The organism is Hymenobacter sp. BRD128 (assembly GCF_013256625.1).
Taxonomy (GTDB): domain Bacteria; phylum Bacteroidota; class Bacteroidia; order Cytophagales; family Hymenobacteraceae; genus Hymenobacter.
In genome coordinates this window covers 3,877,054-3,934,724 of the sequence record NZ_CP053908.1, presented here as the reverse complement: position 1 = coordinate 3,934,724, position 57,671 = coordinate 3,877,054, and the positions used below count along the sequence as shown (strand labels likewise).

At 59.3% G+C, this 57,671-nt stretch carries 40 protein-coding genes and 4 pseudogenes (2 of these 44 only partly in view); 21 read left to right on the top strand and 23 right to left on the bottom strand.

Translation table 11 applies throughout. The features are described from left to right. Together gcvP and GKZ68_RS17470 are read left to right on the top strand one after the other, a co-directional pair. A protein-coding gene (gcvP, locus tag GKZ68_RS17475) for an aminomethyl-transferring glycine dehydrogenase (RefSeq protein WP_173117037.1) crosses the window boundary here: on the top strand, nt 1-1,385 show its 3' end. The gene continues 1,540 nt to the left of window position 1, outside the view; the window shows 1,385 of its 2,925 coding nt (coding positions 1,541-2,925); its start codon lies beyond the left edge, outside the window; its stop codon occupies nt 1,383-1,385. A 195-nt stretch (nt 1,386-1,580) separates the two neighbouring features. After that, entirely contained in the window at nt 1,581-2,210 is a 630-nt protein-coding gene (locus GKZ68_RS17470; RefSeq protein WP_173117035.1) for a DUF4136 domain-containing protein, read from the top strand. 71 nt (nt 2,211-2,281) lie between these two features. Here the strand turns inward: GKZ68_RS17470 and lipA are convergent, their stop codons facing one another. Further along, nucleotides 2,282-3,196, bottom strand: coding sequence for a lipoyl synthase (lipA, locus tag GKZ68_RS17465; RefSeq protein WP_173117033.1), 915 nt, complete (start codon nt 3,194-3,196; stop codon nt 2,282-2,284). 42 nt (nt 3,197-3,238) lie between these two features. After that, nucleotides 3,239-4,093, bottom strand: coding sequence for a hypothetical protein (locus tag GKZ68_RS17460; protein ID WP_173117031.1), 855 nt, complete (start codon nt 4,091-4,093; stop codon nt 3,239-3,241). Between the two features lie 77 nt (nt 4,094-4,170). Here GKZ68_RS17460 and GKZ68_RS17455 point away from each other — a divergent pair, with 77 nt between their 5' ends. The 8 genes from GKZ68_RS17455 (at nt 4,171) to GKZ68_RS17420 (ending at nt 13,427) form a co-directional block, all read left to right on the top strand. Further along, on the top strand, nt 4,171-4,590 hold the full coding sequence (locus GKZ68_RS17455) for an OsmC family protein (RefSeq protein WP_173117029.1): 420 nt from the start codon (nt 4,171-4,173) through the stop codon (nt 4,588-4,590). 112 nt (nt 4,591-4,702) lie between these two features. Beyond that, nucleotides 4,703-5,344, top strand: coding sequence for a sulfite oxidase-like oxidoreductase (locus GKZ68_RS17450; RefSeq protein ID WP_173117027.1), 642 nt, complete (start codon nt 4,703-4,705; stop codon nt 5,342-5,344). After that, nucleotides 5,341-6,084, top strand: a complete 744-nt coding sequence (locus tag GKZ68_RS17445; RefSeq protein ID WP_173117024.1) for a ferredoxin reductase — start codon at nt 5,341-5,343, stop codon at nt 6,082-6,084. The genes GKZ68_RS17450 and GKZ68_RS17445 overlap by 4 nt, the downstream gene beginning before the upstream one ends. Before the next feature lie 361 nt (nt 6,085-6,445). Continuing rightward, on the top strand, nt 6,446-7,129 hold the full coding sequence (locus GKZ68_RS17440) for a sigma-70 family RNA polymerase sigma factor (RefSeq protein ID WP_173117022.1): 684 nt from the start codon (nt 6,446-6,448) through the stop codon (nt 7,127-7,129). Between the two features lie 57 nt (nt 7,130-7,186). Further along, nucleotides 7,187-8,233 (top strand): FecR family protein, encoded by a 1,047-nt coding sequence (locus tag GKZ68_RS17435; protein WP_173117020.1) that lies wholly within the window; start codon nt 7,187-7,189, stop codon nt 8,231-8,233. 156 nt (nt 8,234-8,389) lie between these two features. Beyond that, nucleotides 8,390-11,791 carry a TonB-dependent receptor gene (locus tag GKZ68_RS17430; protein WP_173117018.1) on the top strand — a complete coding sequence of 1,134 codons (3,402 nt, stop codon included), beginning with the start codon at nt 8,390-8,392 and terminating at the stop codon, nt 11,789-11,791. A gap of 21 nt (nt 11,792-11,812) precedes the next feature. After that, complete coding sequence (locus GKZ68_RS17425; RefSeq protein ID WP_173117016.1) at nt 11,813-12,118, top strand: hypothetical protein; 306 nt, start codon at nt 11,813-11,815, stop codon at nt 12,116-12,118. Between the two features lie 52 nt (nt 12,119-12,170). Continuing rightward, on the top strand, nt 12,171-13,427 hold the full coding sequence (locus GKZ68_RS17420) for a RagB/SusD family nutrient uptake outer membrane protein (protein WP_302051996.1): 1,257 nt from the start codon (nt 12,171-12,173) through the stop codon (nt 13,425-13,427). A gap of 82 nt (nt 13,428-13,509) precedes the next feature. On the opposite strand, the pseudogene uvrA reads toward GKZ68_RS17420, so the two are convergent. Continuing rightward, nucleotides 13,510-16,343, bottom strand: a pseudogene (gene uvrA / locus GKZ68_RS17415) (excinuclease ABC subunit UvrA). A 469-nt stretch (nt 16,344-16,812) separates the two neighbouring features. Here uvrA and GKZ68_RS17410 point away from each other — a divergent pair. The 3 genes from GKZ68_RS17410 to GKZ68_RS17400 all read left to right on the top strand — a co-directional run bounded on the left by GKZ68_RS17410 (nt 16,813) and on the right by GKZ68_RS17400 (nt 19,137). Beyond that, nucleotides 16,813-17,232 (top strand): hypothetical protein, encoded by a 420-nt coding sequence (locus GKZ68_RS17410; RefSeq protein WP_173117012.1) that lies wholly within the window; start codon nt 16,813-16,815, stop codon nt 17,230-17,232. An 85-nt stretch (nt 17,233-17,317) separates the two neighbouring features. Next, nucleotides 17,318-17,764: a hypothetical protein gene (locus GKZ68_RS17405; RefSeq protein ID WP_173117010.1), complete on the top strand. Its 447-nt coding sequence runs from the start codon at nt 17,318-17,320 to the stop codon at nt 17,762-17,764. Nucleotides 17,765-18,237: 473 nt separating this feature from the next. After that, complete coding sequence (locus tag GKZ68_RS17400; protein ID WP_173117008.1) at nt 18,238-19,137, top strand: hypothetical protein; 900 nt, start codon at nt 18,238-18,240, stop codon at nt 19,135-19,137. A 132-nt stretch (nt 19,138-19,269) separates the two neighbouring features. Here GKZ68_RS17400 and GKZ68_RS17395 read toward each other — a convergent pair whose 3' ends face one another. Continuing rightward, on the bottom strand, nt 19,270-20,895 hold the full coding sequence (locus tag GKZ68_RS17395) for an FAD-dependent oxidoreductase (RefSeq protein WP_173117006.1): 1,626 nt from the start codon (nt 20,893-20,895) through the stop codon (nt 19,270-19,272). A 131-nt stretch (nt 20,896-21,026) separates the two neighbouring features. Next, the gene (gene asnS / locus GKZ68_RS17390; protein ID WP_173117004.1) at nt 21,027-22,430 is read right to left on the bottom strand and encodes an asparagine--tRNA ligase; all 1,404 of its coding nucleotides are present in this window, start codon (nt 22,428-22,430) and stop codon (nt 21,027-21,029) included. Between the two features lie 172 nt (nt 22,431-22,602). On the opposite strand from asnS, the gene rpoN reads away from it, so the two are divergent. After that, nucleotides 22,603-24,216, top strand: coding sequence for an RNA polymerase factor sigma-54 (gene rpoN, locus GKZ68_RS17385; protein WP_173117002.1), 1,614 nt, complete (start codon nt 22,603-22,605; stop codon nt 24,214-24,216). A gap of 1,060 nt (nt 24,217-25,276) precedes the next feature. Here the strand turns inward: rpoN and GKZ68_RS22780 are convergent. The 6 genes and pseudogenes from GKZ68_RS22780 to GKZ68_RS17355 all read right to left on the bottom strand — a co-directional run bounded on the left by GKZ68_RS22780 (nt 25,277) and on the right by GKZ68_RS17355 (nt 29,727). After that, on the bottom strand, nt 25,277-25,528 hold the full coding sequence (locus GKZ68_RS22780; protein WP_367949175.1) for a transposase: 252 nt from the start codon (nt 25,526-25,528) through the stop codon (nt 25,277-25,279). Beyond that, nucleotides 25,498-26,004 carry a hypothetical protein gene (locus GKZ68_RS17375; RefSeq protein WP_173116998.1) on the bottom strand — a complete coding sequence of 169 codons (507 nt, stop codon included), beginning with the start codon at nt 26,002-26,004 and terminating at the stop codon, nt 25,498-25,500. Before GKZ68_RS17375 ends, GKZ68_RS22780 begins: the two co-directional genes overlap by 31 nt. A 138-nt stretch (nt 26,005-26,142) precedes the next feature. After that, nucleotides 26,143-27,165, bottom strand: coding sequence for a glycosyltransferase family 2 protein (locus GKZ68_RS17370; RefSeq protein ID WP_173116996.1), 1,023 nt, complete (start codon nt 27,163-27,165; stop codon nt 26,143-26,145). A 204-nt stretch (nt 27,166-27,369) separates the two neighbouring features. Further along, nucleotides 27,370-27,897, bottom strand: a pseudogene (locus GKZ68_RS22775) (IS1 family transposase); the annotation flags it as partial. A 649-nt stretch (nt 27,898-28,546) separates the two neighbouring features. Further along, nucleotides 28,547-29,428: an IS3 family transposase gene (locus GKZ68_RS17360; protein ID WP_173116994.1), complete on the bottom strand. Its 882-nt coding sequence runs from the start codon at nt 29,426-29,428 to the stop codon at nt 28,547-28,549. Beyond that, a complete protein-coding gene (locus GKZ68_RS17355) occupies nt 29,425-29,727 on the bottom strand; it encodes a transposase (protein ID WP_173116992.1) in 303 nt (100 codons plus the stop codon). Before GKZ68_RS17355 ends, GKZ68_RS17360 begins: the two co-directional genes overlap by 4 nt. 164 nt (nt 29,728-29,891) lie before the next feature. Between GKZ68_RS17355 and GKZ68_RS17350 the strand changes: the two are divergent. Further along, nucleotides 29,892-30,332: pseudogene (locus GKZ68_RS17350) on the top strand (transposase); the annotation flags it as partial. 139 nt (nt 30,333-30,471) lie between these two features. Here GKZ68_RS17350 and GKZ68_RS17345 read toward each other — a convergent pair. After that, nucleotides 30,472-32,022, bottom strand: a complete 1,551-nt coding sequence (locus GKZ68_RS17345) for a tetratricopeptide repeat protein (protein WP_173116988.1) — start codon at nt 32,020-32,022, stop codon at nt 30,472-30,474. A 243-nt stretch (nt 32,023-32,265) separates the two neighbouring features. Here GKZ68_RS17345 and GKZ68_RS17340 point away from each other — a divergent pair, with 243 nt between their 5' ends. The 3 genes from GKZ68_RS17340 (at nt 32,266) to GKZ68_RS17330 (ending at nt 34,068) form a co-directional block, all read left to right on the top strand. Then, nucleotides 32,266-33,054, top strand: coding sequence for a hypothetical protein (locus tag GKZ68_RS17340; protein ID WP_173116986.1), 789 nt, complete (start codon nt 32,266-32,268; stop codon nt 33,052-33,054). Between the two features lie 24 nt (nt 33,055-33,078). Further along, nucleotides 33,079-33,735 (top strand): hypothetical protein, encoded by a 657-nt coding sequence (locus tag GKZ68_RS17335; protein WP_173116984.1) that lies wholly within the window; start codon nt 33,079-33,081, stop codon nt 33,733-33,735. Nucleotides 33,736-33,801: 66 nt separating this feature from the next. Then, nucleotides 33,802-34,068: a CsbD family protein gene (locus GKZ68_RS17330; protein ID WP_173116982.1), complete on the top strand. Its 267-nt coding sequence runs from the start codon at nt 33,802-33,804 to the stop codon at nt 34,066-34,068. A 60-nt stretch (nt 34,069-34,128) separates the two neighbouring features. Here the strand turns inward: GKZ68_RS17330 and GKZ68_RS17325 are convergent, their stop codons facing one another. Then, a complete protein-coding gene (locus GKZ68_RS17325; protein ID WP_367949174.1) occupies nt 34,129-35,040 on the bottom strand; it encodes a histone deacetylase in 912 nt (303 codons plus the stop codon). Nucleotides 35,041-35,276: 236 nt separating this feature from the next. Here GKZ68_RS17325 and GKZ68_RS17320 point away from each other — a divergent pair, with 236 nt between their 5' ends. After that, on the top strand, nt 35,277-35,477 hold the full coding sequence (locus GKZ68_RS17320; protein WP_173116980.1) for a hypothetical protein: 201 nt from the start codon (nt 35,277-35,279) through the stop codon (nt 35,475-35,477). 6 nt (nt 35,478-35,483) lie between these two features. On the opposite strand, the pseudogene GKZ68_RS17315 reads toward GKZ68_RS17320, so the two are convergent. Both GKZ68_RS17315 and GKZ68_RS17310 read right to left on the bottom strand, forming a co-directional pair. Continuing rightward, nucleotides 35,484-36,265: pseudogene (locus GKZ68_RS17315) on the bottom strand (TIGR00266 family protein). A 378-nt stretch (nt 36,266-36,643) separates the two neighbouring features. Then, on the bottom strand, nt 36,644-37,057 hold the full coding sequence (locus GKZ68_RS17310; RefSeq protein WP_173116978.1) for a hypothetical protein: 414 nt from the start codon (nt 37,055-37,057) through the stop codon (nt 36,644-36,646). Nucleotides 37,058-37,613: 556 nt separating this feature from the next. Here GKZ68_RS17310 and GKZ68_RS17305 point away from each other — a divergent pair. Next, entirely contained in the window at nt 37,614-45,527 is a 7,914-nt protein-coding gene (locus tag GKZ68_RS17305) for a T9SS type A sorting domain-containing protein (protein ID WP_173116976.1), read from the top strand. Nucleotides 45,528-45,937: 410 nt separating this feature from the next. Here GKZ68_RS17305 and GKZ68_RS17300 read toward each other — a convergent pair whose 3' ends face one another. The 7 genes from GKZ68_RS17300 to GKZ68_RS17270 form a co-directional block, all read right to left on the bottom strand. Then, the gene (locus tag GKZ68_RS17300; protein ID WP_173116974.1) at nt 45,938-47,425 is read right to left on the bottom strand and encodes a T9SS type A sorting domain-containing protein; all 1,488 of its coding nucleotides are present in this window, start codon (nt 47,423-47,425) and stop codon (nt 45,938-45,940) included. A gap of 495 nt (nt 47,426-47,920) precedes the next feature. Next, complete coding sequence (locus tag GKZ68_RS17295; protein WP_173116972.1) at nt 47,921-49,105, bottom strand: T9SS type A sorting domain-containing protein; 1,185 nt, start codon at nt 49,103-49,105, stop codon at nt 47,921-47,923. 350 nt (nt 49,106-49,455) lie between these two features. After that, nucleotides 49,456-51,003, bottom strand: coding sequence for a glutamate--tRNA ligase (gltX, locus tag GKZ68_RS17290; protein WP_173116970.1), 1,548 nt, complete (start codon nt 51,001-51,003; stop codon nt 49,456-49,458). Nucleotides 51,004-51,038: 35 nt separating this feature from the next. Continuing rightward, nucleotides 51,039-51,422: a Rid family detoxifying hydrolase gene (locus GKZ68_RS17285; RefSeq protein WP_173116968.1), complete on the bottom strand. Its 384-nt coding sequence runs from the start codon at nt 51,420-51,422 to the stop codon at nt 51,039-51,041. Nucleotides 51,423-51,476: 54 nt separating this feature from the next. Further along, nucleotides 51,477-52,913 carry a hypothetical protein gene (locus GKZ68_RS17280; RefSeq protein WP_173116966.1) on the bottom strand — a complete coding sequence of 479 codons (1,437 nt, stop codon included), beginning with the start codon at nt 52,911-52,913 and terminating at the stop codon, nt 51,477-51,479. 100 nt (nt 52,914-53,013) lie between these two features. Next, nucleotides 53,014-54,849, bottom strand: a complete 1,836-nt coding sequence (gene glmS / locus GKZ68_RS17275) for a glutamine--fructose-6-phosphate transaminase (isomerizing) (protein WP_173116964.1) — start codon at nt 54,847-54,849, stop codon at nt 53,014-53,016. A gap of 221 nt (nt 54,850-55,070) precedes the next feature. Then, nucleotides 55,071-55,883: a glycogen/starch synthase gene (locus GKZ68_RS17270; RefSeq protein ID WP_173116962.1), complete on the bottom strand. Its 813-nt coding sequence runs from the start codon at nt 55,881-55,883 to the stop codon at nt 55,071-55,073. 116 nt (nt 55,884-55,999) lie between these two features. Here GKZ68_RS17270 and panC point away from each other — a divergent pair, with 116 nt between their 5' ends. After that, on the top strand, nt 56,000-56,842 hold the full coding sequence (gene panC / locus GKZ68_RS17265) for a pantoate--beta-alanine ligase (protein ID WP_173116960.1): 843 nt from the start codon (nt 56,000-56,002) through the stop codon (nt 56,840-56,842). A 20-nt stretch (nt 56,843-56,862) separates the two neighbouring features. Here panC and GKZ68_RS17260 read toward each other — a convergent pair whose 3' ends face one another. Then, nucleotides 56,863-57,671, bottom strand: the 3' portion of a protein-coding gene (locus GKZ68_RS17260; RefSeq protein ID WP_173116958.1) for a sugar phosphate nucleotidyltransferase. It continues 205 nt past the right edge of the window; 809 of the gene's 1,014 nt are visible here — the last part of the coding sequence; its start codon lies off the right edge, out of view; it ends in the stop codon at nt 56,863-56,865.

Sequence of the window (57,671 nt, the reverse complement as noted above, 5' to 3'; positions counted from 1 at the left end):
GCACCATGAAGCTGAATGCTACCGCCGAGATGATACCCGTGACCTGGCCCGAAATCGGCCAGCTGCACCCCTTCGCGCCGGCCGACCAGACGGTGGGCTACCAGCAGATTATCCGCGACCTGCAAGCCTGGCTGTGCGAGGTGACGGGCTTTGCGGCAGTGAGCCTCCAGCCCAACTCGGGCGCCCAGGGCGAATACGCCGGCCTGCTAGCCATCCGCGGCTATCACTTGAGCCGCGGCGACCACCACCGCACGGTGGCGCTCATCCCGGCTTCGGCCCACGGCACCAATCCCGCCTCGGCCGTGATGGCCGGCATGCAGGTAGTGGTGGTAAAAAGCACCGAAGACGGCAACGTGGATATGGACGACCTGCGCGCCAAAATCGCGCAGCACGCCGACCGCCTCTCGTGCCTCATGGTGACCTACCCCAGCACGCACGGCGTGTACGAGGAAACGATTATCGAAATCTGCGAGCTCATTCACCAGGCCGGCGGCCGGGTGTACATGGACGGCGCCAACATGAATGCTCAGGTCGGCCTCACCTCGCCCGCCAGCATCGGCGCCGACGTGTGCCACCTCAACCTGCACAAAACGTTCTGCATCCCGCACGGCGGCGGCGGCCCCGGCGTGGGCCCCATCGGCGTAGTGGCCGACCTCATTCCGTACCTGCCCGGCCACGTGGTGGTGCCGGTAGAAGGCCGTAGCAGCGGCGCCGTGTCGGCCGCGCCGTATGGCTCGGCTAGCATCCTGCCCATCAGCTACGCCTACATTTCGATGATGGGCGGCGATGGCATTACCCGTGCTACCGAGCTGGCTATCTTGAACGCCAACTACATCAAGGCTCGCCTGGAGGCGCACTATCCCGTGCTCTACACCGGCAGCCAGGGCCGCTGCGCCCACGAGATGATTCTCGACTGCCGCCACTTCAAGAAAGCCGGCATCGAGGTCGAAGACATCGCCAAGCGCCTGATGGACTACGGGTTCCACGCGCCCACCGTGAGCTTCCCGGTAGCCGGCACGCTCATGATTGAGCCCACGGAGAGCGAAAGCAAGGAGGAACTGGACCGCTTCTGCGACGCCATGATTGCCATCCGCAAGGAGATTACGGAGGTAGAGGAAGGCCGCGCCGATGTCAAGGAAAACGTGCTGAAGCACGCGCCCCACACTGCGGCCACGGTGCTCGTGCACGACTGGACGCGCCCCTACTCGCGCGAGCAGGCCGTGTACCCGCTGCCCTACGTGCGCAACGCCAAGTTCTGGCCCACCGTCAGCCGCATCGACTCGGCCTACGGCGACCGCAACCTCATTTGTAGCTGCACCCCGCTGGAGGAATACGCCGACGAGCAGGAGCAGCTCGTTTCGACGGATAAGGGGCCGTCGTACTAGGCAATACCTATCTGTCAGGCTGCTTAAAAACGCCCGGCTGAGCACGCGAAAGCGACTCGGCCGGGCGTTTGGCGTAGCGGTCGAGTGGCTAAGGAGAATAGTCGGCTAGCCTACTTTTTTTGGAACATTGCCCCGGCCGGCCGCGTTAAGCTCCTACCTCCGCATTCGTGGATTATCCTATTAATTTTTAGCCTTATGAACCGCATCACTCATCTTCTGGCCCGTCCGGTCGCCCTGGTGGTCACGGGCCTGGCGCTGACCTTTGGCGTGGCCTCCTGCGCTACCTCGGCCAACGTAGCCGCGACCAGCGACTTTGACCACGCCGTTAACTTCCGCGCTTATAAAACCTGGGCCTGGTACCCTAAGCAAGCCAATGATACCGAGGGTGGCCCCGCCCGCGGCTACGAGTCATTCACGGACCAGCGCATCCGCGACGCCGTGACTAAAGACCTGACGGCCAAAGGCCTGACCGAAGTAGCCAATAACGCTAGCCCCGACGTGTACGTGGCCTACAGCGTGCGCGTCGAAAACAAGCAGCAGCTTGCGGGGGGCTACCCCTACGGCGGCTACGGCTATCCGTACTACGGCTATGGCTACGGCGGCTTCGGGGGCTACCCCTACGGCGGCCGCGCTTACAACTACAAGGCTGGCACCGTGATTATTGACATCGTGGATGCTCGCCGTAAGGAGCTCGCCTGGCGCGGCACCGGCCAGGCCCAGCTCGACCAAAACAGCATCTCGGAAGCTGAAACCTACCGCATCGTGAATAGCGTGCTGGGCAATTATCCGCCCACCGACACGCGCCGCCCGGCCGCCGTGCGCTAAGCGCTGGCTAGCCTGTTTGACACAAAAACGCCCCGCCAGTTTGGCGGGGCGTTTTTGTGTCTCGCGCCCGACTAAATCGGCACGTTTACATGGCGCTCGGCGTGGTAGCTGCTGCGCACCAGCGGGCCGCTTTCCACATACTTGAGGCCGCGCTTCAGGCCCTCCTCTTTGTAGGCGGCGAAGGTATCGGGGTGAATAAACTCGGCTACGTCGAGGTGGCGCTTGGTGGGCTGCAGGTACTGGCCCAGCGTAAGAATGTCGAGGCCGTTGGCCACAAGGTCGTCCATGGCCTGGTGCACTTCGTCTTGCTTTTCGCCCAGGCCCAGCATAATGCCCGACTTGGTGCGGTGCCCGGCCAGCTTGGTACGCCGGATTTGCTCCAGCGAGCGGTCGTACTTGGCCTGCGGGCGCACCAGGCGGTAGAGACTACCCACGGTTTCCATGTTGTGCGAAATCACTTCCTGGCCGCCCGAAATCATGGTTTCGAGCGCCTCCCAGTTGGCTTTCACGTCGGGAATGAGCGTCTCGATGGTCGTGCCGGGCGAGAGCTGCTTGGTGAACACCACCGTGTCGCGCCACACGCTGGCGCCGCGGTCCTTCAGCTCGTCGCGGTTTACACTCGTAATAACGGCGTGCTTCACTTTCATGAGCGCGATGGCCTCGGCCACCCGGCGCGGCTCGTCGAGGTCCAGCTCGGAAGGGCGGCCAGTAGCCACGGCGCAGAACGAGCACGAGCGCGTGCACACATTGCCGAGTATCATAAACGTGGCCGTGCCGGCACCCCAGCACTCGCCCATGTTGGGGCAATTGCCTGATTCGCAGATAGTATGCAGCTTATGCTCATCCACAAGCTTGCGCACGGCCGCGTAGTCGGGGCCGATGGGCAGCTTCACGCGCAGCCAGTCGGGCTTGCGGGGGCGGGCCCGCGCGGCGGGCGCAATCGGCTCGGCCTGAATAATGGGAAGGGTGAGCAGCAGGTTATCCATAGTATAAAGTTAAGGCCTGGCGGCTAGGCCAGGCAGCCACCCCTAGCTGCGGTGGCCGATGTAAAGTGTGAGGTAAACCGACGGGAAGAACTGTCGGTTTAAACTATTCGGGTCGGCCGGGGCGGGCGGGTTCAGCATGAGCAAACGCTTGGTGTAGGCTTCGAGCAAAAAGCCCACTTCGGCGCCGGCCACAGCATCGCGGTAGCGGCCATACTCGAAGCTGAGGCCACCGCGCAGGTGCACGCCGGGCACTATCTTGGTTTGGGCGATGCCGCTGAACAGCGGCGCCCGGTCGTAGATAAAATTCTCGTTGGCGTGCTCGGGGTGGGCCACCGGGTCGTAGGCCTCATCCACAATCATATCGCTCGACCCGAAGGCATTGTTTTTATACGCCGTGTAGTCGTAGCTGATGTAGTAGGGCATGAGCAGGCCCAGCGTGGGGCCAGCGCTCAGCAGGCCATTGACCTGCACGCCCGCATCGGCGGCCTTACGAAACAGAATGCGCTGAATACCAATGGATGGCCGCAGGGCAAAGGCGTAGTTGGACTTGAATCGCTTGTAGGTGCCCCCGGTGTAGGGGTTGCTGACGCTCTCCTCTTTCGGGTTTTTAAATGACACACCCTCCAGGCTCCAGAAGCGCAGCCAGCGCTCATCGAGCGTGCGCGACACGCGCACGTTGACCCCGCCGATGAGGCCACCCTGGGTATTGAAGTTGAGCCCAAAAATCGTTTCGCGGCGGTACGACTGCTCGTCGGAGGGCATGGTCTGCGGCGGCGCTACTTCGAGGGTGGGGCCCACGGGCGCGGGCGTGGGGCTGGAGGCCTGCGCGTGAGCGCGGCCGGCCCCGGCTAGCATAAGCGCCAGGCAGCCGGCGGCAAGGACGTGCGTCTTGTTCATAGAGAAGTCAAAAATACCTGCCGCGGCGGCTTTTGCCACCCGGCGTTTCACTAACGCGGCTAGGGTAGCTTTGTAGTATGAGCACGCCCCACACCACCGCCACCGCCCGCTACGAGGGCCACCTGCGCACCGAAGCTACGCACACGGCTTCGGGCACTGTTATTCAAACCGATGCCCCGGTTGATAACCACGGGCGCGGCGAAGCCTTTTCGCCGACCGACCTCGTGGGCACCGCCCTGGGCACCTGCATTCTCACCACCATGGCCCTCGTGGCCGAGCGCCACCAGATTGCGCTGGAAGGCAGCTCGTTTGAAATGCAAAAAATAATGAACCAGGAGCCACCGCGCCGCATTGCGCAGCTCAACGTGGAGGTGCATCTACCAGCCAGCCTCAGCGAAACCGAGCGCCGACTGATGGAGCGCACCGCCCACACCTGCCCCGTAGCCCTGAGCCTGAACCCGGAAATCAAGCAAGAGGTTCGGTTTGTGTACGAGTAGCTAAGCTAGCCACGAAGCATGAACGGCTAGTGACCAAGCAGTAGCCCCCAACAACCTTTTGCGGGGGCCGTCGCTTAGTCACTAGCCGTTTCTTGTTTTAACTCCTAAACTAATGGGCTTTTTCACCAACAAGGGCTTTCAGCCCAAGCGCCAGAGCAGCCACAAGCTGCCGCCCGGCCAGTACGAAACCACCGACTTCCCGGTGCTCACGGCCGGCCCCACGCCGCGCATCAACCTCGCCAACTGGGAGTTTCGCCTCGAAGGGCTGGTGGAAGAGCCCGTGAAGTGGAGCTGGGAGGAGTTTAACAAGCTGCCCATGCAGGACTTCAATCCCGACATTCACTGTGTCACGAAGTGGAGTAAATTCGATACCCACTGGCGCGGCATAAGTGTGGACACCTTATTGGAACACGTGAAGCTGAAGCCTGAGGCGCAATACGTGACCGAGTTCAGCTACGGCGGCTACACAACCAATGTGCCCCTGGCCGACCTGCGCGAGGGCAAAGCTTTCGTGGGGCTCCTCTACGATGGTCAGCCGCTAGCCCCCGAGCACGGCGGCCCGGCCCGCCTGGTGGTGCCGCACCTCTACTTCTGGAAAAGCGCCAAGTGGGTGCAGGGCCTACGCTTCACGGCCCAGGACGAGCCCGGCTTCTGGGAGCGCGGCGGCTACAACATGTACGGCGACCCGTGGCAGGAGCAGCGCTACCGCGACGATGACGACGACCAAGCTACCCCTGGCAGCATTCGCCTATGAGCCGCGTAGCCTGGCAGCTCGCCACCGTCAAAAGTATCAAGCCGGAAACACCACGCGTCAAGTCTTTCATTCTCAGCCTGCCCAGCTGGACGCCCCACCTCGCCGGCCAGCACTACGACCTGCGCCTCACCGCCGAGGGTGGCTACCAGGCCGAGCGCAGCTACTCCGTGGCTTCACCGCCCGAGCAGGCCGTCGAGATTGAGCTGACCGTCGAAATTATCGCCGACGGCGAAGTATCGGGCTACCTCCACGAGGGCGTGGCCGTGGGCGACCAGCTGGAAGTGCGCGGCCCCATCGGCGGCTACTTTGTGTGGCGCGGCGAGGCTAGCGCGCCGCCCCTGCTGCTGCTGGGCGGCGGCTCGGGCGTGGTGCCGCTCATGGCCATGCTGCGCCACCGCCAGCGGCTAGGGGTGCGCACGCCGGCCGTGCTGCTCTTCAGCGTGCGCACGCCGGCGGAAGTCATTTACCAGGCCGAGCTAGAGGCAATGGCACAGGCCGACCCCAGCTTTACGCTGCTGCTCGACTACACGCGCCAGGCGCCGCCCGGCTGGGCCGGCTACCAGCGCCGCATCGACGCGGCTCTACTCGCCGAAGTGGTTCAACGGTTTGGCACGGCCATCCCGCAGGCCTTCGTGTGTGGGCCGACGGGGCTGGTCGAGGCAGTGGCTACTGGCTTGCAGACTGCCGGCCTGCCGCCCGAAAGCATTCTTACCGAGCGCTTTGGACCCACGGGCACTTAGCTTTTCAGGTAATAGAGCCCCTGATTTATTGCCAGGCGCGGCAGCCCGCGCCTGGGCAGCCCAGCGTGCACTTTTGTCAACGTGCCGTATCAGCAGCGTTTTTGCTAACATTCTAATTTTCTTGTCTATCACAAACGTTTGCAGTTATAATTTATTCATTTCTTTAAAAAACAATCAGTTACCTAGCGGTTTTCTTTTCTAATTTTAACATAAGATTAAGCGAAGATTAACTTCGCTATTCGCTTGTTTTTAGCTCCTTTTCCCACCCTGTTTAGTTGTTTTCGCGGTAGAGCTTCCTGTTGCCTAGTCTGCGCCAAACGGCTAGCTAGCCAGTATTTCTTCCGCAAAGCACGCTTACCTCGTGAGCTCTACTGCCTTCCACATCTACGCTGCGTATCCAGATGCTGCCTTGCTTGATGCAATGCGCGCCAATGAAGAGGGAGCCTTTGTGGAAATCTACAGGCGCTATTGCTACCGGCTCTTTACCGTGGCCTGCCGCAAGCTGAAGAGCCAGGAAGCAGCCGAAGAGCTAATTCAGGACCTATTTGCCGACCTCTGGAGCCGGCGCGCGGGCTTGCAGGTAGAGCGGCTCGAATCCTACCTCTTTTCGATGGTGCGCTACCGCGTTATCAATTACGTAAAGAGCCAGAAGCTGAAAGCCGGCTACGACCTGTATTGCCGCCTTAGCCAATCAACAATGGACCCAGGCACCGAAGATGCGCTAGCCCTCAATGATTTGACCGCCGCCCTGATGGCCGGCGTGCGCAAGCTGCCCGAAAAAACGCGGGAGATATTCCAGCTCAGCCGGCTTGAGCAATGCACCGTGCCCGAGATTTCGACGCGGGTAAACCTGTCGGAAAAAGCCGTGGAGTATCACCTGACCAAGTCGCTCAAGCTGCTGCGCAGCTACCTGCGCGACTTTTTACTGCTGCTCCTGCCGTTGTTTATTTTTCTTCGACAAATAAATCCGCAGATAATCAACGGTTTGCCATTTACGAAGCAGCATATTTCTTACTATCTTAAGAAAAAGCTGAGCCCGGTTTAGGGCTGGCGGCTGGTTGGTTGACTTCCCTTGTAGAAGCCTGCCTAAAACCCGCTGCTCGTGACGGAAGCCGAATTCCATTCAGTACTCCAACGCTACCTCGATGGCCGTTGCACGCCCCAGGAGCGGGCCTTAGTCGAGCAGTGGTACGACCACCTCGACCAAGCCGAAGAGGTTGCCCAGCCTGCCCCTGGCCAGGCGGCGGTGGAAGATGCCATCTGGCAGCGCCTGATGCAAGACCGGGCCGGAAAGCAGCCTAAGCCGGCCACCCGGGTACGGCGGCGCCCGGCTACTTTCTGGCAAAAGCCTCGTTTTCAGCGGGTGGCGGCGGCATTGCTGCTGGCGGCCGGGCTAGGGGTGCTGCCCTACGCGGCGCGCCTGCGCGAGCAGCCCCGGCCCAGCGCCGTTGCCCCGGCTCATGGCTGGACGCGCCGCCACAACCCAACCCAGGTAGTCGAGAATTTTCAGCTGCCCGATGGCAGTGCCATCGCACTGCACCCAGGCAGCAGCCTGCGCTACGCCACGGCTTTTGCGGGCCCCCGGCGCGACGTATACCTGACGGGAGAAGCCTTTTTTAAGGTCACCAAAAACCCGGCCCGGCCTTTTTTGGTGTTTACTAATCATTTGGTAACAACTGTATTAGGCACGAGCTTTCGAGTGAAAGCCTACACCGGCAGCAAGGAAACCTACGTGGCGGTGCGCGAAGGCAAGGTAGCGGTGCAGGCCCGCCACAATGCCCACCTCGAAGCCACGCCCGCTAGCCCGGCGGCGGCCGGCGTGCTGCTGCTACCCAATCAGCAGGTGGTATACTCGGCTGCCAAGCGCTACCTCAAGAAAGAGCTGGTTGATAAGCCCGTGGTGCTGGCGCCGCAGGTGTTCGAGTTTGAGGAGCGCCCGGTGACGGAAGTGCTCACGGCTCTGGAAAAAGCCTACGGCGTTGACATTGGGTACGATAAGGCCAAGCTGGCCGGCTGCACCGTCAGCATCACCTTCTACGACGAGCCGCTTTTTGAAAAGCTAGGCCTGCTGTGCAAGTCGCTAGGGGCCTACTACACCCTCGCCGATACCCAGATTATCATCCATAGCACGGGATGCCAGCTTAAGTAAGCCTCCCCGACCGCCCGCTCACGAAAGCTGGCAACTGCCGTTTTGCCTCGGGCAGCCGTGCTTTTTTTCCGCGAAGCCGCTGTTGATTAGCCTTTTAAGGGGGCTAGCCGAGCCGCCCGATTTTCTATTGCTTTTCCATTAATTCCCACCCATCCCATGAAAAACCAAGTACAGCTTACCCCACCCTCCTGGTACCCCCTGAAGGTGCTGCTTCAGGCCCTGCTCCTGTGCCTGTTCACGGGGGTTGCCATGGCCCGCACCAGCCTGGCCCAGACCGTGCTGGAGCGTAAGATTACGCTCAGCGCAGAGGGGCAGACGATTAAAGAAATTCTGAATCAGATTGCCAAGCAGGCGGATATCCGCTTTGTGTATAGCCAGCAACTCATTGGGGCCGACCGCAGGGTGAATCTGCGCGCCCAGGATGAGCCCCTGGCCGAGGTACTCGACGAGGTGTTGTCGCCGCTCAAGATTCAGTACGAGGTCAGCAACGACCGCGTGGTGCTGCGGGTGCCCGCCAAACCCACTTCGGCCAACGCCGCGCCCCAGGATGTGGCCATAACCGGCCGGGTAGTTGATGCCAGAGGCGCCGGCCTGCCCGGCGTGACGGTGGTAGTGAAAGGTACCTCACGGGGCACCAGCACTGGCCCCGACGGCAGCTTTACGCTGCAAGCGCCCGAGAATAGCGTGCTGGTATTCAGCTTCGTGGGGTATGCCCGCAAGGAGGTGCCCGTGGCCGGCGCGACCAGCAACCTGAGCGTGACGCTCGACGAAAGCACCCAAGCCCTGAACGACGTAGTGGTAATCGGCTACGGCACGGCCCGCAAGAGCGACCTGACTGGCGCGGTGGCTGCGGTAAATAGCGCGCAGCTGACGCAGGTAGCTACTTCTGACCCCGTGCAGGCCTTGCAAGGCCGCGTGTCGGGCGTAGAAGTGACTTCTAACAGCGGCCAGCCCGGCTCGGGCACCCGCATTCGGGTGCGGGGCGTAGGTACTATTAATAATAGCGACCCGCTGTATGTAGTGGATGGTATTCAGACGAGCGACATCGGCTTTCTGCTGCCCGCCGATATCGAGTCGACGGAGATTCTAAAGGACGCCTCGGCTACGGCCATTTACGGCTCGCGCGGGGCCAATGGCGTGGTACTTATCACGACCAAGCACGGCAAAGCAGGCGCCACGCAATTCAACTTGTTTGGCTACACTGGCTTTCAGCAAATCCGCAAGGAGCTGCCGCTTACCAATGCCGCCCAGTACGCGACGCTCGTGTCGGAGGCCTATACCAATAACGGCCTGCCGCTGCCTACCGACTTTGGTCCGCAACTGCAAAACGCCATTGCAACCAACGCGCAAGGCGTTAATTACCAAGACTTGGTAACCCAGAAGGGGTTGATTACCAACTACAGCTTGTCGGCTTCGGGCGGCACCGAGCAAAACCGTTACCTAGTGAGCGGCAGCTACTTCCAGCAAAATGGCATTGTTATTAACTCGGGCTTCAAGAAGTTCGTGATTCGGATGAATGACGACGTGGTGCTCACCAAGCGCATTAAGGCGGGCGTAGCGGCTACGTTTACCAACAACAACCAAACGGGCAGCGGCGATGGCCAGGGTGGCTCGCAGCCCTACCTGGTGCTGCAATACGCCTTGCAAAAGAATCCGCTCATCGACCCCTACGGCCCCAATGGCGCCTACAGCGATGACATCATTACGCGCAATGCGCCGAACGTGCCGCGCTACCTCGATGAGCAACAGTACAACAGACTGACAAACAACAATTTGTTTACCAGCAGCTACCTGGATGTTTCGCTATTAAAGGGCCTGACGTTCCGCTCCACGTTTGGTATTAACTACTTCAACAACCACCCCAAAGTATACCAGCCGCAGTACTACATCGGCCCGACGGACCAGCGGGCTCAGAGCGCACTTATCGAAACGCGCAGCGAGAATGTGTCGTGGGTGTGGTCGAACTACGCCAACTATACGAAGACGTTTGACGACAACAGCTCCATCTCGGCTACGCTGGGCCAGGAAGCCCAGCGCGGCTACGGCAACGGTATTTCCAGCACGGCCTACAACGTGCCAGCCGATGCCTCGCTCCAGTACTTATCAGCCACGCGCAGCACCAACAACGTCGTGCGTAGCACCCAGTACGACGGCAGCTTGTCTTCTTACTTCGGGCGGGTTAACTTCAATTTCCGCGACCGCTACCTGCTCACGGGTACCTTGCGCTTCGACCAGACCTCGAAATTTTTGCCGGCAGTGCGCACGGGCACGTTCCCGTCGGTGGGCGCTGCCTGGAACATCTCCAACGAGGAGTTTCTCAAGAATGTCAGCTACCTGTCGGTGCTGAAGCTGCGGGCCAGCTATGGCCAGGTGGGCAATCAGAACGCCGCACCCAACTACGGCTACGCGTCAGTGGCTAATGGCAACCAGACCTACGCGTTCAACAACGTCCCTTCCCCTGGCCTAGCCATCACGCAGATTAATAACCCGCTGCTGAAGTGGGAAACGGCCGTTACCACCGACGTGGGCCTCGATGCCGAGCTGTTCAATAGCCAGCTGACCTTCACGGCCGACTACTTCGAGCGGCGCACCAAGGATATGATTGCCCTGCTGCCGGTGCCCGACTACGTGGGCCAGGCCCCCGCCAGCGCCAACGTAGGCTCGCTGCGTAACCGCGGCCTGGAACTGGCCCTGAACTACCGCAACGCCATTGGCAAGCTGCAGTATAATGTGGGGGTTAACTTCACGAAAATCGACAACGTAGTGACGAGCCTGGGGGGTGGCAACGCCATTGCCGCCGGTAATGTGCTCACGCAAATCGGCAACACTACGCTCACCGACGTGGGCCACGAGGTAGCCTACTTCTACGGCTTGCAGGCCGATGGGGTATTCCACAGCCAGAACGAAATTGATGCCTACAAAAACCCGGATGGCACGCTTATTCAGCCTAATGCGCATCCCGGCGACATGAAGTACTTGGACACTAATAAAGACGGCAAAATCGATGCGTCCGACAACACCTACCTGGGTAGCGGCACTCCCAGATTTAGTTACGGAGCTTCGTTGAACCTGAACTACGCTGGTTTTGATTTCAAGGTGCTGCTCTACGGGGTGCAGGGTGCCGAGGCCATCAACGGCGCAGGCTTCAACCTGAACAAGTCCTCCGATTTGGTGGGGGTGTGGAGCAACTTCTACGCAAGCCGCATGGACCGCTGGACCCCTAGCAACCCTAATAGCAACCAGCCCCGCGTGACGGCTACTGACAATAACGGCAACGACCAATTCAGCAGCCGCTACGTGGAAGATGCCAGCTACCTGCGGGCCCGCAACATGGAGCTGGGCTACTCCTTACCCAAGACCTTTCTGGGCCGCTACCAGGTGAGTGGGGCTCGGGTATTCTTATCGGTTGATAACGTGTTTACCATCACCAAGTACACGGGCTACGACCCGGAGATTTCGACGGTCGCGTCCTACAATAACCCCCTGGCCTACGGCGTGGACTACGGCAACTATCCGCAGGCCCGCACCTACCGCCTGGGCTTCAACGTGCAGTTCTAATCAGCTATCCCACCCATTTATATGAAACCCACCCGCGCCGCCGTATTGCTCGGCCTGCTCCTAACTACTGCGCTCACTCCGGGCTGCAAAGACTTTTTGGATAAACAACCCCTCGGCACCACTACCCAGGATAACCTTTTTAAGGACCCTACCAACGCCGTGCAGGCCGTAAATGCCGTGTACGATGTGACGGCCTGGGACCAGGGCCCCAAGTGGGGCGACCCCAACGGCAACTACGTGGCCCAGACCTACGAATGGATGTTTGGGGACTTGATGACTGATGACTCTGAAAAAGGTGGCGGGGGCCTAGCGACTTTCAACCCCTGATTCAGCTCAAAAGCTGGAACATTCCGTCGTCTAACCCGCCCGTCACCACGCTTTGGGTGCACAGCTTCACGGGCATTGCCCGGGCCAATACGGTCATCAACAATATCGACGCCGGCACCATCGATGCCGCCCTGAAAGCGCGGTTGAAGGGGAGGCCTTGTTTCTGCGGGCCTATTTCTACTTCAACCTGGTGAAGGGTTTCGGAGGGGTGCCCCTGTTCGAGAAGTCTATTGCGCCTACCGAAGCGGGCAACGTAAGCCGGGCTTCCATTGCCCAGACCTACGCCTTTATTGAGAAGGATTTGAAGGCCGCCGCCGCGCTGTTGCCCGAAAAAAGCGGCTATACGGGCAATGATATAGGGCGGGCTACCAAGGGTGCTGCTAATGGTTACCTTGCTCGCGTTATCATGTACCAGCTGGGCACCGTAAACGGCAACAACCACACCTGGCAGGAGGTATACGACCTGACCAGCACCATCATCAGCTCGGCGCAGTACAGCCTGCTGGCCAACTATGCCGCCATCCACCAGGATATTGGCGAGAACAGCAGCGAGTCGGTATTCGAAATTCAGTTTGGGACGGACAACAACACTTACGGACCCATCTCGATTGGAACGACTAACAATATCTTCCAGAACAACCGCAAGACCTGGGGCTATGGGTTTAACAACCCCACGCAAAATCTGGTCGATGAGTTTGAGCCTAACGACCCGCGCAAAGAAGTCACGGTTATCAAGAACGGCGACATCGTACTGGGCATCCTCAACGTTGTCGACCTCACGGCCAATGCTACGGGCTACTTTAACCGCAAGGCGGCTATTCTTGCCCCTGCCGCCCCGGAGGCCGGCCCCCAGAATATTCGCAAAATTCGCTACGCCGATATTCTGCTGATGAAAGCTGAGGCCGCCGCCCAGCTTGGGAAAAATGGTGAAGCTGTAGCCTTGGTAAACCAGGTGCGCCAGCGGGCCCGCATGTCGACGCGCCCGCCGGGCACTACGCTGGGCTCGTTGAGCTACGAGCCGGCTAACACCCCGGCCGGCACCCTGCCCGACCTAGCGGCTAGCCTTTCGGGTCAAAACCTGCTCAACGCCATCTGGCACGAGCGCCGGGTAGAGTTTGGGGAGGAGTCGCTGCGCTATTGGGATTTAGTACGCACCGGCCGCTACCTGGCCACCCTGCCGGCCGACGTGCGGTCGCGGGCCATGACGCACGTTGCCACCGAGGCTTCCGTCAATCCCTTCCCCCTGCTGCCCATCTCCCTGAACGATGCGCAGACCTGGGGTGTGCCTCAGAACCCCGGCTATAACTAACCACTGAAAACCTGCTGACCAACAAAAGCGCCATTCCGAGCTAGGCTCGGAATGGCGCTTTTGTTGGTCAGCAGGTTTTTGCCTACGCGTAGACGCTCGTTTTCAGCTCTTCGGCCAGGAAGCGGCTGGTGTGGCCCTTGCCGCTCTTGGCCACCTGCTCGGGTGTGCCCTGGGCCACGATGGTGCCGCCGCCCGCGCCGCCCTCGGGCCGATGTCGATGACGTGGTCGGCTACCTTAATGAGGTCTAGGTTGTGCTCAATGATGAGCACCGTGTTGCCTTTGTCGGCGAGCTTGTGCAGCACGTCGGCCAGGTGGCGAATGTCCTCGAAGTGCAGGCCGGTGGTGGGCTCGTCGAGGATGTAGAAGGTCTTGCCGGTGTCCTTTTTGCTGAGTTCGGTGGCGAGCTTCACCCGCTGGGCCTCGCCGCCCGAGAGCGTGGTAGCCTGCTGGCCCAGCGTGAGGTAGCCCAGCCCCACATCGGCCAGGGTCTTGATTTTACGCAGGATGCGCGGCTGAAACTCAAAGAAGTCCACGGCCTTCTCTACCGTCATATCGAGCACGTCGGTAATAGACTTGCCCTTAAAGCGCACTTCCAGCGTTTCCCGGTTGTAGCGGCGGCCTTTGCAGGTTTCGCAGGGCACGTGCACATCGGGCAGGAAATTCATCTCGATGGTGCGGATGCCGGCGCCCTCGCAGGTTTCGCAGCGCCCGCCCCGCACGTTGAAGGAGAAGCGACCGGGGCCGTAACCCCGGATTTTGGCCTCCGCCATCTCGGCAAAGAGCTGCCGGATTTCGGTAAACACGCCCGTGTAAGTAGCCGGATTCGAGCGCGGCGTGCGGCCAATGGGCGACTGGTCCACCTCAATCACCTTGTCAATCAGCTCCAGGCCTTCGAGGCTGCCGTAGGCTAGCGGCTCGCGGTGCGCGTTGAAAAAGTGCTGGTTCAGAATCGGGTACAGCGTGTCGTGGATGAGCGACGACTTGCCCGAGCCCGACACGCCCGTGACGGCAATGAGCTTGCCGAGCGGGAATTTGGCCGTTACGTTCTTGAGATTGTGGCCCTTGGCGCCTTTCAGCACCAGGAAGCTGCCCTCGCCCTCGCGCTTCTTTTTGCGCAGCTCGATATTGCGCTTGCCGCTGAGATAGTCGGAGGTGAGCGAGCCCGAGTTGAAAATGGCGTCGGGCGTACCCTCGGCCACGATGTGGCCGCCGTGGATGCCCGCGCCGGGACCGATGTCGAGCACGTGGTCGGCGTGCAGAATCATATCCTTGTCGTGCTCCACCACAATCACCGAGTTGCCGATGTCGCGCAGGTGCTGCAAGGCTTTGATTAGCCGCTCGTTGTCGCGCTGGTGCAGGCCGATGCTCGGCTCGTCCATGATGTAGAGCACGCCCACGAGCTGGGTACCAATCTGGGTGGCTAGCCGGATGCGCTGGCTTTCGCCGCCCGAGAGCGTGCGCACCGAGCGATGCAGGCTGAGGTAGTCGAGGCCCACTTCGAGCAGGAAGCCGATGCGCTTGCGAATTTCCTTGAGCAGTTCCCTGGCAATGAGGTTCTGGCGCTCGCTCAGGCGGTCCTCCAGTCCTACAAACCAGGCAGCCAGCTCATTGATATCCAGCACCGACAGCTCACCGATGTGCCGGTCAGCCAGCTTGAAGTGCAGGCTTTCTTTTTTGAGGCGGTAGCCCTCGCACACCGGGCAGGTCTGGGCCTGGGTGTACTGCTGAATCCACTCGCGGATGGAATCAGAGTCGGACTCCATCTGGCGGCGCAGGAAGGGAATGATGCCCTCAAACGGCTCGGTGTAGAGCGCCTTGTTGTCGTCGGCCTCGTCCTGACTGATGCCGTGGAGCAGACGTTGCAGCAACTCAACGGGCAGCTTCTCAATTGGCGTATTCAGGCTGGCCTTGTGCTTTTTGAGAATGAGCTGCAGCTGCTGAAAAATCCAGATGTCGCGGTACTCGCCCAGCGGTGCAATCGCGCCCCGGCTGATGCTCAGCTTGGGGTCCGGAATCACGGTCTCCTCCGTTATCTGCTGCACCTCGCCTAGCCCCGCGCAGTGCGGGCAGGCGCCGTAGGGCGAGTTGAAGCTGAAGGTGTTAGGTGCCGGGTCGTCGTAGGCGATGCCGGTGTCGGGGTCCATTAGAAAGCGCGAAAAGAACTGCGGCTGGGCCTTTTTGGCGTCGGGGTCGAGCACCAGCAGGGTGCCTTTGCCGTGCGTCAGGGCGTTCTGCACCGAGCCCGAGAGGCGGAAGCGGTCCTCTTCCTTCACCACGAGTCGGTCAATCACAATTTCAATATCGTGAATCTTATAGCGGTCGACCTGCATCTTGGGCGTGATGTCGAGCAGCTCGCCATCCACGCGCACCTTGGTGAAACCCAGCTTGGCAATCTTCTGAAAATCTTCGCGGTAGTGGCCTTTGCGGCCCTTTACCACGGGAGCTAGCACGATGAGCTTTTTGCCGTCGTAGTGCCGCAGGATGTAGTTGATAATCTGGTCGTCGCTCTGCCGAATCATCTTCTTGCCGGTAGCGTAGCTATAGGCTTCGGCAGTGCGGGCGTAGAGCAGGCGCAGGAAATCGTATATCTCGGTGATGGTGCCGACCGTGGAGCGCGGGTTGCGCGAAGTCGTTTTCTGCTCAATCGAGATAACCGGCGAGAGCCCCTCAATCTTATCGACATTGGGCCGCTCCAGCCCGCCCATGAAGGAGCGCGCGTAGGCCGAAAACGTCTCCATGTAGCGCCGCTGGCCCTCGGCATAAATGGTATCGAAGGCTAGCGACGACTTGCCCGAGCCCGAAATACCGGTAAAAACCACCAGCTTGCCGCGCGGAATTTTCACCGACACGTTTTTGAGATTGTGCTCCCGGGCCCCGTACACTTCAATGTAGGGCGCTTCGGCGGCGGCGCCCAGGTGCGGGCCGGCGGCCGGCGGCGGCAGGCTTTCGGGGTTTGGTGCTGCGCGGCCACGGCTAGCCCAGCTGGCGCCGGCTGGCTGCCCACGGGCAGGTTATGCTGCTTGTCAGGCGCTTGTTTTTCAGCTACTTCAACCAGACTGCCAGCGGCAGCGTTGGTTAGAATTTCGGCGGCGGGAGCGGCAGATTTAGCCGCTTTCTTGGGTGCGGCCTTGGGTGGTTTCGGAGCGGAAGCAACGGGAGCGGTAGCCGTTTTTTTAGCCATGCGGGCAAAGTCGGAAGAACAAGCAAAGGTACGGGAATGGCCGGCCGGGGGCGGCAAAAACTAAACGTCTTGCCCAGCGGCCGACAGCGGGCCGACTGACACTAACAACCTTAGTCGGTGATTGGTGCGGAACGGCGCGATTTCTCTTTCTTTGCCTGACTAGCGGCTGGCAGCGGCGGCTATTTATCTTTTCTCTTCTACGTATGCCCGTCCTTTTTCGCTTTCCTGCCTTAGTAGGCTTATTTTTCAGCGCTGGATTGCTGCTGAGCAGCCCGGCCGCCTGCGCCCAAACGGCCGTCCAGCCGGGGACGCCCGCCGCGCATGGCTACGATTTCCTGACGGTCACTACCATCGAATCAGGTAATGAACGCGAGTCTAAGCTTCTGCTAAGCCCCGCCTTCGAAGAGCAGGCCGAGATACCGCTTGCTAATGCCAGCTTGTATTCGCTCTCAAAGGACGACTTTCAAAAGCTGAGTCGGAATACGGCCACTATCAACCAACTGCTGAGCCGGATAACTGTGGCTGGCTGGGAGCTATTTCAAGTATACCCGCTAGCCCCTCCAAACGGGGCTTCGAGTACGCCTCCCATTATCCGCTACCTTTTCCGCAAAGCTAAAAGCTGAGCGGTTGCGTATAAACCAGCCTACCCCTTTCTGGCACTTGGCACCGTCCTTGCACAAATGGGGAACATACCTTATTTCTTTTCCCATGACCCTGCTTCAAAAAATGGCTTCGCTCGGCATTCTGGGCGTGCTTGGCTTTGCCGCCACCCCGGCCCATGCCCAGATTAATGTCAACATCAATACGGCCCCGCCGGTAGTAGTGGGCGCCCCGGCCAACGCCCAGTACTACTACATCCCGGAGGCCAATGCATATTACGACGTGCCGGCCCGCCGCTACGTGGTGCAGCGCAACGGTAAGTGGGGCCGCTACGAGCGCCTCGATGGGTACGATGCTCGCAATTTTCATCCGCAGTACATTGAGTATCGCGGCGATTCGCCCTGGATGTATAACCGCGGCGGCAACCCCCACGGCATGCCCCCCGGCCAGGCCAAGAAACTGTATCGGGATGGGCGCGACCGCGACGACCGTGACCATGACGACCGTGACCATGATGATGACCGCGGGCATGGCCATGGCCACGACCGCGACTAACTATCGCAAAATACAGCCTGCCAAAAAAAGCGCCCGACGGGCGCTTTTTTTGGTGATGGGCCAACTGGCAACATGGTCGGGCTTATCGAATGATATCGCTTTGAGGCCCCGGTTTTGAAGAGAGTATCCTGTTCAGCTCTTTTCTCCTTTTCAACCATGAGCACCGCCCGCAGTTTTTCGCTTTTGCATCCAGGGCTATTACTGCGCTGGCTAGCCCTGCCGCTCGTGCCCGTCGGGCCGGGACCACGATGCCCGCGGCCGTGACCGGCGCTAGCCCTCTGGCGCGAGGCTGCCGGCAAGACCTGCCTTTAATAGGGCTTTTTTAAATGGTCCTGAGTGCTTTATTTTATAGTGATTAGTCGGCACATTTGCCCGGCCTGGCCGTTCAGCAGGGCATTCTATCGTCAGGGCTTATAACCCGGCACTCTACTTGCACTTAGGATAGCCAGACATTTTTTCGTTCTTTATCAACCATGAAATTCCGCCTCCCTTTTCTTGCTTTCGCGCTGGGCTCTGGCTTGGCGCTGACTGCCCCCACTGCCGCGCAAGCACAGGTGAGTGTGGGTATTAACATTGGCCTGCCACCCTGGGGGCCAGCCGTGCCCCGGGGCACACAGTACTACTACATTCCGGAGATTGACGGTTACTATGACATCTACAATGGCGTGTACATCGTGTTTGATGGCCTGCAGTGGATTCAGATGCCTTATCTCGACGGCTACGACCCTTATTATTTTCATCCGGTGCCGGTTAGCTACGTGGGCGCGCAGCCTTGGCTCTATATCGGCACCTACCGCGAGCGTTATCCGCAGTACGTGACCGTGTACCGGGGCGGTGGCTACGGGGGCAGCGGCCGCTACTATGGCCACGACTATGGCGCCGGCCGTGTGTATGGCTACGACCGCGGCGGCTACGGCGGGCGCCCTGGTAGTTATGACCATGACCGGGGTGACTACGGCGGGCGCCCTGGTGGTTATGACCATGACCGGGGTGGCTACGGCGGCCACTCTGGTGGCGACGACGATGACCATGACCACGGGGGCGACAACCGCGACCATGACCGGGGCGGCGGGCACGGTGGTTACGGCGGCGGGCGTGGTGGTTACGGCGGCGCGCCGGGCTACCCTGGTGGTGGTAGCCGCCCCGACGGGGGCGGCTTTGGCGGGGGGAGCCGTCCGGGTGGCATTCCCGGCGGGGGCATGCCGGGCGGCGGCTACGGTGGCCGTCCTGGTGGTGGCGGCAACCCCGGCGGCGGCATGCCAGGGGGTGGCTTTGGTGGTGGACGCCCCGGCGGGGGTATGCCGGGCGGGGGTGGGCAGCCCACTAGTCCTAACGGCGGCAATGGGGGCGGGGGTGGCCGTGGCCGCCGCTAGCCGCTACAGCACCAGCACTACCCTGTTCAAAAAAGAGGCTGCTCCCATGTGGAGCAGCCTCTTTTCTTTGAGTAAAATTCTCTTGAGCGTAGCGTACTGCTCTTTTGTTCTACGGCCCGGCCCCAGGCAGGCCTAGCCAACGCTACCAGCCCAGTCTACCCCGGCCCGCACGGCGGCGGGGGTAGGCAGCAAATTTTTGCCGAGCCGCTCGGCGATGTAAATCATGTCGGCATCTCGGCTCATGCCAGCGGCGGCTATAATGCGGTTTTCCAGGACGTAGAAGGCCAGAAAATCCTGCTTGGCTACGTCGCCCTGGTAGATAATTTCGTCCCAGCGCTCGGCGTGGCCGGCGTAGCGCAGGCTTTTACCATACTGCTGCGTCCAGAAGAAGGGCGCGGCGGTGAATTTTACTTGCTGGCCCAGCATATTGCGGGCGGCCGTTTGGCCGTGCTGCTGGGCCACGCGCCAGTGCTCGATGCGCGTGGGCTGGCCGGTGGCCGCCAGCGGAAAGCGAGCGATGTCGCCGGCCGCATACACATTTTCAGCAGCCTGCAAAAAGGCATCGACGGCTAGCCCGCCGTCTTTCTCCAAAGCAAACGCCTGAGCCAGAAAGTCGGTGGCCGGGCGCACGCCCACCCCCAGCACCACCACTTCCGCAGGCAGCAGTTGACCGGTTTTCAGTTGCACGCCGGTTATGCGGCCGCCCTCCCCTAGCAAGGCCGTTACTTCAGCTTCGGTTTCAAACTTTACGCCTTTCTCCTCGTGCATTTTGCGGAACATGGCCCCGATTTCCGGCCCTAGTATTCGTTCAAAAGGCATTTTCTCCTGGGCAATAACTGTCACCTGGCGGCCTTCGCTGATGAGGCTGCTGGCGGCTTCCATACCGATAAAGCTGCTGCCGATGATAATAAGTTGTTTTGCGTCTTTCGTGGCGGCCAGCAGGTGGTCGGCGTCGGCCTGGGTGCGCAGGGGCAGCACGCCCGCCAAGTCGTGGCCAGGCAGCTTGGGTAGCCGGTTGGGCGTGCCGCCGGGGGCTAGCAGCACCTGGTCGTAGTGCAACGGCGGCTGGCCTGCCAGCTCAATTTCCTGGCTAGCCAGGTCGAGGCCAGTGACGCGGGTATTGGTTAGTAATTCAATTTTTTGCTGCGCGTAAAACTCCGGCTGGCGTAGCGGCATCGTTTCGGCCTTGGCCTTGCCGGCCAGGTAGGCTTTGCTGAGCTTAGTACGGTCGGAGGGCAGTTTTTCATCGGCTGATACCAGTACCACGCGGCCCGCGAAACCCTCGCGGCGCAGCGCCTGGGCCGCAAACTCGCCGGCGGCCCCACCGCCCACGATGACGAACGTGCGGGTATCGACCGGCGCCCCAACGGGAGCCGATGGCTCGCCGCCCACCTCGGCCGTGGGCGTGGCGGTGGGGTCGTCGGTGCTGGCGGGAGGGCTGGCGGGCACCTGCACCAGGATGCGCCCGTTGGCCTCGCGCACGGCGTAGGTGGGCAGGTCGTCGAGGGCAGGCGGCTCGCAGAGGTGGCCGTTTTCGACCTTGAAGCAGGCGTGGTGCCAGGGGCAGATGAGGCGGCCGTCCACGACTTTGCCTTTCTCAAGCGGCGCGCCGTAGTGCGGGCAGTTGGGCGCCAAGGCGTGCACCTGGCCCTGCTGCCGGGTCAGCAGCACCTTGGGGCCATCGTTGGGCGTAGGGAAGGCTTTCAGCGCGCCTTCGGGCAGGCTAGCGGAGTCGGCAAGGTCGCGTTCGGGAGACATCGGAGCAGCGGAGGTTGAACTAGCTGGCTGAACGAGTAGCACTCACCCCAAGTTGCGGCGCTCTACATGCAAAAAAGAGCGCCCCGCTAAGGGCGCTCTTTTTGAAATCGTTTAGAATGGACCAGCCAGGCTTAAAACTCCGCGTTCTTGGGAAAGCGCGGGAAGGGGATGACGTCGCGGATGTTGGTCATGCCGGTCACAAACAGCACCAGGCGCTCGAACCCTAGCCCGAAGCCCGCGTGCGGCGCCGTGCCAAAGCGGCGCGTGTCGAGGTACCACCACAGCTCGTCTTCGGGCACGTGCATTTCCTGCATGCGGGTTTGCAGCTTCACCAGGTCTTCCTCACGCTGCGAGCCACCGATAATTTCGCCGATGCCGGGGAACAGCACGTCCATGGCGCGCACGGTGCGGCCATCGTCGTCGAGCTTCATGTAGAAAGCCTTGATTTCCTTGGGGTAGTTGGTGAGGATAACCGGCTTCTGGAAGTGCTTCTCTACGAGGTAGCGCTCGTGCTCGCTCTGCAAGTCGGTGCCCCAGTCCACGGGAAATTCAAATTTCTTCTTGGCCGATTTCAGAATCGCCACGGCCTCGGTGTAGGTGAGACGCTGGAAAGCGTTGTCGGTCACCGACTTGAGGCGGGTCAGCAATTCCTTATCGTAGGTATCGTTCAGGAATTGCAGGTCGGCGGCGCAGTGCTCCAGGGCATACTTCACCAGGCTCTGGAGGAAGTCCTCGGCCAGGTCCATGTTATCGGCCAGGTCATAGAAGGCCATTTCGGGCTCTATCATCCAGAACTCGGCCAGGTGGCGGGCGGTGTTCGAGTTTTCGGCCCGGAAAGTGGGGCCGAAGGTGTACACCTGCCCCAGCGCCATCGCCGCTAGCTCGCCTTCGAGCTGGCCCGATACGGTAAGGTTGGTTTGCTTGCCGAAGAAGTCCTGGCTGTAATCCACGGAGCCATCTTCGGTGCGCGGCGGGTGCTCGGGGGGCAGCGTGGTCACCCGAAACATCTGGCCCGCGCCCTCGGCATCGGAGCCCGTGATGATGGGCGTGTGCACGTAGTAGAAGCCGTGCCGGTTGAAGTAGTCGTGGATGGCGAAGGCCAGCGCGTGCCGGATGCGCAGCACCGCCCCGAAGGTGTTGGTGCGGGGGCGCAGGTGGGCAATCTCGCGCAGGTGCTCCAGCGAAGTGGCTTTCTTTTGCAGCGGGTAGGCCTCGGGGTCAGCGGTGCCGAGCACCTCGATGGAGGTGGCCTGCACCTCTACCGACTGGCCCTTGCCCTGGCTAGCCACCAGCTGGCCGCGCACGGCTACGCACGAGCCGGTGGTTACTTCCTTCAGGCTTTCTTCGGGAAACTTCTCAGCATCAGCCACTACTTGCAGCGTGGCGAGGCCCGAGCCATCGTTGAGCGCGATAAACTGCACATATTTGTTGCCCCGGCGGGTGCGTACCCAGCCCTTCACCAGCACTTCGCGGTTGAGGTCGGTACTCGTGAGCAGGTCTTGGATGCGGGTGCGGCGGAGTTGGTCGGCAGGCATAGGCAGTAAGCAAAAGGCAGTTGAGCTGGCAAAGGTAAAGCCCCTGCCGGGCTAGCGCCGACTAACCCCAATTGGAATTTGCCAGTACTAGGGTACGTCCAAGCCCGCGCCGGCTACGTATTGTCTTTCTTCATTCACTGTTAATTGTCGCGTTTCATTCTCGCTTCTTCTTATGCAACGCCTTGACTTAAAACAACTTCTTTCCCAACGCCTCTCGCCCCAGCAGATTCAGTTCATCAAGCTGCTGCAAATACCAACGGCCGAGCTGGAAACGCGCATCAAGGAGGAAATGGAGGTGAACCCCGCGCTGGAAGAAGGTGATAGTGAAGACGCTGACGAGCGCGACGACAGCGATGCCGATGACACGCCCGAGGCCGACGACCCCAACGACTCGCTCGACAGCGACGACACTACGCTCGATGAGGACTTTAGCGGCCCCAGCGAGGCTAGCGACGACAGCGCCGGCCCCGACGACTACGCCGACGAGCGCCCCGAGCCAGCCGCCGAGCCCGAGGCGCTGGGCATCGACAACGACAACCACGACATCGACATCAGCGACTACGTCAACGACGACGAGATAGCGGGCTATAAAATGCAGGGCGACGGCCCCGGCGACGAGGAAGAGCGCGACATGCCCCTGGCCGACACCAGCGGCTCGCTGCAAGACTCGCTGCTCGACCAGCTGCACTTTGCGCAGCTCGATGAGCTGGAACAGGCTATTGGCGAGCAGCTTATCGGCTCGATTGATGGCGACGGCTACATCCGGCGCGACCTGGCAGCCATTGCCAACGACCTGGCGTTCAGCCAGAATATCGAGGCTAGCGAGGCTGAGATTGAGGCCGTGCTGCGCGTCATTCAGCAGTTCGACCCGCCGGGCATCGCCGCCCGCGACTTGCCCGAGTGCCTGCTGTTGCAGCTGGAGCGCCGGCCCCAGGACGAGGCTACGCTGAACGCCGAACGCATTCTGACCGAGACGTTTGAGGAGTTTACCAAGAAGCACTACCAGCGCATTCAGCAGAAGCTCGACCTCGAAGACGACGAGTTGAAGGAGGCCGTGGCCGTTATCCTGAAGCTGAACCCCAAGCCGGGCGGCAGCGGGCCGGTGAGCGGCGGCAAGGGCAGCGCCGGCGGCGCCCAGTACCTCATGCCCGACTTCATCCTCACCAACGACAACGGCGAGCTGAACCTGACCCTGAATGCCCGCAACGCCCCCGAGCTGCGCGTGAGCCGCGATTACCGCGAGATGCTCCAGACCTACGACAAGGCGGCCAAAAAGGACCAGAAAATGAAGGAGGCCGTGAGCTTTGTGAAGCAAAAGCTCGACTCGGCCAAGTGGTTTATCGATGCCATCCGGCAGCGCCAAAACACGCTGCTGCGCACGATGTCGGCCATCGTGGAGCGCCAGCGAGAGTTCTTCCTGACGGGCGACGACTCGAAGCTGCGGCCCATGATTCTCAAGGATATTGCCCAGGCCATCGGCATGGATATCAGCACCATCAGCCGCGTCGCCAACTCTAAAAGCATCCAGACCGAGCACGGTATCTACCCGCTCAAGTTCTTCTTCTCGGAAGGCATCGCCACCGACTCGGGCGAGGACGCCAGCAGCCGCGAGGTAAAAAGCATTTTGCGCGACCTCATCGGCAACGAGAAAAAGGACCACCCACTGAGCGACGACAAGCTGGAAAAAATGCTAAATGCCCGCGGCTACAACATTGCCCGCCGCACGGTGGCCAAGTATCGCGAGCAGCTCAACATTCCGGTGGCCAGGCTGCGCAAGGAGCTGTAATCTTGCTTTGCAATTTATTTCTGCGCCCTACTCTTAATCGAGAGCATGAGAATAATTATCATTAGCTCCCACTAGTTAAAGAGAATGCGTGGTCATGAAGTAAATGACTGTCAATAGGCCGTGGTCGCGCCGCGCTTATCGGGAAAGGTCACAGATTGCGGCGTCATTGCCAAAAATAACCGCCTATTTTTCAATGCCGTCGTTTGCATGCGTACCGACGTACCGTGAGCCGATTTGCCGGCCCGCTTCGGTAAAGCCAATTAAGTGTGCCGTCGGTTCTGGTGCCTGGCCCAAAAAGGGGCGTGGGAAGCGTTATTTAAGGTGTTAAAAGCCCCGGACCTGGACTGGGGCATGTTCGATTCGACGGCACTGCGCGCCCATCGACATGCAGCAGGCCAAAGAAAAGCGCCCCATCACCAAATACCTGGGCCGTAGTCGCGGCGGGGGGAGCACCAAAATTCACGCTTGGCCCGACGCCTTTTGAAACACCGTGCGCCTGCTGGCCATCGGCGCCTAAGCCGGAGATAGCATGAAGGCCCTGCCCTTGCTCACAGGCTTGAATCCAAGTAAAGTACTGGCTGATATGGCCTAAGATAGCGACAAAACCCGCGCCTGTTGTGCCCAGCATCATATTTAAGCTGTCATTGCTAATCGTCTCAACCAGCTTGAACCGGCCGAATTAGATACCAAAACCTACCGCGACCGCAACAAAATCGAGCGCGGCCGCTTGAAGCAGTACCGGCGCCTGGCCACGCGCTACGAAAAACCGTCGCTTCATTTTTGGCCCTTTGGCATATCGCTACGGCCCTCGACTAGCTGCGCTGATTGTCCTCACTCCCTAGAGCATTTCTGCGGTTAGTGTATGGTTTGGGCAGTATATTTTATGCATGAAGGCCTGTTCCAATGATTTGCGCGAGCGGGTAGCAGCGGTATGTGCTGAGCCTGGCTTCGCGCAAACGGTCGTTGTCGCCCGGTTTTGTGTCGGTTTCGTTTGTCGAAAGGCTGGGCTACTGCCAGCGGGCGAACGGGTCTATGGCCGCACTGCCCCACCGCAGCGGCTTCACCTCTCGACGCGGCGGCTCGCGCGGAGTTGGCGACTTGTCTGCGCCAGCAGCCCGGTCAGGTGGTGCACCCGTAGGTTATCGAGGACTAGCACGTCCCCGCGCCGTAATTGCGGGGCCAGGATGCGCGCGATGTATAGAGCGAAACTGTGCTGATTCAAGGCTCCTTCCAGCACCTGTACCCCATGTAGCCCGTTCACGGACAAGGCGTCAATCAGCGTCAGCGAGCAGGTAGGGCGGCGCAAGGGCACGGCCCCACCCACGCGCCGGCCGCCCCGAGCTCGGCCGTAACGCCGGTATAGTCCAAGCGCAGACCGATCTCATTGAGAAAGTGAAACCGCCCTACGTCCACACGCGCCGCGATGGCTTCGACATGCTGCTGGCGCAACAGGCCCACGCGTTCAGTTTCCCGCTCAGTGGCATGTAGGCTTTTTTTTGCGCCGCCGCCCGTGCTCGTCGAGCACGCGCCAAAGAACAGGTAAACACACGGGGCATCCCCGGCGGCTACCCAAGCCGTGCGCAATTTGGCCAGCGTCTGGTCCGGCCTCTGCTTCACCTGAACCACGAGCCAGATGTGCGCCGCCGCGTCGAGGTAGCGGGCGCGGTCGCCCCGGCCGGGCCGCGCAGCCACAGGGCCCGTGTGCCGCTGACGGCGCAACAGCTTGCCCACAAAGGCCACACTCACACAGAAACGAGCCGCCACCTGTACCTGTCGGGCACCTGGCACGGCACACGCCTGCACGATGCGCTGGCGCAAATCCAAAGAATAAGCTTGCCTAGCAGCTAGTTACGCAAGGCACCCAAAAGCAGCTACACCGTTCACTAATCCACTATATCAACCCTCTACCTCTTCTCTAGTAAAATGCTACGCTGATTTAGCTATTTCTTCTACAATAGACAATTTAAAAGGGAATTTACTCGAACCAAATGATGGTTTAAAATACTTAAGCATCACTTTTTGGTATTTAAGTGAATATTTTGTCCCGTTCATAAAGTGGGTGTGATTTATTTTTGCTCCTTCACCTCTAAAAGGCATTAAAAATATATTTGTCATAAAATTTACGATATATAAAACATTAAAAATAAATACCCCAAAATACCCATGTTGCTTAAAAATAAGCAATAATACAGACAGGAAATTTTGACGGTTATTGTACTCCCATTGATTAGTATTAGCACTCGACACACCGCCAAGGTGAATAATATTTGCATCTGGCGTATACATCAAACGGTAACCATTATCAACAATGCGGTAACACAATTCTATTTCTTCGCAATACATAAAGAAATCCGGGTCAAAAGGCTTGACTTTTTCAACCACTTCCCGGCGCAATAGCATAAATGCACCTAACATGGCTTGAATTGAATGCTCTTTCTCATGCATCGCTTCCATATAACCATTCTTTCGATATTTGCTTAGACCCAGTTTCGAAGCCGTAAAACTAAAAATAGAATTGCTAAGCAAAACCGATTTGAGACCAGTGCGGTAGTCAAATGCTGACCTTTGCATACTGCCGTCGAGTGACAGAATTTTGCAGCCTACTCCAGCTAAATCTTTCTCTTGCTTATGCATATCCATGTACTGAATACACTTAGCAACTCCATCTCTCAGATTGATAGTATCAGTATTCAATATCAACAAGTACTCTCCTGTTGCAATTTTAATTCCGAGGTTATTACCCCTTGCAAAACCTGAATTTTCAGAATTTTTAATTAAATTTATTAATGGAAATAACCGCTTGAATTCTTCCGGGTCACATTCTACGGATGCATTATCAACTAATATAACCTCGAAATCCCAATCCCAATTACTGCTATAAATGTCACGCAAACAATCACAGGTTACAGCAAAAGTATTGTAATTTATAAGTATTATTGAAAATTTCATGTTACACATTTTTCAAGTAGAAACTTATGATATTATTTAAACTCTCGATTTTGATTATCCCAAATATCGAAAATGTTCATTCGATTCATTTATAAATTTATGTCGAATATCTGGTGACAGCATGAATTTTAGTGAGGTTTAGATTGTAAGCATCAATGCAAAATTGAATTTATATTTGATGCATACTATGTAACTTGTAAAACATTATAATTTACGCGCTAGCACGCCACAGCGCTGGCGCAATGCGCAATTCAGCGGTTCTACGATACTAGTTGCCCCACTGCCTTTGGTACTTGAGCGGTGCGCGGCAATCGGCAACACCTTGGCGTAGGTTTCCCGTTCATCTGTATAACAAACAGTATGCTGCTGATAACGAGCCGGAAGAGCTTGACATAAACGTTTTACCGTGGCTGTACCTCGACAACCGAGCACCCAGGCCCCGATGTGCCAGGTTGCCCGCTCTACCACTCGCCAGAGCCACATCTTATCCTTCCGCCGACCTACAAACGTCCACATCTCATCTAATTCTAAATCAGTCAATTTGTTCAGTAGCTCCGCCGGAAGCGGACGACTGGCTTTCGCTTTTTTTACCAGTTTCGCAACCGTCATGCGCGCTACCCCGGTTGCCCGCACAATGTTACGTTGCGAGTTACGCTCGACTAACAGCTTGGTAACCTGCTCGTAACAAACAGTCCGTGTAATTTTAGCAGGAGACAGTACTGCCTGGTGTCGGCATTCTGTACACTAACATTTTGCTTTACCATTGCTCGAACCATTCTTACCAAGGGCAGAAATGCCGCATTTTGCGCACTTTAACATTATTTTAAATATATAAGCAAATACGACTCACCAAGACTTAGGTCATTACCGAATAATTTTCATAAATCAAAACTAAAATATATATTTAAAACCATTTATTTAGATATACTATTTAGCAGACAAAACGTAGAGTTAGTGAATAGTAAGCTACATACAAAATTACTATACTTAGCCCTGATTTGCAGTGCGCGCACAGCAATTTATAGAGCATTTTTTTGGCAACCTTCGCATAAATATAAATTAAATAATTTATATTTATGCGAAGGTCTTAGCTCAATACTTTTACCTATTGATTCGGGTAAGCTATGCAGCAACACCAGCCATACCACTTATGATTACAAGTAGCATATTGTTTGTCTAACCAAATATCGTAAACCCGTGATGACCGTGTTGGCAGAGGATCGGGTTCGAGAACTGCTACGTGGAATTTGTAAGGGGGTGTTAGGAAGTGTGTTAACAATCGCGGAGCCAGAGGACGGTTGCGGCCAGGTGAATACAGGCTAGAAAATATGTGTCCAACTTGTAATAGCGCGTGGCGACGCGGCGAAATGAGGTGGTCTAGCTAAGCCGGACAGAGTTGGGACGTTATTTGAAGATGTTTTTCGAAGTGGTTGGGTGCTTGGTAGCCAAGCGCAGAATGTCGCCGCTCGGCGTTGTAATAGGCGATGTGGTGGCTGATTTCGAGTTGGGCTTCGGCCAGCCCGGGGAAGCTGCTGCCGTTGAGCAGTTCGGCCTTGAAGCGGCTCCAAAACGATTCGGTGTGCGCGTTGTCGTAGCAGTTGCCGCGCCGGCGCATGCTTTGCAGCGCGCCGTGTTGGGCGACCAGGGTTTTGAAGCGGGTGGCCGTGTACTGGCTGCCCTGGTCGGAGTGGACGACGAGCCCGGCCGGCGGGCGGCGCACGACCAGGGCGCGACGCAACGCCTCGCTCACCAGGTCTTCTGGCATGGTGTCGCGCACGTCCCAGCCCACAATCTTGCACGAGCAGCGGTCGAGCCACACGGCCAGATACAGCCAGCCGCCGCCTTGGCGAGGCAGATACGTGATGTCGCCGACCCAGACCCGGTTGAGGGTGGTGGGGGCCGGCTGGCCCAGCAAACGATTGGGGGCGGCCCGCACGGCCGGGTCGGAATCGGTGGTGCGCGGCACAAACGAGCGGAGCTGCTGGGCGCGCAAGCCGTGTGCTTTTAACACGCGGCGAATGCGCCAGCGGCCCACGGCATGGCCCTGCGCCTGCACTTCGGCCCGCAGCCGACGCGTGCCGTAGCGTTGGCTGTGATGCATAAATGCCTCGCGCACGGCTGCTTGCCAAGTCGGCTCGACTACCAGCTGCTGCCGACGGCGGTGCCAGGCGTAATACGCGGCCGGGGCCACGCGCAGCACCTGGCAGAGCTGACGCACCGGCACCTGGCTGGCCCGCTGGGCGATGTGCTGGTAGGTGCTCACCGGGTCGGTTGGCCGAAGATGACCAAGGCTTTTTTTAACATCTCGAGCTCCTGCTCGGCCCGTTTCAGACGGGCCCGCAGGGCGCGCACCTCCGGGTCGCGGGCTACTTCTTCGCTGCCCACCTCGGCCACGAGTTGGGCCTGCTGCCAGCGGTAAAGCAGCTTGGAGCTGATGCCCAACTGCCGCGCCGCCGCTTGCGTACTGCGGCTCTCACTGGCTAGGCGCAGCGCCTCGGCCTTAAACGCCTCGTCGTATTTACGCCGTTTGTCGGGCGACGACCCGCTGGTTTTTGCTGCCATAACAGAAGAAATATACGTCCTTCTTCTGTCCGCCTTGTCTAGACCACCTCAGGCCGCGCTGGGCGGCCCGGCCGTGAGCTTGGCCACGCTGGGCCGGGCGGTGCAGGCACTGGTCTGACGGCGAAAAAAAGAGCGTTCACGCCGCCGAGCGTAACACCGCCCGCGTGAGGGCCTTGCGAACGGCCTTACTCGAGGTCTTGCAAGTCGAGGATTTCACCTATTTCAAGTTCGTGGACGAAACCAGCGCCAACCTGACCTACTGCCGCCGCTATGCCCGCGCTGAGGGCGGACGATGGACCCATCAATCTGCGCCCCTGCACGGCGGGCCGAACGTGACGCCGGTAGCCACCCTGAACTTGGCCAGCTTGCAAGCGGCCATTACCGTGAGTGGGACCGTCAACGGCGACGTATTTGCCAGCTACCTCGACCAAGTACTCGGCCCCACGCTCGTGCCTGGCGACGTGGTTGTGCTCGACAACCTGCCGGCCTATAAAGTGGCTGGCCTGGCTGAAGTGGTCGAAGCCCGCGGGACCCGCCTACTGTATCTGCCGCCTTATTCGCCCGACTTTAATCCCGTCGAACTCTCCTTCAGCAAGCTCAAAACCTAGCTGCGTACCGCTCAAGCCCGCACCCGCGAGGCCTTGGAGGCAGTCATGCAGACAGTTAGCGAGTGGATAACCGCAAACGACGCAAAAAACTGGTTTGACTACTGCGAATACCATGTACACTAACCTGAGAACCGCTCTAATGCGCCACCTGCAGCAACACCTCGTAGTAAGGCCGACCCAGCACCCGTGCCCGCAGCCAAGCAAAAAAGCTGATTATCTGAAGGTCTTCCTTTTCCTGCGATAAAAATGCCGGCATGGTAGCTACGCGCTGCGCAAAGGCCGGCGTGGTAGCCACGGCCGGGTCGTCGATAATCTCGTGCACCAGCTCGAGGTAGCGCACCACGGCGTGGTAGGGGCCGCCCGGCGGCACGGCGGGCGCATCGGCCGTGGCCTCGGCGGCCGGGAACTGCTCGTGCAGGCGCCGCGCAATGGCGCGCAGGCGCGTGAGGGCCATATCGGGGTTCCCTAATTCGAGCTGAATGAGCAGTTCGCCAATATTATGGTTGAGTAGCCACTCCAGGCCCATATGCTGCTCCAGCCAATGGTCGGTGCGGTCGAGGCTGATGAGCGTCTGGCTAGCCTTGGCAAAATTGCCTTCGGCGAAATAATGAAACGTGAGCTGCAGGCGCGCCGTGAGCTGGTCGTCGGGCAGCAGCGCGGGCTTGGCTTTCAGGGCCTCTTCCAACAGCTTGATGCTATCGCGGTTGCGATTGAGAAATGCATAATTGGCCGCTAGCAAAAACGCAAAGCGCGGCCCTACTTCGGCAAACTGCCGGCCGGGCGCGGCCGCCAGCACCGCTAACCCCTGCTCCAGGTACGCCACCGACTCCGGGAAGCGCCGGGCGCGGTAGAGCGCGTGCGCCAGCATGTATAGCAGCCGCAGCTGGTAGCCGCGGTGGGCGGGCGCAAAGCCGTGGCGGCGCTCCATGAGCCGGTAGCAGCGCTCGATGAAAGGGGCGAAGTTGACGTAGTCGCCACGCACCAGCATGGCGTGGCGCGCTATGCTCAGCAGCCGGGTCAGCAGGGAGGGCGAGCGGGCAAATGCCTCCTGCAAGTCGTACTCCTTCAGTACATTGCGCACCAGCTCATCGACTGGCACGGCGCCGCGGCCGTGCAGGCGGGCCTGGCGCAGGCGCTGGCGCAGCAGGGCATCGGCAATGCCGGCGCGCTCTTCCTCATCGGCGGCCTTCTTGTTGCGGTGGCGGCGCTCGATAATGGCGTCGAGCGGCTCGGCGTGGGGCGAGTGGGCGTGCTGAATCTGCACGTTATACACGGCGTTCAGCGGTTCGTACTGCTCGGCGTCGAGGGCTAGCTTCTCGGCCTTGCGCAGCATGGTCCAGGCCAGGCGCGGCACGCCGGCATCAAACAAATACTGGGCTAGGGTGAGGTGGCCGCGCACCGGCGTGGCGGCCGTGGCATCGTGCTGGCGCTGGCGCAGCAGCAGGAAATCGGTGAGCTGCTTGAACAGGCGCTTGCGCAACGCATAGTACGCCACGGGGTTAGGGCCGTCGGGGTAGAGCTTGTTGATGAGCACCTCGGAGTCGTACTCTTTGGGGTGCAGCAGCAGTTCGAGCAGGCGCACATCCTGGCGGCCGGTGGCGCGGCGGCGCTGCCACTGCATGAATTGGGCGAGGTCGCGGCGGTCGTCGGGGGTCAGGGTCTGGAGCGTCAGGCGCAGGTCGTCCATAGAGGGCGGAGTTGGGCGCGGGCGCACCAAAGCAAGTGGGATTAGCAAGCGCGCCGCGCCCTCAAAGGTACTCGTGGGCGTAGCTTATTAAAATCTTATGAAGCAAAGCCCAATTCACTTAATTTCAATATTTTACCTGAATAAGCATCTATAAAATAAAGTCCCGGCGACCGCAAAGTAGCCTGGCGCAGGCTGTAAGGGCTGGCTAGCTTGCCCCCCTCATTCACCCCCAGCCCTTCGCCTATGAAACGCCTGCTACTCGCCACCCTGCTGCTACTGGCGGTGGGGCTAGCCACCCCGGCCGCCGCCCAAGACCTGCTCACCCGCCGCGACGGTACTGAGGTGCTGGTCAAGATACTGGAAATCACGCCCGAGCTGGTGAAATACCGCCGGGCCGACAACCCCGACGGCCCGCTCATCAGCGTGCGCAAGGCCGATGTATTTCGCATCCGCTACGCCAACGGCTCGCAAGAAGTGCTGACGCCGGTGGCCCCCGGCACGGCCCCGCTCGCCCCTGGCCTGGTAGTGGCAACGCCGGGCGGCGCCAGCCCTACCCCGCTGCCCGCCGCTGGCCCTTTGGTGCCCGGCGACGAAGCTAGCCCCGAGCCCGTGCACCTGAGCGGGCCGCGCCTGGGCTTTACGGTGCTCACCGCTGGCGTGCTGAACCGCGCCCGCGACCAGGTGCACGACCTCAACCCCTTCCTGACGCAGTTTGGCTGGCAGTTTGAGTCGCGGCTGTTTCGGCTGCCCAACGGTACGAGCGGGCTGGTGGAGCTAATTCCGTTGGTGGGCGGCCTTGAGCAGAGCCAGTTTATTCCGAGCGTAAGCGGGCTGCTGGGGCTACGCGGCCCCAAGGGCTTCGAGGTGGGGCTAGGGCCCAATGTGACGCCGCTGGGGGCCGACATCGTACTGGCGGTGGGCACCTCGTTTCGCTCCAACAGCATCAATTTTCCGGTCAACCTGGCCGTGGTGCCCGGCCACGGCGGGGCCCGCATCAGCCTGCTCATTGGCTTCAACACCCGTCGTAACTGACTCGTATTCTAATCCTTATCAATCATGAATCTACGTATCGCTTTTTGCCTTCTGGGCTGCCTGGCCGGGCTGCTGGGTCTGAGTCCGGTCGCCCAGGCCCAACAGCCCGCCGCTAGCCCCGACGTGCTGCTGCTCACCACCGGCCAGGAGCTAAGCGGCCGGGTGCTCAGCATCACGCCCACCGAGCTCACCTATCTGCCGGTGCCGCTGACCACCCCCGACACCCTGCGCCTGCCCGTAAGCAGCGTGTTTCTGGTACGCTACGCCAATGGCACCCGCGAGGTGCTGACTGCCGCGCCGCCCGCTGCCTCAGCTACCGATACGGCCCTGACCCGCTTGCTCGGCCTGAGCACCGCGCAGCGCCGCTGGGTGGGCGAACGCGACGCCCGGCGCACTTATCACCAAAGCGGACCCTTCTGGGGGTCCTTTGCCTCGGCCGTCGCCCTTTCGCCCGTTTATGGGCTTGTGCCAACTGCCTGCATCAGCCTCAAGCCCGTGGCGGTGCGCAACCTGATGGCGCCGCAGCCCGAGCTGCTGCGCGATGCAGCGTATGCCAACGGCTACCAGCACCAGGCCAACCGCCGCAAGGCGGGCCGCGCCTGGGCCGGCTATGGGACAGGCACTGCTACTTACCTCGCTTTTTTCGGCTTGCTGGTTATTAGTCTGGCGCGTGGGCTCTGACCTGCTAACCCTAGGCGCAGGGTAGCCGTACAAGCTCCACAACCCACCCTTTCACGTTTTTCACTCATGGACGTTAACAACAATAATGTCAACGATAACACGGAGCTGCGCGCCCGTGGCGACTGGAACCAAATCAAAGGCGCTGCCAAGCAGAAGTGGGGCCAACTCACCGACGATGATTTGTCTTACGACGAAGGCAAGCAGGATGAGTGGTTCGGCCGCTTGCAAGAAAAGACCGGCCATGCCATCGATGATATCAAGGACTGGTTCTCGAAAACCTTCAGCGGCACGTCTAACGACCCCAACCGCCCCTCGAACCAAAACCACAGCTAATTACTAGCCTACTTGTTTTGACTCAAAGCCCCTCGCCCACCCCGGCGAGGGGCTTTTTTATTAGTCCCAAAGGCTAGCGGCCACGCGGTAGGTATTGGCGTGCGCCTCCACGATGTCGCTGATTTTTTCGGAGTAGCCGCCGCCCATGCACACCACTACCGGCAGGCCGCGCCGGTGGCAGGCTCCCAGCACCAGCTCGTCGCGGCGGCGGCAGCCTTCGCGCGTGAGGGCCAAGTGGCCGAGCCGGTCGGTGGCCAGCACATCAACGCCGCTGAGATAGAACACAAAATCGGGCCGCACCTGCTCGTCGAGCAGGCGGGGCAGCACGTCGGCCAGCCGGGTTAGGTACTCGGCGTCGCCGAGGCCATCGGGCAGCGCCAGGTCGAGGTCGGATGCTTCCTTGCGGCCCGGAAAATTGCGCGCCCCGTGCATCGAAAACGTAAACACGCGCGGCTCGTGCCGGAAGATGGCTGCCGTGCCGTTGCCCTGGTGCACGTCGAGGTCGATAATCAGCATCTGGCGCACCCTGGCCGGCTCGTGGGCCAGCAGCCAGTTGGCGGCCACGGCCTGGTCGTTGAGCAGGCAAAAGCCCTCGGGGCGGCCGGCAAAGGCATGGTGCGTACCACCCGCAACATTGAGGGCCACCCCGCCGCTAGCCAGCGCCCGCCGCGCGCAGCCGATGGTGCCGCCCAGCAAGGTCATTTCGCGCTCGGCCAGCGCCGGGCTCCACGGAAAGCCGCTGGCCCGCTCCTCGGCCCGCGTGAGCTGGCCGAGGAGCAGACGGTGCACATAGTCGGCCTCGTGAGTAAGCAGCACATCAGACAGCGGTGGTGGGCTGGGAGTAAAAAAATCGCTGGCCGTGGCGATGCCTTCGTAGAGCAGCTGCTCGGGTAAGAGCTCATATTTCAGCATCGGAAACCGATGGCCGGGCGGCAGGGGCAGCACGTAGTTGGGAGCAAATGCAATATTCATCAGTAAGGGCTAGCCAGCCCGCAGAAATAAAACAAAACACAGAATATACCGGCTGCCCATCCTCGATAGAATAATAGCCAGCCCGGTATAATTCGTCGCTTACAAAGGGTTATTGGGCGAGTAATTAATGAATTAGCTACCTTCACAAATCCAAATTGAAAGCTGCACCGTATTTTTGTCTTTCTCTTTCGTTCATTTATAAAGTTTTCCCCACCACGCACACTCAATTCGCTACGATGGCTTCCCCGCACCTTAGCTCTTCCCACCGTTCCTCGCGCCCGTATCCGTACCGCCGCTCGTCGTTTAACGGAGCCAAGCAACTGGAAGCCGCTGGGGCATCTACCCGGCGCACGCTGCTGCTAGTGGGGGCGCTGGCAGTGGCGCTGGTGCTGGCGCTGGCAGTGGTGGCCTTTCACCTGGTAGGCAGCCCTAGCTAGCCGCGCTTATTCATCGAGCAAGCTGCCAAAAATGCTGCCCAGCGCAGTGCCGCTTTCCTTTTTGGCATTGCCACCCCACGGAGCCAGCGCCTGAATCAGCTTCTTGACGGGCATGGACTGAATCCAGACGCGGCCGGTACCGCGCAGGGTAGCTAGCAGCAGTCCCTCACCCCCGAATATCATCGACTTGAGGCCGCCCGCCCGCGCCACGCTAAACTCGATGCCCGGCTCAAAGGCCACCACGCAGCCCGTATCGACGCGCAGCAGCTCATTGCTAAGGCGCTTCTCGATGATGGTGCCGCCGGCGTGCACAAAGGCCTTGCCATCGCCAGTCAGCTTTTGCAGGATGAACCCTTCGCCGCCAAACAGCCCGGCTCCAAATTTCTGATTGAAGTGCAAGCTGATTTGAGTGCCCCGCGCGGCAGCCAAAAATCCATCTTTCTGCACAATAAGCCCCTGGGGCAGCGTACTTAAGTCGAGGGGAATAATGGTGCCTGGGTAGGGTGCCGAAAACGCTACTCGGCTCTTGCCGTAGCTGCCGCGGTGGGTAAAGTGGGTAAGAAACAGACTTTCGCCGGTGAGAAGACGGGTGCCCGCCGAAAATAGCTTGCCTAGGATACTTTGGTCGGCCGATGAGCCATCACCCATCTTTGTTTCAAACGCGATGGCTTCGTCCATATACACCATCGCGCCGGCTTCGGCAATCACGGTTTCTTGGGGTCGAGCTCTATTTCGAGCACCTGAATGTCGGAGCCCAGAATACGGTAGTCAACATCGTGCGAGCGCATAGTAAACAAGAGGCTTTAGGTGAAGCACAAATGTATGGCTAGCCCCAACCTATGGCTCTAGCCAGACTTTGCAGCAATGCCAGAAGATTGATTGCGCAACAGCCCTATGCGATGACTGAGCGCATGCGCTTTCTACCCTTTACTCTACTAAGTGGGCTACCTATGGCCAGCGTGCCAGGGCCGCGCCCCCGGAGCCAACAAGCCCGCCGGCACTTCTACTGGCTGGGTGTATGACTAAACTACTAAGCTACTTCGAAGCCAGTGCCCGGCAAAAGGCCGACACCCACTAGAATAACCGCCTTGCGGCCGCCCGGCGAGCGCAAAACCGGTGCTTACTGATTAATCATAAATAATTAACAATCAGTAAGTACTACTAGTTTATTCGGGCAGCTCCCGGCGGGTTTCGGCGGCCTCATCGGCCTCATTACCCACGCTTTTTCTGCGTTTAGCCTCGCGGCTGGTGCGCTTCATAAAATCCTCGTCGGTTTCTTCGGGCTCGTCGTCCTGGCTATCGGCTACGGGGAAATTTTCGTCGTCTTCGCGAGCTAGCCGGGCGGCCTCGGCGGCGCTGCGCGCCTGGGCCTCTTCGCCGAATTGGCCTTCGCGGTGCACGATTTTTTTGTCGCGCACGTGGCGACCCAAAAATTTATTTATCTCCTCAATGGAGTAATTAGAAGTAATCTCTCCTAGTGGGTTAACGCCAATTTCAAAGCCTTCCAGCTCTTTGTGCACGCGGGCCTTCTTTTCCGGTTCGGGTGCTTTCTGCTTGGGTTTAGTGGGTTTCTTAGCCATAAGATTCCATAAAATATAGAGCTGATACAGAGGAGCACGCTCCTCAACCAGGGTACTCAACTGCATACGGCAGAGCCTCAGGCAAAGATTTAGGCATGCCGGGCTGACGCATAGCTGCTAGTCTACTTACACACCTGGTGCTCCTCGAGTGTGGTAATTCTAGGTCGCAATTGCGCAGTCTGTTACCCTGGCTAGCCCTTTGCACCATCGGCAAAGCACTCAGTTTCAGCTAGCAATTATTGTGATTAAGGGAGCCATTTAATAAGAAATAATTTTATCTGATAAAAATACAATAAAAATACACCTGAAAAATCTATGTTTTTTTTGTATTTTTTTAAGTAAATCTGCTGTAAAGTAGACAAAATGAGGATTTAACAGCCATTTAAAAAGTCAGTTTTTTATCCTTAATCTCTGTGTACGAACTTTGTTATTTGATAGACCAAGCTTCTTTCTCAAAAAGACAAAGCCACTTCTCACTCCCTTTCTTACATTAATCCTTTTCTCAATGAGAGCATTCCTACTTGGATTATTCGCCATTTTTTGGAGCGGCTTAGCGATGGGCCAAACCTTGTATACATTCAATGGCGGGGGCACTACTGGTAACTGGAATAGTGCCAGTTCGTGGACGACTGACCCTACCGGTTCTACCGCCATCAACCAGCGGGTACCGGCTAACGGGGATAATATCGTGGTCACGAACAGCTTCGTGTTGCAACTGAGCGGCACCGTAACTGCGACCAGCTTGAGCATCACCGTGCAACGGGGCGGCGTACTCGACTTGTCTACTTACACATTCAGTAATTCTCTCACCAGCCTGGCCGGCCAAGGGACTTTGCGCATTGGCACTCCGTACTTTCCAGCTGTTACGACTAACAATTTTGCTGCTGCCAACACCGGCACTGTGGAGTTTTATAACTGGCCGGCCGGCCCGACCGCCATACCTATCCCAACTTCTGGCTATAATAACCTGCGCCTGCTTAATACCACGGCTACGGCCTACGAGGTGCAGCTTGATAACGACCTGACGCTCAATGGCAGTCTCACACTAATCCGCACCAACACCACTGTTACTGCTCCGCTGGTTAGCTTCAATCTGGGCCTAACGCCCAACACCAACCGCACACTGAACGTGCTGGGCGACATTACAATTGGTGCCGGCACCTCGCTGGGCGTAACGACCGTCGCCGGTTCGCACACCCTGAATGCGAGTGGCAGCCTGACCAACAACGGCACGATAAACCTGCACAACGGCACAGCCGATGATACGCAGGTAGCGTTACTCAACTTTACGGGAGCGACCAATGCTAATTTTGCCTGTAACGGCTCTACTGACTTAGATATTTTACAAGTCGATAAGGGCACTGATAGCCAAGTACTACTGAATATAACATCGACAGTTAACGTGAGCGGTACCGCTCAAGGTAACTTGCGTTTGAATGACCTTACTGATGGAGTTGACCTTTTGGTACTGGTAAATGGCGTTGCCAAGCTTGGAAATAATATTTACCTACAAAAAATTAGCAATAAAACTACCGTAGGGTCAGGTACTGGGTTTTCTATTGGCTCGACTTCCACTAATCCTACACTCTGGATAGCAGGCGCTACCGTTATAAATGATAACGATAATGCATTTATTATCTATGGAACTTACCACATCAGTGCGGGTAAGCTATCTTCTATGACCCCCGATGCCATGGTAGTGCGCGAAACCGGGCAAGTTATTATTGATGGCGGCACTACTTCGGTCAATAAGTTTCGTCCTTCTAGTACTTCTGCCTCTCACCGTGGTTCCTTTACCATGACAGGCGGCACGTTTGAAAGCCTGGGCACCGTTCCGTTTACACTCAACGACAATTTTGCGCGCTTTGCGGTCCCGTATATCAGTCAAGCATTTCGAATGAGTGGCGGTACGTTGCGGGTACAGAATCCAGCCAGTACTGACGGGTCGTTTCAAAATGGATTGTTTCACATCGGAGTAAACCCGAACAACGTCACCGTAACGGGCGGCACGATTGAAGTGCTACTGCCCAATTCAAGTGTAAACGGCAATATTCTAACTACGTCTCCGCTGTGGAACCTGACTATCAAAAAACTGGTGGCTGGTGGCACAAGTAAGGCAGTGCTAGCTGCCGTGACGGTACCGCCTAGCTACACCTCGGGCGCTACAACGGCTGCTCAGCCCATAACGGTGCTCAACAACTTCACGCTTGACGCCACCAACCCTACCACATTTGATGCTGCGGGCCTAAACGTTACCATTCAGGGAACTCTCACCGTTAATTCGGGCTGTACTTACCTGACGGGAGCTAACACAACAACCTTCAGCGGTGGGCAAGACCAGTTGCTGGCTAACAACGGTACTATAAGCAACAGCACGGCGGCTACACTGCCCACCTCGGGTGTGGGGGCCACCGGCACCGGCTCATTCAACAACTGGACGATAAATAAATCGGCGGGCACGCTCACCCTAGGGGGCACGGTAACGACTTACTATACGCCTGCCGGCTCGACCCTCTCGCTGCTCAGCGGCGTACTAAACGACGGTGGGAAGACTATCAACGTGCAGGGCAACCTCATCAACTCGGCTTCGCATTCGAGTGGTGGGGGCTCGGGCAGCATTATCATGAATGGGGCCACGGCGCAAACCATTAATGGCGACGGCACGGGGGTATTCGGCAACCTGAAAATATTTAATACTGGGCTGGCAGCGGGCGCGGTAGCAGTTACTCTACAGGCCAATATCGCGGTGGCTAACATCCTGACCATTCAAAGCAATCACATCTTTGCAATTGGCGCCAACCGCCTATCGCTGACCAACGTTAGTACTGGCGCAATTCAGCCAGCAAATGGCTTTACCTATCAGCGCATGATTCAGACGGCAGGAAACCAGAGCGACCTGGGCCTGCAAAAAACCTATGGCGGGGCAGATAACTTTACCTTTCCGGTCGGCACGGGCACGAAATTCACTCCGGCTACCATCTACCTGCAAGTAGCTACTGCCTTGGCGAAGTACGGCCAGGTGAGTGTGAGCCCCGTTAATTCGCGGAGTCCGTTCGTGGCTAGCACCACCAACTCACTCGCTTATTACTGGAAAGTGCGCAGCGTTGGCTTCGGAGCAATTCCGAGCGGAGCTATCCAAGAAACCTTCCAGATGATTGATGCGGACGCGGCGGGCACCATTGCCAACTACATAGCGGGGCGCTACCTGCCAACGGCCTGGAACACTTCGTATTCGGGTGGAGTAACTGACTACGGCACTTATTCCAGTATCTTGTTCAACGCCCTTGGCCAGTTTGACGGCGAGTTTACGGCCGGTCTACCAGCCACGTTTGGGCCAATTACTTCTTTTTACAGCCGCACAACCGGCAACTGGGAAACTCCCGCCACCTGGAGCACGACGGGCTACAACGGCGCGGCGGCTACTACAGTGCCGGGCGCGGGCAACCCGGTCTTCATTGGCTCGGCTGCCAACAGCGCCTACCACACGGTGAACGTAACGGCTAATACCGCCAAATCAGGCTCGCTGGTGATTGACCGGGGCTCGACCTTAGACGTGGGCACCACGACTGGCCACAATTTTGGCGCACTGCCCGATGCCAAAGTAGGCGGCTCGGGTCGTCTGCGCGTAAGCTCGTCGGCGGCGACGGCAGTTTTCCCCGGCGGCGATTTCGGCTCGTTTATTCAGTACGGCGGGGGCACGGTAGAATACTATACTACCGGCACCCGGAACTTTACTGTGCCAACGGTATCAGGCTCGCTGACCTTGAACCAATATCGCAACCTATGGCTAAATGCCGCTAGCGGCCAGACCATCACCCTGCCTGCCCAGGACCTGCGGATATATGCCCAGCTCAAGACCGGCGTTGCCAACGGCGCTACCACGTTCCCCGGCACTGTATTCGTGAGCAGCGGCACCGCTGGCAACCTGCGCGCCGATTCGCTGCTGGCTGTGCAGGCCGGCGTTTTCCGGCTGCAAGGCACTACCGCCCGCAGCCTGACTGTCGACACCGACGTGCTGGTGGCTAGCGGCGCCACATTCGACGTGCTCAATAATGCTGCGGTAACCCACTCTCTCTCGGTGAGCGGCAAGCTCACCAACAACGGTACCCTGGACTTTAAGGTCGGCACCGGCCTGGTCAACCTAACTTTTCTGAACAATCAGAACCTCAACCTGACCACCCAGAATGCCAACCTGACCAGCGCCGGCCCGCTCACCGACCTCTACACCCTAACGGTGAATAAGGGCCTGGACCGCACCTCGCAGCTGACCCTCGACGGCAGCGGCTTGCTCACTACACCCAGCAACGGCTGGCTGACGCTGACCACCGGCACACTGAACTACACCAAGCCGAGCGCTACCCTGACCATTCACGACGCGGTAGCGACGCCCTACCTCATCACCGACAACGCCGGCCTGACGGTAAACGCTGCTGGCGGCACCGTGACGGTGGCAACCAACAACAACGCAGCGGCCGACCTGAAGCTGGCCGGCCAGCTGCAAATTTTGCAAGGCACCCTGCAAGTAGGGGCTAATGGCAACGTTGGCAACGACCTGGAGTATGCCAGCGCGGGCGCACCGGGTATCAAGATTACCGGCGGCAACCTGTACGTGAACGGCCAGATTCGGCGCACCGTGGCCAACCTAGACGGGGCACTGCGCTTCGACCAGAGCGGCGGCACCATTGACATCGACGGCCAGGGCGCTGCAGTGTCTCCGAACAACGAGCGCGGCTTGTTTGAAGTTCAAGGCAAAGGCAGCATCTTCCGCATGAGCGGCGGCTCGCTGAACCTGCACCGCTCGAACCAGAAGAGCCCCATCCTGACCGCCGACCTCTACCTAGCCCCCGACTCGACGGTAGTAACCGCCGGCACGGTAGTGCTGGGCAATACGGCCGCCGGCGTGGGCAACGTAACCATCAGCGTGAGCTCAACGGTGCCGTTGTATGACCTGCAAGTGGCGCCCGGTGCCGATAATACCAACACCAATACCGGCCTGCTGACGGGCGTGATTCCGCTTACGCTGAGCGGCTCGCTCACTATTGGCAACAATTATTCCTTCTTTAATGCCAACGGGCTAGGGCTGAATATCAACCAAAACCTGTTCAACAATAACAGCTCGACCAGCACGGCCCTGAACGCGGGCGGCTTTCAGCCGATTACAACGACCCAGACGACCACCTTTGTGGGCGGCGTGCCGACCCAGCTGCTGAACGGCACGGGCGCGAACCTAACCGTATTTGGCAGCCTGGTGCTGAACACGCCCCAAACGAACGGCACCTTGCAGCTCGGCGGCAACATCCTGACGGCCGGCACCCTGACCCTGACCAAAGGCACGCTCGATGACAAGGGCTATACCATTACCGCTCTGGGCGACGTGCTGAACTCGGCCACTCACCTTAGCAGCGCTCCCACTGGCGGGGGCCTGACGCTGGGCGGTATGGCCAATCAGAACATCGGTGGCAATGGCACGGGCGTCTTCGGCAATGTGACGCTGAACAACGGCGCGGGCGCCACTACCATATCTAACCAACAGATTACGAAAGTACTTACCTTCAGCAACGGGGTACTCACCATCGGCTCGAACCTGCTGTGGCTAAGCAACCCGGCGGCCGGCGCCGTAACGGGCTACAACGCCACGCACTTCATTCGCACCAATGGCATTGTGGCCGACCTGGGCCTGCGCAAGAGCTACCCTAACGGGGCGCTCGATTTCACGTTCCCGCTGGGCTCGGCGGCCAAGTATACGCCCGTGCGCATGAACGTAACTGCCAACTCCAAGGCTGGCACACTCACGGTGCAGCCCATTGACCTGGCTCATCCCTCCACCACCGGCAGCGGCACCAATAAAATCTCGTTTTACTGGAAAGTCAGCAGCACCATTGGCTCGCCCACGGTATCACAGTACTTTACCTACGGTGCCAATGACGTGGCCGGCAATGAGACGCTTTACAAGGTGGGCCGCTTCTATAACGGCGCCTGGACGCCACTGGGTGGCATTGCCAGCGTGCCGGCTGCCAGCGCTACCACGCACACCCTCACCAACCCGAGCTTTACCGATGCCGTGAACAACACCATCGACGGTGACTACACGGGCGGCGATGCCACGGAGTTCCAAACGGTGCCGACCTTCTACAGCCGCAACAGCACGGCCGGCCGGCCGGGCGGCTCGCCCTGGACCAGCGCCGCTAGCTGGACCAACAACTCCGACGGCAGCGACCCCTTGCCCACGTTCAACACCTACCCGACCCTAGCCAACCCGGTAATTATCAGTAGTGGGCACCTAATCACGACCACTACTGGCAGCCTGGGGGCCGCTAACCTGCTGCTGAACGGTACCCTGGACCTGGGCACCTACGCGGCCAACAACTTCAATACCGTGAAGGGCACCGGCACCGTGCGCATTGGCTCAGCCTTGTTCCCGGCGGGCAACTACGCGGCGTTTGTGGCGGCCAACGGGGGAACGGTAGACTACAGCGGGGCGGTGCAGTTGCCCGCCCGCGATACCTACAACAACCTGACCTTCTCGGGCGGCAACGGCAAACAGCTGAGTAACCTCGACCTGACCATCAACGGCGCGCTGACCCTAGCCAGCGGCACTACCGTCGACAACCCCACCAGCCAGAACATCACCCTGACTTCGGCGACGAGCGGGGCAACGCTGGGGGGCACGTTTAACCTCAACGACGGCACGCTAACGACGGGTGCCTTCTTGACTAACAGCGGCACGCTGACCCTGGGCGCTGGCCTCACGAGCGTGGGCACGAACTTTACCAACAGCGGCACGCTTAATAACGGCACCGGCGGGGTAAGCGTGGGGGCTGCCTTCAGCAACAGCGGCGCTTATAAGGCCAACCTGGGCACTGGCAGCCTCACCGTGGGTACCACCTTCGCCAACAGCGGCACCTACACGGCCGGCACGGGCAAGCTTACCGTGGGCAGCGACTTCACCAACACGACCAGTGGCACGTTTACGGCGGCCAGCAGCAACGGCACCGCCGGCAACAGCTACATCATGGTTAATGGGAATTTCAGCAACGGTGGCACGTATAATGCCGCGCCAAACATCCTGCGCATTGCCGGCGACTTTACCAACTCCAGCAGCGGCACCTTCTCTGCCGATGCCAGCACCACCTCGCTCTACGGCAACTTCACCAATACTGGCACTTTCAACCCCGGTACCAGCCTGGTGCAGTTTATTACCGATGCCAACCGCGTGCTGACCGGCAGCACGGTATTTTACGACGTGCAGAAGGTGAGCACGGCCGCGCTCACGCTCCAACCGTCCACGACCATTACCGTGGCCGACGTTCTGACTATGCGGGGGGGCCTCATTACCACGGGTACCACCAGCATGGTGGCCTTGGCTAATACCACTATTCAGCCCATTGTAGGGGCTAGCCCGACTACGTATATAAACGGCCGCCTCCAAATAGCCCTGCCCGACGCGGCAGCCAGCATCCGGGTATTTCCGGTGGGCCTGGGGGGCCGCTACCGCCCCGTCACGATTACGCCGCAGGCAGCTTCGTCGAGCGCGGTAGTGCTGGTCGAAATCATCAACGGCGCACCGGCTGGCAAAATCGACGCCACGCTGTCTAACTTGTCGGCCAACCGCTATTACCGCATCCAGCTGCAGTCGGGCACCATCACGCAGCCTGCGATACAGCTGAGCTACAATACTGACGTAGTGGACGAGGAAGTGCACGTGCCCGGTAACCTGCGCGTCGCCAAGTCGACCGGCCCGATTACTGCGAGCAGCACCTGGAGCACGGCCGGTGGGGCCGGGGTATTCTCGCCTGACTACCCGCGTGGCTACACCACTTCGGCGGGGGCGCAAACCGCGATTACCACCAACTCATTCTTCGCCCTGGCCTCAACCAACCAGGTAGACAACCCACTGACTGGCACGGCTCCGCTGCCCGTGGAGCTAGTAAGCTTCACGGCCGCGCGCCAAGGCACCACGGTGCGGACCGCCTGGACTACGGCTTCGGAAAAGAACAGTGCTTACTTCGTGGTGCAGCGCTCGGCCGATGGCCACACGTTTGCCGATGTGATACGGGTGGCGGCGCTGGGCAACAGCCTCAGCCGCCACGACTATACGGCCCTCGATGCCTCGCCGCTGGCCGGCGTGAGCTACTACCGCCTGCGCCAGGTAGACCAGAACGGCACCAGCGCCTACTCGCCGGTAGTCACTGTGCGCTTCGATGAGCAGCCAGCTGCCCCGGCGCTTGTGGTCTATCCGAACCCTACGGCGGGCCAGCAGTTCCAGCTGCTCACCACCAACCTAGCCGCTACCGGCGGCACGGTGCAGCTGCTCGATAACGTGGGGCGCCTCGTACTGACGAAAGCAGCTGCCCCCGGCACCGTAGAAATGACCATTCAGCCGGCGCAGCCGCTGGCTAGCGGCATCTACATTGCCACCTGGCAAACGGCCGACGGCCTGAAGCTGACCACCAAAGTGGTAGTCAACTAACCCCTTTGCCTACCACCTCAAAAAAGCCCCGGCCGCACCTCGCAGCCGAGGCTTTTTTTGGATATACCTGGGTGGGGCAGTGGGGTCGGGCCGGCGGCACTGCGCCGGCTAGGGTTTCTACTTTTAAAGCCAGAACAAGTTTGGGCCTGATGTACAAAACAGGAGCGCGACCCGCTGCATCTAGCTGGTAAAACCTTTCGTGCAACGACAAGCCGCGCAGGGTCGCAACGCTATCCGCTGTACCCCGCCTACGAAACCGCTAGCAAGCAAAATCTGAGCTAGTGGGTACTTCGCGCTGGCCAGCACCCCATCAGCCTCCCATCGAGGCCCAAAGAGAAAAGCCCCGCCCGGAAAATTCCGGGCGGGGCTTTTCTCTTTGCGGGGCCAGGGCTAGCCAATAAGCCAGAGGGCTATTTCTTTTCGATGCGCCGCACCGCCTTGGTCGCGCCTTGCTCAATTTCGAGCAGGTACACCCCGGCGGCCAGGCTAGCGGGCAGGCGCAGGGGCTGGTGGGCGGCCAGCACTACCGGCGCCAGTACCTGCCGCCCCACGAGGTCGCGCAGGCTCACGGTGAGGCTGCTGGCTTGCGGCAGCTCTATCTGCACGTAGTCGGTAGCCGGGTTGGGGAAGATGCTCAACTCGGGCAAGGCCTGGCTAGCCAGCGTAGCCAGCACGAGGTTGAAATTGGTCGAGCTGGTGGCCGTGCCGCCGGGCGTTACGACCGTTAGCGGTCCGCTGATGCTACTCGTGGTAGTAGGTACTACCAGCGTAATAGTGGTAGCCGAAGCTACGGTGAAGGTCGGAATATCGAGCGTGCCGATGCGCACCGCCGTGGCCCCCGTCAGGTTGGTGCCCGTGATGGTAACCGCAGTGCCAATGCCGCCCATAGTGGGTGTGAAGCTGGCAATAGTGGGGGCTGCTGCCACCGGCGCAAAGGCCACCCCCCGGAATGCCGTGTTGGGGCCAGCCGTGGCCACGGCCGAGGGCAGGCTCGTGAGGCTGGGGGCCATATTGTAGCCTGCGTTGTCGGTTATAAAAAACAGCCCGGCGCTGCTGCTGGCTGCCAGCGACACCGCAGTGCCGCTGGTGCTACCGCTGAGGCCACGCACGGCCGTGCTAACCGTGCCGGCAATGGTGCCGTTCAGCACCCAGCTGCCGGCTACCAGGCTCCACTTCTGTACCCCTCCCCCGCCGATAATACGGTCGTCGGCGACGTAAGCCACGTCTACTCCGGGCACGGTCGCACTCAGGTCGGCCAGGTAAAAGCCATAGGGGCTAGCCCCCGCCGTCGTGCCCGGAAAGCCGGGGAGCGCCGTCACGGTCTGGCCCGCCGCCGTGGGCAGGCCCGCGCCCACCTGGCTTAGGCCCACGTAGGGGCTCAGGTTGGTCGAAACGTATAAATTCCCCCCGGCCACGTTGAGGCTGCGCACGCTGAGTGGGGCTGTGTTCAGCTGCGTAGCCGCGTAGCTGCCCAGCGCCTGATACTGCACGCCCCCATCGCTGCCCACGCTGTAAAAGCTCGTGCCATCGGCCGTGGCAGCGGCCCGAATACTGGCACCATCAAACGCACTGCCGGTACTAGTGCTGGTATCGATACTGCCGTCGGCGCCAATCAGGCCAATCACGCGCGTTACATCAGTCGCGGCTGAAGAGGCTACCGCCGGTGTGCCCGGCGCGGCCCCGTAGCCGGCTAGCACCAGGTAGTGGCCATCGGCCGAGCGCGTCAGGCCCAGTTCGGCCGTGGCGCTGCCGGCGGCCGTCAATATGCGGTTGCTGCTGCTCACCGCGGTGGGCAGGTTAATCGTTTGCACGAGCGTACCGCCAGGGGTGTACTCGTCTAGGAATACGGGGGCGGCGGCGGCGGTGAGAGTAGCCGAGCCGTCGCCGACGCGTGCCACTACAATATTACCGGGCTTAAATGGTGCCGCCGAGAGTAGCAATGGAACCGCCGAAAAAGCAGCAGCTAAAAATGGTACCAGATGTTTGTAATTGAATCTTCTCATGAAACAAAAGGAAAAAATGAGGAAAACAATGCGAGCAGAAGCTGAAAAGGGCTTCTATTAACGAAGTTACCTATTTCGCTCTTCAAACCAAGCACATTGACCTATCCTGCTGTAATCCTACTTCGCTTTTCTCCGGCGGCCACTAGCCCTTCTTAATCGCACCCGGCAACTCCACCTGGGTACCGCCCAAAAAAAGCCCCTGATTAGTCAATCAGGGGCTTTAAACAGCATGAGCAGCCTAGCTAGGATTTCGAACAGGCTGGGACGGCAGCGACACCCATTAGAGCTATGCCTAGGGCTTGCAGCACTTAGCCCCGCCTGAGACCATGGGCTTCCGTGGGCTGATTGAAGAGGACTTTCAATATCGGCAATAAATATATTATTCTATAATTACTGACGTATCGTTGACCGGCCCTTAGCAGTGAGCAGTTGAAAGAAGTAAACTCCCGTGGGTAAAGCCGGCAGTACCACCTCGCTTTTATTCGCCAAAAGTGTCTGCGTGAATAACGAACGGCCCATCACATCCAATACGTGCAGCTCACCGCTACCCTGCACCACGTAGTGCTGCGGGGCAGTGCACAGCAGCCAGTCGGCACTGGTGCGTGACTCGGCTATTGTTACCACTGGGGAGAAGGTAGATGTCCCATCCAAGTCTACCTGCCGCAAGCGATAATAAGTAGTGCTGGCCAAAGGATACTCATCAAGAAAAGTGTATGCGCGGGCAGTGCTGCTAGTCCCCGCGCCGGCCACCTGCCCTAGCACGTCAAATGTTTGTGCGTCGGTCGAGCGCTCGACCGCAAAAAAAGCATTGTTGACTTCCGATGCCGTAGCCCAGTTCAGGCTCACGTGGCCACCGTCACTGGTCCGGCTACCCGAAAAGCGCGTCAGCGTCACGGGTAGCACCGAAAGGCAGGTAGGGTCGTTGAAAATGCCCGCCGAAGCAACATTAAATATAGCGGCGCTAGAGGGCGGGCAGCTCGTGCTCAACTGATTGCCCTGCACGCACACGACCAGATTAGTACTGGTTTGAAAAAGACTTTTTGCTCCCCCGTGATTATCCACCAGGTTGCTATATACACGTACCCCGGCCGGGGTACCGCCAGCTGCTTTCGGCGGCCCGGCAACTCCCGAGCTGGCAGTAGCCACATCTATGTTGCCCAGCACATTAAGTAACGAGTTATTACCCAGATTAGTAGTCACTTGGGTGCCCATAAACACCGTACAGCATACCTGCACCGTAGCCCCGCTGCCGATGTTAAGGGTAGTGCGCGACAAATCGAGTATTCCAACCGATAGCTGCGGCTTGCTACGCACTCCTGGCGTAGCGGCCACTATTATAAGCTGAATAATACTACCATTGCCCTTGTTGTTGATAGAAAGAGTTCTTAAAGCCCCAGCCGCTTGGCTTAGCGTTCCCGTGGCATTAATAGTCAACGAACCCGAAGTGATAGCAAAATCCTGGTCGAGTACCACGTTATTATTAATGGTGATATTATTGGTACCAGTAGGGGCTACCGTGCAGCCTGCAACGAAGCCCGCGTAGATACTAGGGTCTGACAGATTGCCATCCCTCACGGTTGTGTAATTACACTGAGCACTGCTCGGGCTAGCATTGAAAGCGAGCCAAAGCAGGCTTAAGTAGAAAATAAGGTTTTTTTTCATAGCGGTCGTGAGGTTAGAGAGTTATGTGGCGAATTGCCCTGTTAAATGTAGGCGTTTTTTGTCATTTTTTTGTATTCTTATTGTATAAAGGAAAATTTATTCTTTAAATACTGACACTGGGTTTATTAGCAGCCGTATCTGCCCATCAGAAATACCCGGTGGTCCTGGCTCCAGACCCATCCGCATTAAGAACTTTCCAAAAAGAAGCCCCCTTGGCCGCTAGGCCAAGGGGGCTTCTTTTTGGAAAGTTCTTTGAGTAATAATTAGCCGAGGCGCTCTACGGCGGTGCGCAGGCGCTGGGCTACCTCGCCCGTACCCAGGATGGCCAGGGTTTCAAACAGGTCGGGGCCGGCGGCGGCACCCGTCACGGCTACGCGCAGGGCTTGCAGCACCTGGCCGGGCTTCATACCCTGAGCTTCCATGGTCTGGTTGAAGAGCGCCTTGAGCACTTCCGCGTTGGCGCTCGGCTCCGAGTTGTCGGGCAGCGCCTCGGCGTAGGCGGCCAGGGCCGCGCTCACCTGCGGGTTCCACTTTTTGCTGATGACGGCCTGGTCATACTCCATCGGCGCATCGAAGAAGTACTTGGCTTCCTGCCAGAAATCCTGGGGGAAGCTCACGCGCTCCTTCATCACGCCCACTATCTGCTCGGCCTTGGTCTGGTCGCAGGCCAGGCCGTGCTCGGCCAGGGCGCCCAGCAGGTAGGGGGCCAGCTCGGCGTTGGACTTGGCGCGCAGGTAATGCTCGTTATACCACTTGGCCTTGGCCTGGTCAAACTTGGCGGGCGACTTGCTCACGCGCTCAATCGAGAAAGCTTCAATCAATTCCTGCATTGAGAAAATCTCCTGCGCCGTGCCGGGGTTCCAGCCCAGAAAGGCCAGGAAATTGACCAACGCCTCGGGCAGGTAGCCGTCTTCGCGGTAACCGCGGCTCACGGTGGGCTGGCCGGTTTCGGCGTCGGTGCCGTGCCACTCCAGGGCAAATACCGGGAAGCCCAGGCGGTCGCCGTCGCGCTTGCTGAGCTTGCCGGTGCCGTCGGGCTTGAGCAGCAAGGGCAGGTGGGCAAACTGCGGCATGGTCTTTTCCCAGCCCAGGTAGCGGTACAGCAGCACGTGCAGCGGCGCCGAAGGCAGCCACTCTTCGCCCCGGATGACGTGCGAAATGTCCATCAGATGGTCATCCACAATATTGGCGAGGTGGTAGGTGGGCATGCCGTCCGACTTCATCAGCACTTTGTCGTCGATGGCACTCGAATGCACCACTACCCAGCCGCGAATCATATCCTGGAAGCGCACCTCTTCTTTGCGCGGCACCTTGAGGCGGATAACGTAGGGCGTGTCGTTGGCTAGCAGCGCCTGCACCTCATCCTCGGGCAGCGTGAGCGAGTTGCGCATCTGCGCGCGGGTGATGCTGTTGTACTGCGGGTTGGGCACCTTGGCAGCTTGCAGGCGCTCGCGCATGGCGTCGAGCTCCTCGGGCGTGTCGAAGGCGTAGTAGGCGTAGCCATCGCGGATGAGCTGGTCGGCATACGCGCGGTACATGGGTTTGCGCTCGCTCTGGCGGTAAGGCGCGTGCGGGCCGCCCTTCCAAGGGCTTTCATCGAGCTCGATGCCTACCCATTCGAGGCTCTCGCGGATGTAGTCTTCGGCGCCGGGCACAAACCGGTTCTGGTCAGTATCCTCGATGCGCAATATCATGGTGCCGCCCAATTTGCGGGCTAGCAGGAAGTTGTATAGCGCCGTGCGCACGCCGCCAATGTGCAGCGGCCCAGTGGGCGAAGGTGCAAAACGCACCCGGACAGGTCGGTTACTCATAATGCCGCAAAGGTACGGCGCACACCGTACCGGCTTTACCCAACGGCAATGCAGGAAATTTCTACTTCTACGTCGCGCGGCAGGCGGCTCACCTCCACCGTTTCGCGGGCCGGGGCCGTGGCTTCTTCAAAGTAGGTGCCGTATATCTGATTGATAGTGGCGAAGTTGCCCAGGTCTTTCACGAAAATGGAGCATTTTACCACGTCGGTGAGGGCTAGCCCGGCGGCGGCAAGCACGGCCGTCAGGTTTTTTAGCACCTGGTGAGTTTGGGCGCTCACATCGCCTTCGCCCACGAGCTGGCCGGCGGCGCTCAGCGGTATCTGACCCGAAACGTACACGGTATTGCCGGCTTTAATAGCCTGTGAATAAGGACCAATCGGCGCGGGCGCCTGGTCGGTGAGGATAATCTGGTGAGGCATGGCTTCAGAAGGTAAAAAAGGTAGAAACGCGACAAATAACGTAAGCAGCGCGCGCTAGCGGTCCAACGCAGGTGCCACATATACAGCCGGATAGTGAAAAAAGGCCGCGTACGCCTCATTACCCCAAGTGACGGGGCTGGCCGAGATGTCGGCATAGAAAAGAGTGGTCGGCATCACTCGCAATGGGTCGAGGCGCAGTGGGGCAGCCGCGGGTGCGGCAGCTTGAACTTGAGCGTAGCGAGCACGCTGCTGCTGGTCGTAGCGGGCCGCGTCGCCGCTCAACCAGTCCCGATAGGCCTGCATTACTGTATTGTAGCCCTGGCCAATGCGGGCAGGCAACAGGCGGGGATTGTGGTCAGTAAAAAAAGTCAGCAGCAGAGCCACCCCCAGCACCCATCGCGTGGGCCCGGCTAGTAGCAGCGCTAGGTGGTGAGCTGGCAGGCGGCGAAAGGCGGCGTGGACACTCAGCACCAAGCCAGCCACGAAGTACAGGTAAAGCAGATTCTTGACGCGGGGCACCAGCGCATCGTGCGCCGCCAGCATATAGAAGAAAAAGCACACCCACAACCCCGCCAGCGTCAGGGTCGGCCACAGCCACAGCGGGCGCGTCAGACATTGCACCAACCCGCGCTCCCCGGCGGCCCGCGAGAAGGCCACCGATAGCGGCAGGGCCAGCAGCACCCAAAGTACCAATAGGCCGTTGCCAAGCCAATTTACTAGCGTGTAGGTGGTGTGCAGCGTAGCCCGCGCCACAGTTTGTAGTACCAGCCATGGGTGGGTAGCCGGCTGCCAGTGCCCAAAGTGAGCGGGAGTTGCCAGCGTAAGCACACTGCCTAACACGGCTGCGCCCATTACTACTTTAAAACCGACCCCTGCGCGGCGCGGGCGCAAGGCTACCCAACTGCCCGCCGCCACTAGCGGCAACAGCAGCGCCGTTAGCTCGCTGAAGCCTGGGATATAGGCTGCCAGAGCCACCGCCGCCACCCAGGCCAACCAGCGCCACCAAGCGAGTGGGTGCGCTGTAAGCCACCCCAGCAATGCGACTAGCAGTGCCGTCAGCACCACCGGGTAGAGGTAGGCTACCTCGCCCGTTAGCCAAAAAATGCTGTCGGCAGGCTTAGGGAAGTTGAGTAGGCACGCTACCAGCACTACGCTACCGATGGGACCGGCCAATGGCTTCGCACTAGATGGTGTAGTTGCCACGGCAGCCGCATATAGGGCCGCTACCAAGGCCAGCAGGCCTGCTAGTACCAGCCATGAGTAGGCAGCCGGGTGCCGGCCAAAAACCTGAACAACAACCGTACTAAGCGCGGAGGCATAGCGGCCTGAGTTGTACCAGTACACATCGGCCACGTAAGCGTCCATGCTTTTCGTGCGCAGCAACTCGCCAAAGGCGAAGTCGTCCAGGGCTGGGTGGCTGTAGAAGGCCAACACGCCAAACGGCAGCAGGCACCAGGCTGCCACTATCAGGTAGGCGTACCGTTTAAACACCCTTACAAGTCGCTCACGCATAGCATTGAATGCCATGTAAAGACCCCATTGGCGATGGCCAACGGGGTCTTTACATGGTTACGCATTGGTCGCTTTGTCCCTATTCCACCGTCACCGACTTGGCGAGGTTGCGGGGCTGGTCTACGTTGCAGCCGCGCAGCACGGCAATGTGATAGCTCAGCAGTTGCAGCGGAATTACCGACACGAGCGGCATGAGCACTTCCGAGGTAGCGGGCACTTCAATCACAAACTCGGCCATGGCCGGGATGGTCGTGTCACCCTCCGTCACGACCGCGATGATGCGGCCCTTACGGGCTTTCACCTCCTGAATATTGCTCACCACCTTCTCATACGAGCTGTCTTTGGTAGCGATAACCACTACCGGCATATTCTCGTCGATGAGCGCGATGGGGCCGTGCTTCATTTCGGCGGCGGGGTATCCCTCGGCGTGAATGTAGCTGATTTCTTTAAGCTTAAGGGCACCCTCCAGGGCTACCGGGAAATTGTAGCCGCGGCCCAGGTACAGAAAGTTGGGCACGTCCTTAAACGTCTCGGCAATAACCTGAATCTCGGCGTCGAGCTTCAATGCTTTTTCTACTTTGCTCGGAATGTTGTGCAGCTCGGTCACCAGCTCGCGCAGTTTGGTGTCGGAGAGGGTGCCGCGGCGCTGGCCGATGCACATGGCCAGCAGCGTCAGCACCGTTACCTGCGCCGTGAAGGCTTTGGTCGAGGCTACGCCGATTTCGGGGCCGGCGTGGGTGTAGGCACCGGCGTCGGTAGCGCGGGCAATGCTGCTGCCTACCACGTTGCAAATACCGAAAATGGTAGCGCCCTTGCTCTTAGCAAGCTCCAGGGCGGCTAGGGTATCAGCGGTTTCCCCGCTTTGCGAAATGGCAATTACGATGTCGCGCTCCGAAATAACGGGATTGCGGTAGCGAAATTCCGAGGCGTATTCCACTTCTACCGGGATGCGCGCCAAGTCCTCGATGAGGTACTCGGCCACCAGGCCGGCGTGCCACGAGGTGCCGCAGGCCACGATGATAATGCGCTGGGCATTCACAAACTTCTGCTCGTAGGCCCGGAAGCCGGCCATGTTGAGGTGGCTGCCTCCCAGCTCGAGGCGCCCGCGCATCGAGTCGAGGATGGAGCGCGGCTGCTCGAAAATCTCCTTGAGCATAAAGTGCTCGTAGCCACCTTTTTCAATGCTATCCAGCTCCAGCTCCAGGCGCTGAATGTAGGGCGTCTGCACTACGTCTTCACGCGAGCGGATGGCGAGCTGGCCATCCTTTATAACGGCCAGCTCGTAGTCATTCACATATACCACTTCATTGGTATACTCGATGATGGGCGTGGCATCCGAAGCCACGAAAAACTCGCCTTCGCCGATGCCAATAACCAGCGGCGAACCCTTGCGGGCCGCAATGAGTTGGTCGGGCGCGTCTTTGCTCAGCACCACAATGGCGTAGGCACCAATCACTTCGTGCAAGGCCAGGCGTACGGCCTCTTCCAGCGAGCAGTGGTTATTAGTCTGGATATCCTCGATGAGGTTGACAAATACCTCCGTATCGGTATCGGAATGAAATACGTGGCCCTGCTTTTCGAGGTGCTTTTTCAGCGCCGCGTAGTTTTCGATGATGCCGTTGTGAATGATGGCAATGCGCTCCGAGGTCGAGTAGTGCGGGTGCGCGTTCACGTCGTTGGGCTCGCCGTGGGTAGCCCAGCGGGTATGGCCCATGCCCACGGTAGCGTGCGTATTCTTGTCGGCGAGAAAGTTTTCCAGGTCCGCGACCTTGCCCTTCTTCTTATAAACGCTCAGGTTGCCGTTGAGCAGGGCCACGCCAGCCGAGTCGTAGCCCCGGTATTCGAGGCGGTGCAAGCCTTTGAGGATGATAGGGCAGGCCTCACGATAGCCCAGATAAGCAACGATACCGCACATGTGCAGGAAGAGTAAGTGTAAAGTAAGATAGATACCAGCTCGCAGCCACTAAGTTGAGCGCGGCGCGGGGCGATAAGCAATTTTTTGGCCAAACAGCGGCTGGCGGTCAGGCGTGGGTAAAACAATACCGGCCGCCGGCTCCGCCCAAAGCGAGGCCAACGGCCGGTACGGGATAGTGCAAAGTTAAGAAGTAACCCCTCAACTAAGCGCAGACCAAAATGCTAGTTGGCCAGCTCGTTGTAGAGGGCTTGGTACGACGAAAGCAGGTTCTCGTCGGCGGCTACCTGGCTCAGGCGCTTATGCGAGGCATATTCCTTGAACAAGCCATTCAGATTATCCGAAAAATCCTCGTCCGAGCGCACTACCGTATCGGCATACTCCATGCCCAGCTTCACGAAGCCCGAAAAATCGGCCGATTTGAGCGAGGTCAGCATCTGGTCGTCGATATCGAGCATCTTGGCCTTATCGACGAGGTTGCCCTCAAATTTGTCCAGAAACTCGTTGTTATAGACCGTAAACACCGACTTGGCATCCTTAAATACCGGGTCTTTCTTGTAAGTCGTTTTCAGGTAGAGCGGAATGAGTGAGGTCATCCAGTCGTTGCAGTGCACGATATCGGGCGACCAGCCGAGCTTCTTCACCGTTTCGAGCACGCCCTTGCAAAAGAAGATGGCCCGCTCGTCGTTGTCGAGGTAAAATTTGTCGTTCTTGTCGACCAGCGCCGACTTGCGGTGGAAATAATCCTCGTTGTCGATAAAATAAACCTGTAGCTTCGCGGTCGGAATCGAGGCCACCTTAATCACCAGCGGCTTCTCGTCGTCGCCCACCGCGATGTTGATGCCCGAGAGGCGCACCACTTCGTGCAGGCGGTTCTTACGCTCATTGATGATGCCGAAGCGAGGCACGAAAATCCGAATTTCGGCGCCCGCCTCCTGCATGCCCGCCGGCAGGCGGCGCAGCAGCTCCGCTACCTTCGTAGTCTGGAGGAAGGGGTCAATTTCGGTGGCCGCGTACAGGATGCGCAACTTCGACATATCAGATGAATTAAAGGATTTAAGAACAGGCAATAGATTGCCTCCACAAAATTACGCATTTTTTCGCGAATTTTCAATAAAATTCGCTTAACCCTATCGCCCTATTGCTTAGCTTGATGCACGTTTTTACCACCGCCGCCGCCTTGCAATCCTTTGCGGAGGCTAGCCGGCGCGCTGGCCGCCGCCTGGGGCTGGTGCCCACGATGGGCGCCCTGCACGACGGCCACCTTCAGCTCGTTCAGGCCGCCGCTACTGACTGCGACGACGTAATCGCCAGCATCTTCGTCAACCCCACGCAGTTCAATAACCCCGACGACCTGCGCCTGTATCCGCGCCTGCCCGAGCAGGATACGGCGCTGCTGGCCGGCGCGGGCTGCACGGTACTCTTCATGCCGGGCGTAGAGGCAATGTACCCGCAGCCCACCGTGCTGCGCTTCGACTTCGGGCCATTGGAGCGCGTGATGGAAGGCGCCCACCGCCCCGGCCACTTCAACGGCGTGGCGACGGTAGTGAGCAAGCTCTTTCACATGGCCCGGCCGCACCGGGCGTATTTCGGGCAGAAAGATTTTCAGCAGGTCGCGATTGTGCGTCAGCTCATTGCTGACCTGTCGTTTGACCTGGAGCTGGTGGTGGCGCCCACCGTGCGCGAAGCCGACGGGCTGGCTATGTCGTCGCGCAACCGCCGTCTCTCGCCCGAGGCGCGCGCCGTGGCGCCGCTGCTGCACCGGGTGCTGGAGCAGGCGGCCAGCCAGGTGCGGCAGGGCGTGGCACCGGCCCAGGTACAAGCCCAGGCCCTGGCCGCACTGGCCCAGGAGCCCCAGTTCACCCCCGAATATTTTGAAGTATCCGATGCCCAGACCTTGCAGCCGCTAGCCCACTACGAGGCCGGCCGCCCCGTGGTACTGTGCGTGGCCGCCCACCTGAGCGGCGTGCGGCTGATTGATAACGTAGTAGTGTAGCACGAAGCCGCATCTTTAGGCTACTGCCTAGCCTGGCTATAATCAATTTCGGTATTATCGCCGAGGTTGAGGCTGTGGTTCAGGCCCCGGAACGAGGCATCGGAGCCCACGATGCAGTCGCTCATCACGGCCGAGCTAAGCTCGGAGTACGAGCCGATAATGCTGTCGCTCACGATGGTGTGGCGGATGATGGTACGGTCGCCGATGGCCACGTTGGGGCCGATGATGGCGTGCTCGATGCGGCAGCCCACGCCGATGCTGACGGGCGGAATAATGACCGTATCCGGAAACTCGGGGTACGCGCGCACCTGCCGAAACTCGGGGCGGTCGAGCAGGCGGGCGTTGGCTTCGAGCAGGGTTTCCTTGCGGCCACAGTCAAACCAATTGTCGACGGCGGCGGTGCGCATGGGCTCGCCTTCCTCGATAAGGTGCATGAGCGCATCGGTGAGCTGGTACTCCTCGTGGGTGCGGCGGCCGGTGCTGATGAGCCACTCCAGCGCCTCGGCCAGCCGCTCGGCGTTGGCGATTTTGTAGAGGCCCACCAGGGCATAGTTCGACTTGGGAATGCGCGGCTTCTCGACCACGCGGCTGACCTCGCCGGCGGCGTTGGTTTCGACCAGGCCGAAGAGGCTGGGCGTTTTCACTTCTTTCACGGCCAGCACTGTGCCGGGCTGGGCGAGCAGGGCGGGCAGGTCCACATCCACGATGGTATCGCCGAGCAGGATGAGCACCCCGTCGGGGTCGTGGCGAAAGGTTTCGCGGGCTAGCCACAGCGCGTGGCCCAGGCCCTCGCGCGGCTCCTGCACCACGAACGTGACCTGGAGCTCGG

Bases quoted from the DNA above. Each gene is read 5' to 3' on its own strand.
- GKZ68_RS17470 (WP_173117035.1), top strand. From the start codon at position 1,581: ATGAACCGCATCACTCATCTTCTGGCCCGTCCGGTCGCCCTGGTGGTC.
- lipA (WP_173117033.1), bottom strand. From the start codon at position 3,196: ATGGATAACCTGCTGCTCACCCTTCCCATTATTCAGGCCGAGCCGATT.
- GKZ68_RS17460 (WP_173117031.1), bottom strand. From the start codon at position 4,093: ATGAACAAGACGCACGTCCTTGCCGCCGGCTGCCTGGCGCTTATGCTA.
- GKZ68_RS17455 (WP_173117029.1), top strand. From the start codon at position 4,171: ATGAGCACGCCCCACACCACCGCCACCGCCCGCTACGAGGGCCACCTG.
- GKZ68_RS17450 (WP_173117027.1), top strand. From the start codon at position 4,703: ATGGGCTTTTTCACCAACAAGGGCTTTCAGCCCAAGCGCCAGAGCAGC.
- GKZ68_RS17445 (WP_173117024.1), top strand. From the start codon at position 5,341: ATGAGCCGCGTAGCCTGGCAGCTCGCCACCGTCAAAAGTATCAAGCCG.
- GKZ68_RS17430 (WP_173117018.1), top strand. From the start codon at position 8,390: ATGAAAAACCAAGTACAGCTTACCCCACCCTCCTGGTACCCCCTGAAG.
- GKZ68_RS17425 (WP_173117016.1), top strand. From the start codon at position 11,813: ATGAAACCCACCCGCGCCGCCGTATTGCTCGGCCTGCTCCTAACTACT.
- GKZ68_RS17410 (WP_173117012.1), top strand. From the start codon at position 16,813: ATGCCCGTCCTTTTTCGCTTTCCTGCCTTAGTAGGCTTATTTTTCAGC.
- GKZ68_RS17405 (WP_173117010.1), top strand. From the start codon at position 17,318: ATGACCCTGCTTCAAAAAATGGCTTCGCTCGGCATTCTGGGCGTGCTT.
- GKZ68_RS17400 (WP_173117008.1), top strand. From the start codon at position 18,238: ATGAAATTCCGCCTCCCTTTTCTTGCTTTCGCGCTGGGCTCTGGCTTG.
- GKZ68_RS17395 (WP_173117006.1), bottom strand. From the start codon at position 20,895: ATGTCTCCCGAACGCGACCTTGCCGACTCCGCTAGCCTGCCCGAAGGC.
- asnS (WP_173117004.1), bottom strand. From the start codon at position 22,430: ATGCCTGCCGACCAACTCCGCCGCACCCGCATCCAAGACCTGCTCACG.
- rpoN (WP_173117002.1), top strand. From the start codon at position 22,603: ATGCAACGCCTTGACTTAAAACAACTTCTTTCCCAACGCCTCTCGCCC.
- GKZ68_RS17370 (WP_173116996.1), bottom strand. From the start codon at position 27,165: ATGAAATTTTCAATAATACTTATAAATTACAATACTTTTGCTGTAACC.
- GKZ68_RS17355 (WP_173116992.1), bottom strand. From the start codon at position 29,727: ATGGCAGCAAAAACCAGCGGGTCGTCGCCCGACAAACGGCGTAAATAC.
- GKZ68_RS17345 (WP_173116988.1), bottom strand. From the start codon at position 32,022: ATGGACGACCTGCGCCTGACGCTCCAGACCCTGACCCCCGACGACCGC.
- GKZ68_RS17340 (WP_173116986.1), top strand. From the start codon at position 32,266: ATGAAACGCCTGCTACTCGCCACCCTGCTGCTACTGGCGGTGGGGCTA.
- GKZ68_RS17335 (WP_173116984.1), top strand. From the start codon at position 33,079: ATGAATCTACGTATCGCTTTTTGCCTTCTGGGCTGCCTGGCCGGGCTG.
- GKZ68_RS17330 (WP_173116982.1), top strand. From the start codon at position 33,802: ATGGACGTTAACAACAATAATGTCAACGATAACACGGAGCTGCGCGCC.
- GKZ68_RS17325 (WP_367949174.1), bottom strand. From the start codon at position 35,040: ATGAATATTGCATTTGCTCCCAACTACGTGCTGCCCCTGCCGCCCGGC.
- GKZ68_RS17320 (WP_173116980.1), top strand. From the start codon at position 35,277: ATGGCTTCCCCGCACCTTAGCTCTTCCCACCGTTCCTCGCGCCCGTAT.
- GKZ68_RS17310 (WP_173116978.1), bottom strand. From the start codon at position 37,057: ATGGCTAAGAAACCCACTAAACCCAAGCAGAAAGCACCCGAACCGGAA.
- GKZ68_RS17305 (WP_173116976.1), top strand. From the start codon at position 37,614: ATGGGCCAAACCTTGTATACATTCAATGGCGGGGGCACTACTGGTAAC.
- gltX (WP_173116970.1), bottom strand. From the start codon at position 51,003: ATGAGTAACCGACCTGTCCGGGTGCGTTTTGCACCTTCGCCCACTGGG.
- GKZ68_RS17285 (WP_173116968.1), bottom strand. From the start codon at position 51,422: ATGCCTCACCAGATTATCCTCACCGACCAGGCGCCCGCGCCGATTGGT.
- glmS (WP_173116964.1), bottom strand. From the start codon at position 54,849: ATGTGCGGTATCGTTGCTTATCTGGGCTATCGTGAGGCCTGCCCTATC.
- GKZ68_RS17270 (WP_173116962.1), bottom strand. From the start codon at position 55,883: ATGTCGAAGTTGCGCATCCTGTACGCGGCCACCGAAATTGACCCCTTC.
- panC (WP_173116960.1), top strand. From the start codon at position 56,000: ATGCACGTTTTTACCACCGCCGCCGCCTTGCAATCCTTTGCGGAGGCT.